Origin of the sequence: Phytopseudomonas punonensis (assembly GCF_900142655.1) — a bacterium.
GTDB lineage: Bacteria > Pseudomonadota > Gammaproteobacteria > Pseudomonadales > Pseudomonadaceae > Aquipseudomonas > Aquipseudomonas punonensis.
In genome coordinates, this window is the sequence record NZ_FRBQ01000008.1 from 1 (window position 1) to 53571 (window position 53571).

The window sequence follows — 53571 nt, forward strand, 5'->3', positions numbered from 1 at the left end:
GATGATCCACTCAGACCAGGGCAGTCAGTTCAGTAGCCTGGACTGGCAAAGTTTCCTCAAGGCCAACAACCTGATTAGCAGCATGAGCCGACGCGGTAACTGTCACGACAACGCCGTGGCAGAAAGCTTTTTCCAATTGCTGAAGCGAGAACGCATCAGACGGAAAACCTACGGCACCCGTGAAGAAGCACGCGCTGATGTGTTCGATTACATCGAGATGTTTTATAACCCTAAACGCCGGCACAGCAGCGCTATGCAGCTATCGCCAGTGGATTTTGAAAAGCGCTATTTCCAGAGCTTGGAAAGTGTCTAGGAAAGCCGGGGCGATTCAGTCATTTCTTATCGACGACAAAGACTCTAAAAAACGATTGCTTGGCAAAAGCAGCCCACTCTCTAGTTTTTCAGCGAAAATTGACTTGGCATGCCTCCTGGGAATGTGCAGTCGAGATATTGCAAAAGATCTACATACAATAAGAGAAATTAGAAACGAATTTGCTCACAATATAATGGCCAGAGACAAAACCAAGCTCAGCTTCAATTCAGGAAATATTAAAGATAAGTGTATGTATCTAAAGTGCGTGGCCCATGAAAAACCTAAAGAGCCAAGGGTCGCATTTGTCAGAGCATGTGCGATCCTGAACGCTGACTTTTCCATCCATCGCTTCTTCGGTCAGAAGGTTTCTGATGGAGGGCAGGTTTTTGCAAAAATAGAAAAGCAAAAATAGAAACTCCACCAAGGCTAACATCTTATATGGACTCTCCCCCATAAGTAGTGAGCAAAGCCTTGCTTTTGCACCTGTCGTCAGCGCGGTTGCATTCGTATATCCGGCCTGTGAGGGGCGCTTGGCCCTGGCCATTCTGTAGTTCGCGCAGCGGGGGCCAAGCGTTCAATCGATCACGAAGATCATCATTGTTATTGGCCTTGTTCCGCTGCAGGACTCGCCTATTCCGACAGTTTCGCTATTCACCACAACCACAAGAAAACACTTACCTGATCCCTCCCCGCCCTCAGGCGGGTTTTGCGCTCTGCCAATTACCACTGAAGCGCCACTCGTGCCACCAGACCGCCCAGCAGATCCGCACCAGTTAGCAGCTGGTCGTCCTACTCGCTAACCCTCCTGCAGCGCCCACTCCACCCGATTACGCCCCGCCTCCTTCCCCCGATACAGCGCAGCATCCGCCTGTTGCAGGAAGTCATCGAACGCCTGCGCGGTGGTGAAATGAGCGGAGACGCCGATGGTCGCTGTGCAGCGGATCGATTGGTTGCGGTTGCTGCCTGGCACTTCAACGCGCTCTATCGCCTTACGCATGCGTTCTGCCAGCTGCAAAACGCCGGCTTTCTCCGCATCCAGAGCGATAACAACGAACTCCTCCCCGCCTAACCGGCAGATCAGGTCGCCTTGACGTGCGGTGGCTTTGAGGGCATCAGCGACGTGGCAGAGCACGAGGTCGCCGACTTTGTGGCCGTGGGTGTCATTGATGCGTTTGAAGTGGTCGATATCCACGATCAACACATAGGCCGGCGCGACGATGCGGGAGCTGAAATGCACTTCCAGTGCATCGATCAACCCGCGCCGGTTCAGCAATTGGGTGAGCGGGTCGTGGGCCGCGAGGGTGCGCAGTTCCTCGGTCAGGCGGCGCAACACCAGCCACACCGCACAGGGCGGCAGCACGGTCGCCAGGAACGACATGTATATGTAGAAGACTTTCTGGAAGCCGCTGTGCATGTCCAGCGCAGCTATTCCGCCGACGAGAATCATCATGAACTTGGCGGCATTCAACACGCAGATGCCACTGATCAGCACGGCGAACACCAGCATTTCAACGCACAGATCCTTGGCGAAGGTTCGGCTACCCACCAGCAACGCGATGATCATGCCCAGAAACAGCAGCACGCAGGCGCCTGCCAGCAACGCGTGGCGCGCTTCGTCGCCGAGCAGCGCTTGCACCAGCAGTTGCACGACCGCGTATATCGCCGCCAGTGCGAGCAGTGGGCGTACGACGGGCGTTGGCCGGTCAAAAAAGCGCAGCGCGCCCAGCAGATAGGCAACCGGAGCGCTGAGCGTAAGGATGTGATTGACGACACTCATCCAACTCCAGTCAGGCGGGCCGTCGATCAGTTGCAGGATATACGCGAGCCCCAGCATAAGATTGCCGAGTGCGAAGACCTCCATCCCCATTTTCTTGCCATTCAGCCGGGTGCTGATCAGCAGGAACATCACGCTGAAACACAGCAGGTGCACGCAGAGCATGCCGAGGATTACGGTGGTGGTCATGGATTCACGAGGGTGGAATAGCGATAGGAGCCGGATACGGAGACTGGCAAAAGCGCGATCCCTGGAGTCACTAGGCGCTTCCGGCGTATTCAGCATGGCCATTTAATATTGCGAATCGTAGTCAAATCCGCCTTTTAAAGCTAATCCACCATCCATTTGCAGAAGCCAAAGTACGGGCCCACGTAGCACGGAAGCTGCAACTCAGCAGTTCTGCATTGGCTTGATCGTCAGCGTGCAAGGACTGGAGGTACGCACCTAGCGGTGCACGTCAGTAACCGTTGGGCAATGTATCGCCAACGCCTGCGCCGCTAGAGATACATTGCCCACCGGCTGCAAAAGCAGCGGCCAGCGATTTACGCCATGCCCGTCAATCGAGCGCCTGCTGTAGATTGCGCTGCCAAGTGTTACCATTACGCCCTTTTTGCGCCGCAGCGACCCTCGGCATGCAAGATCGCGCTCGGTACGAAGCCGGCCTCCTCTGCAATCTCATGTCCAGATAATGGCGGCATTCGCTGGCCGCTGATCTGCGCCGGTTGCAGCGAATCACCTGGCCAGTGGCACAGAGGCTGATCTGCCCATGCTGGCCGCCTTCGACAGAACACTCCTAACCTTTTGATTGGTAAGTATTTTGATCTCCACCGCTAATATCACCATGCAGTTCTAAATGGGGTTTTACGGTGGCCTTTGTGTGGTTTTATGCGGGCTGTAGCCCACCGCAACCACCACCGAAGTCAAAGGTTGCCCCAAAATATGCCCCAAATAGCGGGCACAAAAAAAGGCCCGGCACCCCAGTTAATAACTGAGATGCCGGGCCTCTTTCGATCAGCTCGCAAACAATTACATCGACCTCTCCTCTCGCCCGTCCTGGGCACGTTCACCCTCCCCCTTTAGATATCTTTTCCACATACGCCTGGCATGCCGTCAGGGCGATGATCGCTCGGTCGCCTCGGTTGGCGATGCTGACAATTCGCTGAGCAGCTCCTGGGTCAATGTCGGCTCGGCTGGTTCCATCCACCAGGCATCCGGCGCCGGGGGTGGCAGGCACTTCGTTGGCACCGCCACTACTGGCGGCTGGGCTGGCGATGAGGACTGACAGCCGGAGCTCAGCAGTAGCAAGGCGATCACGCAGGCGGGCAGCAGCTTTTTCAGCATCGGTCAGCTTCCTGTATTCGGTTTCGGATGAGGCCTGCAGCTCGAGCTCGAGCCCCAGGCGTTTTTCCTGCTCACGCTGCAGCTGGCCAGCAGCAACACGCCCGATCTCCGCCAGGGTGTCGGCATGCAGCCTGTCGCGATCGGCAAGCTGTCGTTCGTACTCGCGGGCCTGGGCGGCGAGCTGGGCGCCGTAGCTGTTGGCTTGCCAGCGCCACGCTGCGCCGGCGGACAGCACCATCAGCAGCGCCACGGTGGCCACCACGGCGATTGCCTTGCCGGGTATCAGCTTCAGCCAGCTCACGCTGCCATCTCCCCACCGCAGGCGCAGAACATAGCCAGCAGTTCGCCTTCGTCGCACGGCTCGGCGGCGCGGTCTTCGGCGTAGATTTCAAGCAGGTTGGCCAGCTTGTGTTCGCGCTGGCCATAGCCCGCGCCTGGCAGGCTGGCCCAGATCGGCGCGGCGGCGGCGACGGCGGCCTGGATGCGGCCGGCTTGGATGTGCGGTAGTGCGCCGCACTCGGTCAGTAGCTTCACGGCGGCCAGGTCTTGAGCTTCGGGGATGAAGCGCCCGCGAAAGCCGTACTCGCGCACGATGGCATCCCAGGTGCGCGCCAGGAATTGGTAGCGCCCGGCTGCGGTGGACTTGATGCCCAGCTTGGGCAGCGGTACCAGCACGCGCGGGTGCTTGCTGTAGTCGCTGAACAGCTTGCCGCCGACCAACACGTCGTATCCGTCATCGCTGGCTTTGATGGTGGACGTGCCTTCGCTCCAGGCGAGCATATCCAGAAAGGCGAGCACGTTCGGGCCGCCCGCCAGGGCAGCAGAGATTCGAGCCATGGGTTTTCTCCGGGCATGAAAAAGCCCGCTCATGGCGGGCTTGGATGGAGTTGCGGGAATCAGGCCACGGTGACCTGCATCGTGGCGGACTGTGCTGAGCCGGCGCTGTTGCGAGCGACCACATATACAAAATGGTTTGCAACAGACGTACTGATATCAAACAGCAAGCTATGGCGGCTCGTGGTCCCTCTGAGGGCAAACGCACCCGTCGTCCCAGCGCGGTGCCATACCTCATACACTTCTAAAGCCCCGCCTCCACCGCTATCCCACGCTGCGTTGATCTGGTTGGCGGTGCCACCTCCAAGCGTGCGCAAGTTCTGTGGGGCGCTCGGAGCCACCACGCTCGACGGCAGTGCGGCATGGAGGACGTAGCCGCGTGCTCTGTTAAGGCGTAGTGTGCGGGCGGTAGTGCCAACAGACTTGGCGATGCTTACCTGCCATAAAGCCGGCGCACCAATCCCATACACCAGCGGGGGGATAGCCTGGGTGGTGGTCGTCTCCACCCCTGTGCTCTGGTTGCGTATGCGAGCAATGAAGCTGCCGCCAGTTGTCGTGAAACTGGCCTCGATATCCACTGTGTAATTGACGCCAGCAGTGGGCAACAGCCCGGTAGATATCGAACCAGAATCAGTCTCCGTAGCTGATTTTTTAACCTGCCAAGCAAGCGTAAAAGCCCCGCTGTTAACGGTATCCAGACAGGTTACCTCTAGGGAGAGAGCGTCACCGAGATACGCACCTACTAAGGTTCTGAAGCGTTGCGCAGCTACGCTGAGTGCCTGTATAGAAAAGTCGGCAGTCATGCGCACTGCGGTGACTTTATCGAATGGCACTGTCAACAATGCATCTTGAAAGAAGCGCGCGATCACAGAGCCAGCCGCCGTTGACCCTGTGGTGAGCTGGACGCTGCCGCCGACTCCAGCAACCAGCTGCGCGCCAGCAGCGGTTCCACTAGCAGAGATCGGAGAACCTTCGGCCAAACCCCACGTTGCCCAGTTCGTCGGTACAAACACCGGGTCGCGAGGCGCGGCCGCCACTGTTGTAGTGAGCGCTGGGAGGAGCGCCTGCGCGTCGGCGTGGAACGCCACACCCAGGCTGCTCTTCTCTATCGAAGATCCGCCCATTTGACCGCTGTAGATAGCCGCGATGCGGTCTTCGGCGCCTGCCGAAGGCACGTCGAGCGTATCGCCATGTGGTAGTTGCGCAACCTGCCCACCAACGATGACCAGCGGTCGATGAGCTGTCATTACAGAATCACCGGCGAGTATTCGACAGTAACCAGCTCGGTCTCCGACTTAGCGCGGCCCAGGTACTGGCTGACCTTGTTGGCGTTGGCTGCGTCCGCAGCATCCAGCGGCGCGGTGATAACGCCACCGGCAGTGCCCAGCCAGTACTCGCCGCCCGCCACCATGCCGGCGCGGGCAGCATTGGTCACGTTCAGTCGCTTGGCGGTGCCGGGCGCGCCATTGGTAACAGCGGCTTCGACGAAGCCCCAGGCCTCGCGGCCGTTGCTGTTGTCTGCCTTGCGCATGCCGAGTGCGCCAGCGTTGGAGTAGAGGTTCACGAAGTCGCCAGGGCTCAATGCCTCGCTGGCGGTGGCCACTACCTGGTTGGCACCGATGCCGGCAGGCAAGAAGCTGGGATCGAGCTTGCCGGTATCGTCGGCAGCAATGAGCTTGCCGGCGTCTTCGGCGCCTTGGCTGGTCTGGATGCCAACCATCTGCTTGAGTTTGCCGGCGACGAGCGCGAGATAACGTTGTGCAGCCATGGTGTTACTCCTCTGCCAGCGCGATGGGCTGGTCGATATTGATGATGATGCGGGTGGGTGAAACGGCGTTGCCGATGAACAGCAGGTGTCCATCCAGCGGCGGTGTCTGTGTGAGGGTGCCGGCCTGGCCGAGCCACACCGGGCCGGGCTGCCAACTCCAGGCGGCGTCATCGAGCGGGCCGGCGAGCTGCAGGTTGACGAGCTCGCCCATCTCGACTGCCGTGAGCGTGACGCCGGCCACTTGGTCGATATGCTCGGCGTCCTGCAGGTCGAGGTAGCGCACCACGCCGGCCCACTCGTACACCACGCGCAGGGCGCTAAGCTGCTCCCCGGCGATTCGCTGCACGGCCGAGCCACCAGCTGGGCCAGGGGCGCCCTGCCGGCCTGGCGGCCCCTGACTGCCAGCAGCAGTCACGACGGCAACCACCTGCTCTCGCCCGACCACCAACACGAACGGCTGTGCATCCACCAGCACGACTGGGGCTTTATCCACGGCAGCAGCCTCCATTGCCTAGCTCAACGGGGCCGTGCAGCCAGCGGCTAACGTCGCCATTGCTCCAGGTGATATCAAGGGTGTATTCGGCTTTGCTCCAAGTAATGGCAGCCGTTTGCCCATCAGTTAGCACCAGAACCAGCTGCCCGAGTCCCGCGATCAGCAGGCCATTATTCTCGGTAGTCAGCTCCATTGGTGGCCCTTGCTCTGGCACGATTACCAAGCGGGCGCGGATGCCGGTGAGGTCGACCGGCAGCTGATACACGAGCTGGCCGCCGCGCGCGCTCTGGTCGAGGCCGTTGAGTTCGTTGTACTCGAGCGTGTTCTCGTCAATCACCCTCGCTACGCGGAACGCCTCGCGAACTTTGTCTTTGTTGAGGCCGCTCCAGCCGGTGCTGCCTTCGATCCAGGTTGGCCAATCACCTGGTAGGCCATGCGCTGGCACGCTGAAGCGCAAGGGCGCGGATTGCTCGAACGCCTCAATCGGCTTGTAGGTGTACGTTGGCTGTAACAGCAGCAAGGGTTTACGCAGGGTGGCGCCAGGAATCACGCGCAGGGAAAGGCAGGCCGGCTGCATGGCTGGCTACTCCGATAGCTGAATGGGTTATTCGGGGTAAGAAATGATCGTGGAAGGAGTGATGGGTACTAGCTGAAAATCGACGCCAAACTCATTGCCCTCTCGCCAATGGCTGACCAGCTTCAGCGTGCAAGCCTCGGCAACGGTTACGGTAACGATCCCGCCGCTCACTGATAACTCCACGCCATCGACACCACTGTTTTCTATCTGCACATAGGCCTGTTCGCCCATTGCAGTGAAATCCATGCTCAGCGCTATGGAGTCTGCCAGCGCTGGGGTGATATGGATTTCCAGGCCGTAGGGCATACCGACCCACGGCATTACCAGGGTTGCCGGGTAGGCGCCGATGTACGCATCAGAAACCGACACCCCGAAATTGCGCTGATCGTATTCAGCGGTGAAGGACGTACCCGGCGTGCCTGCCGGGTACTGATATGCGTTTTGGTAGTAACTGCCAACGAGGCGCGCCCAGTCGCTGCCGTGCTCAGTACCCATCGAAACCCATACACCGGTTCCCGGCACTGCATACAGAGCGCCGACGGCCGTGGGGATATCCTGCGCGCCCGGAAGAGCATCCCCAACAATGGCCCCTGTGCCACCAGACTCCAGCGCAGCGAGGCGCGAATCGATTGTGTTCAGCGTACCGGCTGTTACGGAGTTATAGATCACACTGCCGGCTGGCCAGCTCTGCGCGACTGTTCCCTCCTGCCCGCGCACCAGCGTGGCGTTGCCACTCAGCACCTCGGCGGTGACGATCTCCCAGCGAGTCGCCGCGGCGGCGTCGTCTGTAAGGGTGAATTGGTAGTCGCCATCCTCGAGGTCAAGGGCGAGCGTGGTAGCGCCGAGCGGCAGGGCCACGACCTGGAACCAGTTGTTCACGAAATTCATGTGCTACACCCAGGTGAATGCGGCGCCGCCGAAACGCTGCCGCTCGATTTGATGGGTAACAGGGTTGTAGGAGCCGGTGGCAAAGGTCGCCACGTTGTCCCATTTACTGACGTCGAAGTTGCTGGCGTAGCGGTCGTGGCCTGGCACGATGTTTCCTGTGGACGCATCGTTGCCTGACACGCCTACTGGCGTAGCTGCCCGGCTTGTCAGGTATTCGAATTCGGACTCGCCGATGTATCGCGCTATGCAGCTGATGACCTTGTTGGACTCCTGCCAGTCACACTGGTAGCTGACGCTGGCTTCCCAACCCGCGCCCGCGTAACCCTCGGCACCAGCAACTGCAGGGTTCTCGTGTTTGACGCCGGTGGTCCCTGTTGAGATTTCACCGAAGATTGGGTCACTAGACTCGACTGGTGCATTCGGGCGCTGGTTCGTGAACGCTTTACCCAACATGCTGATCGTGTTGGTTGTGTTCATCGGCGTGCGCTGCTCGACGGCAGCAACGGTCATCACAGCTGCGAAGGCGCCGGCGCCAACCTTATACTCCGCCTGCGCCTCACTTCGGTGTTGACGGCCTGACCAGTATTGCTCCATGTCCGAGCGGGACGTTGGGGCGCTGATAGACAGCGAGATAGTTCTCGTCATTTTCAGGCGCAACAGTTGCAGCTCGCCCGCTGGCGAGTACCACCCGCCCACCACGTAAATCTTGCTAGAAGTGGCGACAGACGTGCCCGTCACGAACTCGATGCTCCGTGGCGGGTCGCCAACAGACATGGAGCCAGGTGTGAAGTCGACGCCGTCGGTGAATGTGTAGTCCCTGCCGGCTATACAGTCGTTGAAGTCTGCAACTACTGTGGAGCTGGCCGACTTGAAGTCCGCGGAGAACTCTATTTCGACGATCGCGCCCAGGCCGTAATCATCGCCCTGGCCTTTTATGAAATAGCGGTAGGGGTAGTTGTTCAGGCTTATGTTTCGTGAGAGCGAGATTAGCCATTTGCGACCGTTCGGCGTGACATCCATCACCTCAATGGTTCGGTGATCACCGCTCAACGTTTTGCTAGGGTCAGCCACACCAGTGTTGATCACTTGGTCATAGTCAGTCCCGTTTGCCGGGTTTCGGTACAGAAACGCCGTCACGCGAGCCGGGATAGAACCAATGGGTGGTAAAAACGATTCGATCCGCAAATAGCGCAATCCTTCCGCAGTTCTCACCACCCTCAGATTGCTAGAAGTCATGCACCATGCCGAGAAATCAGTTGGCGTGAATCCGTGGCGGCTGAGGATGGCCTTGTTCCAGAACACCGCATCTTCATCCTCCGACTGCAAGTCCGGCGCCGGCATGCCGACATCAAGCAAGAAGGTGCTGGGCGTCATCACCCTGTCTGTCCGCAAACCCTGCGAGTAGATTCGCCGACCACTAGCAAGCTCGATGTAAGGCGCGCCCTCAATAGGCTGAATGAAAAGCCCATGCCAAGGCATGCCGAAGCGCACCAGGCTTTCATTTGCCGGCAGGTCAGGCAGTGACATTGGCGTACTCCATGATCACCTCGGCGCCGTTGGCGTCGGTCATGGTCACCGTTTTGGCGGCTCTCACCTCAAAGAACACCGCGCCATCCATTGAAGTGCGAATCACGCTTTCGTGAAACGTGCGCGTATTGGCTGTCTCTGTCAGCGGGCTGGCGATGCCGCCGCCAGTGTTGGCCGGCGGCGCTACGTAGGCACCCGAGCCTCGCTGGGCAGGTAGGCCGCCACGGGGCTCGACCGTTTTGAGGGCGCGCTGCTGGCGTGGCGGGTTCACCAGGGCGTTGATGTCATCAACGTCGGACTTCCCGGCGCGCCGATCAATCATCGCCTGGCCGCCGGCGCGGCGACTGTCCTGCATTGACTGCCCGCTTGCTCGCCGCGCGGCGCCATTGTCAGCAGCGCGGCGCTCGGCGGTGTTGCGTGGCTGTATGGCTCTGCGCTCTCGCTCACCTGGTGACATGCTCAAAGCTCCAACGGATCATTCGGAATACCCACGCGATAAGTCGCCGAGGCTGTGGCGGTACGCTCGTCGCGGTACTGCTCGGGAATCTCGCGCGCCTCAACGTCGAAGCGGCGCGGGAACTGCTCAGCGCTGGTGTCATCGGCTACTGACCAGTTGCCGCTGAAGCCCAGCCGGTTTTCGTCGTAAGGCGGAATCGGCAAACCAGTCACCGGGTTATTCAGGCGGCCTCCGAGCTGAGTACCAAGCAACCCGCCACCGCCCGACGGGTTGGGCAACGACGTATCCGGCGCTGCCGGAATTGTCAGCGGATCGCTCACACCACCACCCTGCATCACCGCTAGGTCGAGCGTGGTGATGGCTGTGCCCGAGCCCAGATCCAGCACATGCTGAATACGCCGGCACTTGCCGGTCGAGGTCGCCTTGTCGGCTACCTGCAGCGTGTGCACCAGGTCGATATTCAGCGCCATGTCCGTAGGCACCTGGAAGCTCAGGGTGGTGCCGCGGTGGGCGCTCACCAGCGTGGTGCTGCCGCGGTGCAGCAGGCACTCCAGCGCCGCGACACGGCGGGCGTTGTCGGCTAGGTCTTCCTGTCGGCCCTGCCCGTTTGGCGGCTCGCCTTCCCAGTCGTCGGTGCGGCTGTTCTCGATTTCGAAGCTGGCCGAGTCGCGGCTGATCACCCGGGTGGCCTCGCTTTCGCCCAGCGGCGTGTGCAGCACCAGGCTGTATTTCTCGGTAACGGTCTGCACCCAGCGACGCGCGCCCGTTGCTGTGGCTATCAACCATAGTCCGGGGAAGCTATTGATCCATGGGATTCCATTACCGCAGGGGTTCGCCATGCTCATTGGCAACTGCGTGCCACCCACACGCCCGATCAGTGCCAGGCCGCTGCCCGTGATAGCACTCTCGATCATCTCGGTGGTAGGCAACTCGGTCGAGTAGGTACGCCAGTTACAGAAGCCCGGGATCCCCGTGGCGCCGTCTGTCTCCGGGTGCGTCCAGCCAAAGGACTGGTTCGCCTGCCACAGCCGGCTGTACCGATAGTCGAGCGTGATCTCGACATAGTTGGTGGTGCCGCCGTGGGCCTGCAGTTCGAGCTGCACGCTGCCGTCCAGCGTTTGGCCGGGGCCGAATACGAAGTGCGGGGTGCCGGCGGCGTACCAGCTGGTGGTGCGCAGGTTGCCGTAGGTGTCGGCGTCCAGGCTGGCGGCGCGGGTGCTCATGCGTTCGCCGGCGTAGTCCCAGTGGCTGCGGCCATCGACCGGCTCGAACACGTCCGCCGACCAGTAGCCGCCACACAGCGTGTCGATCTGCTCCAGGGTCAGGCCCTCGATGCGCTGCTGCAGCTGGTCGCTGCACTCGCAGCTCAGCACGCGACTGGTGGCGTCCCAGGTCGGCAGCTCGAGCAGGCCGGTGTACAGGCGCGCTTCGGTCACTGCGCCGTAGCGGTCGCGGCTGATGTAATCGAGCGTTACGGCCTGGCCAATCCACGCGTGCGGCAACACCGGCTGCCCGGCCGCCAGGTAAAGGCTAAAGCCCGCCACCGCAGCGGCGCCCTCCTCCCGGTCGACGTCCAGCTGGCCGGTGAGAATGGCCGTCATGTCCACGCCACCCACCAGCAACCGCACCCGCCACACGTAAGAGGTGCCATGCACCCGATACTCCGGCCCAGGCTGCGGCGCAACCCCGACCCGGAGCGTGTTCAGCGGGCCGCTATTGAGCGGGGCTCCGTTGATCATGGCTAGGCCTCTTCCCAGGAAAATGACCAGCCGTGGCTGGTGTTCTGCGTTTTGCTCGGCTTGTCGGTGAACACCGAGTACACCGGCAGCCACGCCACCTGGTATCGAATAGCGCCAGCGACTGGCGGCACGGTGACCACGCCTTCTTCGAAGCTGCAGGCGCAGCGGTACCAGAGCTGGTCATCCAGTTGGTAGAACGCCCACGGCGCTTTATCGGGGCGCGGTGTACTGGGCAGCACGAACGCCGGGCCTTCGCCGACCATGTTCGACACCTCGGTCAGGCGCAGCTCCAGCGGCAGCGAATAGTCCAGGCCATCGAGCCCTGGCGGCATCATGCCGTTGCCGCTCACGCTGCCGGAGGCACGCTGCCAGTGCTGCTGCTTCACCGCGCTGCCATCGCTCATGCGCAGCAGGCTGCTGCCCCCGATGGGCGCTTCGCTCTGCTCGGGCGCGCCGGCATGCGTCACGATCGGCACACCGCCGAGCATGATGTGGAGGTGTGCCATGGGTACTGCTCCAGAAACAGAAAGCCCGCCAGGTGGCGGGCTGATCAAGGACGCTTGGTTCGTCCGAACTTGGCGGCCAAGCGCTGCAGGTTCGGGCCCTGCTCCGGTGCCACGTAGATCGGCACTTGCTGGCCACCTCCTTCCAGCACCATCCGCCCCAGGTTGGGGAAGCTCGGCGTGGCTGGGGCGGACATAGCCGCCTCGGTTAGCGCAGCCGTACCACCAAGCCCAAGGCTGATGCCGGCCATAGTCGAGGCAAGGTTGCGGGACGCTGCGGCAGTCAGTACCTGCTCACCACCACGGAAGTTCACCAGCTCGGGGCCGTTCTCGCCGACCCAGGCATATCCGGGCGGTGCAGCCTGGGTGCCTTTGGCGAACCCCGGCACTGGACCAGGATCTTGCAAGGTGTACCAGCCATTCGCGTCAGTGCCTTGAGGAGTTGCAAGGCGCACCGGGAGGACGATTTCGGTCTTGTTGAGCTGCTCAACCAGAGCCTGAATCTGCCCTCGGATTGCCTCAAGGCTGGCGTCGTCCGATTTCACAGAGACGGGCATGTCCTTGAGCTTGTCGGCCTCAGCCTTCAAGTCGCGCATGCTCTGCTGGATCGCCTTGACCTTGTCCTCGGCCCGGGTGTTCTCGATGTCGTTTGCGGCCAGCTCAACACCACGCAGCTCCTTGATGAAGCCTTCGAAGCCGTAAGTGCTTTCGCCAGCGCTGGCCAGCTGCTGCAGGATCTGCAAAGCTGCTTGGGCGTTAGCCTTCGCCGTTTCGATGTCCCCGGCACGAAGCGCACGGTTGGCTGCTGCCTTCAGGTCCTGCGCATCACCGAAGCTTCCGCCCTGGCCTCGGCCAAGCGTAGCCAACACGGTGCTGTAGCGCTTTTCGATGCCGAGCCGTTCCTCACGGACGCGGCCAAGCTCTGTAGTCGCTCGGCGCTCAGCGGCGACCAGCTCCTTGGACGCTGTGTCAGCGGCCTTGATGTAGTCAGCCTGTATGCTTTTGACCTGCGCTATATATTGAACGCGGGACGAAATGTCCCGCTGCCTTACTGCCTCGGCCGTCGCTGCTCCAACATCTGCTAGGAACTGCATCTCGGCGTTCAGGCCTGACTGCTCCTCCAGCAAGCTCTGCCTGAACTTCTTCAATTCCATGATCTTGGTATCGAGGTCTTCGGAATCGATGAACATCGACGCGAACTTATCGTACAAGCCGCTTCGGGAGCGGATCTTTTCAAGTTCAGTTATTTCAGCATTCAGCTTGTCGATCTCAGTAGCTGCTCCTGCGGCCTGTGCCGCCCAAAGCGCCAGCTGTTTGCCGGCTATACCCAAATCAGCCAGAGAGCCCAATGCCCCAGCACCAATCCTCGTGATCGCACCACTCACCTCAGCAAGACCTTGTGTGGTGGATGGGTCTTGTACAACGCGGTTGACTTCGTTGATGCCATCGATAAGCGGCTGGACATCTGCTCGCCCGATGGCCTCGTTGATGCTGTCCGTCAGAGCTGTCATCGCACCGCCTACCGTTTCGGGAAGCGTTTCAGCCTCGGCACGGAGCGTTGCCAACTGCTCTACAAGAGCGGTAGTTACGACATCTGCGGTGAGCAACCCTTGCGCCGCCATCTCCTTCAAGGAGCCAATCGGCACATTGAGGCTATCAGCCAACGCCTGCATTAGGCGCGGCGCCTGCTCGGCCACCGAGTTGAATTCGTCACCTCGCAATGCACCGGCACCCAGCGCCTGGGCAAACTGGATGACACCGTTCTCAGCTTCCTGAGCAGAAGCGCCTGACACCCTGAACGATGTAGCGACCGCCTCAGTGACCTTCAGGATGTCAGACTGGGAGCGGCCCGCCTCGCGGAGTGGTCGGCTGATGCGGCCGTAAAGGGTTGCCAGCGAGCTCAGAGGCGTCTGGGTTGAAACGGCAATACGCCGAAGCTCAGTCTGGGCCGTGTTGAACTCTTCCTGACTGCCGGTGGCCAGTTTCAGCCGCGCATTCATCAGGTTGTAGTTGTCAGCCGCTTCGCCAACTGCGCGGATAGCGCCGGTCAGCGCGGAAACGGAGAATGCCGCAACTAGGGCGCGGCCAGCAGTTGCCAGCTTGCTGCTCATGTCATCGAGCTGGCGATTCACCTGGTCGAACGCCGCCTTCGAGTTGTTCTTGCCCTCGATGACCAGCTGGGTTGTTACCTTGCCTGCCATCAGTCGAACTCCTTCAGTAATCGCTTGAACGTGTCAGGCTTGGCCTTCGCGGCGCGCAGGCTGATCAGGCGAAAACGCCGCTGCTCTTTCTCGCTTGCCGTGATGGCGTCGAGGTACGCCTCGACTTGGGCCAGCGTGTACTCACGCACCTCATGCAGAGAATGCCCAGCACTGATCAGTCGCTGGACAACGGTGCTCCATTCAGCGCCCTTGCCAGATCCGGAAGGGCTTCGGCGAAAAAACCGGAGTTCACCCGCACCACTTCTGCAGCAAGGCGTACGGCATCGCTGGCCGATAGGCGCCACAGCGCGAACCAGCTGAGGTTGGTGGTCACGCGCAGCATCTTCTTCAGCTCACCGGTGTGCGTGGCAGCGTAGTGGTTGATCTTCTGCACCGAGGCGCTGGCCAGCACCTCGACAAGCGCAGAAGCGGAACGCCCGTAGAGGTCGAAATTCCGGAGTGCCACCGACCGCACCATCACCTGGCGCCCGCGCAGTTCGACTGGCTCGGCGTCGGCAAAAAGTTGTTTGAGGTTTGCCATATTTCACCCATAAAAAAACCCGCCGAAGCGGGTTTATTGGAAAGTTACATGCTTTCTTGGTGCGTCTCGACAAGCCCTGAAAGCTATATAAAAGCGGTCCGTACCTTCATGGATTACCGTTTTGGGCAACGAATCGCTGCGAAGGGTCGAGTCTATTCTATCGCTCAGCTTGAGCTCGCTACCTGTGCCTGACAGGCAGTCGATGGTTATCTCTCCAAACCGTGTTCCAGACGAGCTGAGGCTTGTAACGATAGCAGTTCGTAGATCGCCATTCGCGCTCAGGTAACTGAGCCAATAGTCCAAGCCACTTTCGGATGGTGTGAAGATCTTCTGAGGAGGATCAAGCTTGGAGTGCGCTGAAGATATCTCAGCGCGCCTTTCGCTCCTATCCTTGTAGCCGCTGTAGGAATCTACGAATCCGAACAGGAACAAAGGGACACCCACCAGCAGAACCATGATGATGAGAAGCGCAGGGATTGATGCGATAGCCCACTTCACCATGAATGCGACCATCGACCAGAACCTCATGTTCACGTCGATGATCACCACCGGAGCGGCCCCTGGATACCGGCGCGAAAACTCAGCGCTCTTAGCTGCTGCCTCAATGCCCAGCGAAGCGGGACCTTGTGCAGCTGTCTTCCGCGTGTACCCCTCGTAATTGATGCCGCACGAAACGCAATCGTTCGGACTGCGCTGCATTTCCGCCATCGTTGGCTCGTATCCACACTTCGGACAAGTCACTGGCTTCCCTCCCATTCAATGGGCGGAATCTACCACTGCAGCGCCAACGCCGAAACCCAAGCGTGTGGCTGGGTTCTCGACTATGACTGAAATCAGTCCCGCTTGCGGATGGCTTTCAGTTGAGCCGCCATGCAGTTGCTGCGGCTGTTCAGATTGGCCAGCGCGAGCTGCGCAAATTCGAACATCTCATCCGTTGTGACTGGCATGTCGCAGTGAACAAGCATCGAGTCGATGAACTCCCTGCGTGTCAGGATGTAGGCTCCTGCAGCAATGTCCTCCCAGCGCTCAACGCCATTGAGATCCAGGTAGCCCAGTACCCGTTGCTCCCTGGAGAGAATTTTGGGGCGAGCATCCTTGGGTAACCAGTCGCCTTCAAGCGCGTAGGCTGCAATGAAGTTGCGCGCGCTGTCCAACTGGCTGGCCGGGATATCGGCGGCGCTGCGCACGCCGAAGGCGGCGTGGGTCTGCGACCATATCTTGGCGGTTGCTTTGCGCTGCTTTGCCGCCGGCATGCTGGCTACCTTGCCCTTGATGAGCGCGCCCAGCATGTGAAAGCCGTCGGTGCCGATCGTCTCACCGATCAGGGTGGCCATCTTGCCTTGCTCATCGTGGTACCGGCCGTGCTTGCGGATCGCGGGCAGCACCTCGGCAGTCACCCACTTCTTGAATCGCTTCGCCTCGGCCTTGCGGCTGCGGAGGATCGCCGAATACAGGCCAGACTCGTTGATAACCAGCATTTCCTGGGCTCCGCCAAGGGTGTGCACAGTTGACACACCCTTTTCATCATCGTCGAGATGACGCGTCATTGCGGACGGAACGCCGTAATCAAGCGATGCAGCTACATCGGCAGCAACAAACCACGGTTGATCGTTGATCAGCATGGTGCGGACTTCACGAGTTTCGAAACGGAACGGAATTACTTGAGCAGTTTGCATAGGAGGTCACCCGACTGGTTAGGGTTCGCCACCGTTGCGACCAAGCAAGAGGGAGGCGAACCGTACGCAGGTTGGTCGACCGGGGTCAGGGATCCCGGCAGGGCCGAAGCCCTCCCACGCACGGCCCGCCATAAAGCGGGCACAAAAAAACGCCATGTTGGCGTCGTGCGCCTGACTTTCCGGGCGACCAAACCCGACCTCTGAATTTGCAGAGGCGGGTGAACTATGCACCTGGATCTGTAACTGGTCAAGGCATCGTCGTTGCAGGCCCAGTTCGCTGAACTACGCTTCAGGCTCGACCCAGACCTGGAGCAAGAGATGACTCACACTGATGAAGATGCGATCAAGGATCCCTTCAAATTCGGCGTCCTTACAGCCCTGATGTTGATCGGCAAAACCTTCAAAGCGGATGCGGCTATCAGCACGCAAGGCCTGATTGGCGAGACTGAAAAGCTCATAGCGCTCTTTCCTGGCGGGACAAATCCGCTAAACGAGCAGGATCAAAACACTATCGCGTTGCGATGGTTCCTGGCCGGATTGAACGGGAATGAAGCTCCTAAAGGGGACTGACCAAGCCCTAACAAAAGCCCCGCATCTGCGGGGCTTTTGTCATCGGCTCTTCACCTGCTCAATGAAGCTTTTTCTCGCCATCTTTCGCTCAGCGGGCGTTAGCTGACGATGAATCGCTTCCCTGCTCTTTCCAAGCAGCTTGGCATCAAACTCTGGAGGAATCATCGTTTTACTCGCCAGGTGCTGTTTAAGCAAAACGAGGTCGTTATGGACCAGAGCTTGCACAAATTCCGAGGCCACCCTAGAGATGATGCTCACTGCCTGCTCGTCGTTCGCAGCAGTACCATTGGCCGCAGCGGCCTGGCCGACCACTGCCGGTTCCTCGGCAACTTGGGCGGGCTTGACCGGTGCTTGGCGTATCGAAAGAAAGCCGCTGACAACATCAGCTGTCCAGCGCAAGTGCATATCTGCTTCTTGCCATAAGCTCTCTGACTGGTTCTGCGACTCCGCATCGACACCGATACCGATCAGATGAACCCGCACGCCGTAGTTCTGAGCGAATTGCACGCCAACACGTACATCCTCATCACCAGATAGCAGGACCGCATCAGAAATAGCGTGATTCCTGGCCAGCTCGATCATGTCGATGACGATCATGGAGTCGACGCCTTTCTGCTGACCACTTCCATTGAGTGTGCCAGCACGGAATTTCAGATTATTGCTGCTGGCTAACCGCTTCTGCTCGAGGTTAGGGCCCTTGAGGCTGATCGCGTCGTACCAGTAGATTCGCAGAAGCGGTGCACCGCCCGTGAGCTCATTCGCCGAAGCGATCAGCTGAGCGATGACTGCCTGCTCGTTAAGCGACAGGAAATGTCGCTTGACCTCATCCCCTGAGATGGTCACTGACCCCTGCGCGAACAGGTAACCAGCGTCGACGAAAATCCCTACTCGTCCCATATGCATGCTCCAGAAAGTATTAAGGGCCCCCTCAGGGACCCTTTGTATGTCTCACAACGACCGATAAAAAAGTAGTGGCCGCTGCTTTGACGCGCACATAGTAGGCGCCAAGGCATATGGAAGTCAACATGGGGTATCTGTGCGGGTTTATCGGCACAAGATGTAGCGCACATTATATCTGGCCGGCATCCTAGACTGGCGTCATAGGCTGTCCACGTAGTAGCGTCTAGGGCTTTGGCTAGAGAACTCTTATGGATTTCCTATCATCGCCAGGTGCCTTCTGGACCTGGCTCGTAGGCATTGGGGCAGCGGAAGTCGCAAAGGTATTTCTTTACGTGCTCGCGTATGGAGCGCTGCGCAATTGGCGAGTCATCCGCCAAAAATTGGCGACCTACCTTCAGACGTGGCGCCAGAGGTCATCAGCAAATGCAAAGATTGAGACACCAACCAAGAAAAGCTTGACCGCCGCTCGGCGCATCGAGCGGCGGGATGATCGTGGCCTGATCAGACGTGCACTCCGGCGCTACAAGGTTCGCGACTGCCGATGGGTCCGACGTTATCGCTTTGATGAAACCTGGATAAACCGCGAGGCCAGCCGTGGTCACACATGTTTCCTGATCATGCTGATGTGGTTCGGATTCTGGGTTACGGCCATTGGGCTGAAGGAGGTATTTCTTCTCAAAGAAGGGCCCCTTGCTTCGGCGCCTAGCACGGCATTTATGGCCGCAATGCCCATGTATCTGTTTGAGCTCGCGTGGCTGCGATTCTCCGGAAGAGCCGGACGGCTGATCACCTATCGAAACAAGGTGCGGATCTGGCGGTGGTGGCACTGACAGCGTTCACCAGCCTCTGAACGCGTTGACGAAGTCCGCCACGAAACTGAGGCTGAAACAGAACGCCACGAAGATCACCGCCCACAGCATTTTCTTGAGCGGCTTCGATTGCTCAATGACTTTGAGACACATCGGGATTGTCCTATAATCCAAACACATTCTCCTCATGGTGCGTCATGGGGTTGGATAGAAACCCTCGAGGCTGGCCGGCCTCGGGGGTTTTGCTTTTTGGGGCTGGCTGAAATCATTCAGCCTGAATTGCACCGAGCATTCACTTCAACTCGGTGCAGTTACTCGAAATCGGGGCGGTGTCCTTCCAGTGAGGGGTTTTGCTGTCCATGCCATGGGCTACAACATCTCCCCTCGATATGTGGCTCTAACAAAACCGGTCGCATCCCACTCATTTCGCGACCGCCAGATTACGTGCGCCCATTCATTCGTTTGATCACTGCTGCCATGCGAGCCCACTACATGTAGTGGTGCAGCCAGCATCGGGTTGGATCGAGAGCATAAAAAACCCCAGAAGCCTTGTCGGCTCTGGGTATCGTGGATTTTTCTGTGGACACAAAAAAAGCGCTCAAGGCGCCTTGATTACAGCTGTGTCCACAATGGCTGAAATCTACTGAGAAAGTGCCAGGCTGCTCAAGCAACCTACGGGCGAGCTGATGATCACGCCGCCTCGTCAGTGTTCTGCACTTCCCACTCCCAGATCGATGCCTCGCCGACATCGAAGATATTCGGGTCGGACAGCAGGCGGATGGAAACAGGGATCACGCCGAATTCGGCGGCCTGGTTCAGCGGCATGCCGCCGTTGAGGCTGATGCGCGCGTAGAAGCAGGTGATACGCCGCTTCTCCCCGTCGCCGGCTTCGTTGATCTGCTCGAACATCACGCGGAAGAACTTGCGGCCCTGGGTGAACGGCTTGATCACGTCCACGGTCGGGTAGCTGTAGTTGACCTCGATCGGCAGGCGCTTGAGGCCGCCGTCCGCCGGGGCGACGGTGGCATTGATGGCGTCGGCCAGGGCGCCGCCGATCAGCACGCGGATGCCACCAGGGGTGACGGAGTAGTCGACGCCACGCACATAAGTGGTACCGCCGCCAACGGCGGTCACGCTGGTGACCACCAGGGGGATGTTGGCCAGGCGGATGGTGCGGTCGACATACGCGTCGTGCTGCTCTTCTTCGGCGGTGCCGGCCGGCACGCGCTCGACGGAGCCGTATAGGGCCACGGCGGCTGCGGCCGGACTGAAGCTCACGGCCTCGCCGGTGATGTTGATGGCGGTCACGGAGTTGACGCCATCCAATTCCGGCAAGCCGATACGGCTCGGGTCCTGGATGACGATTTCGGTCTGCTCGGGCTCGGCGGTCACGTTCTGCAGCTTAAACAGCTCTTCGAACGCGAACGACGGATACGGCGCGACGCCGCAAGGGCCGCGGAAAAGTTGGGTGTAAAGCATGCTGGCGGTTCCTTACTGGGCGGCTTCGGCCGAGGCCTTGGCTTTGGTGGTCTTGGTAGTAGTGTGGGTTTCTGGCTTGGCGCCACCCTCCTCGACTCGCCGCGCGCCATCAGCGGCGGTGGTTTCGAACTGCTTGCCGGGCGGCACCAGGCGGCCCTCGACGTACTGGGGCGTGATCGCCTTCAGCTTCATGTGCTTCTCCTGGCCTGGGGCCGTCAGTTGTAGGTCTGCGCGTACTGCACGCCGACGGTGATGGTGATGCTGTGGGTGGTTTCGCCGTTGCTGGCCCAGCGCGGGATGGCTTCGTCTTCGCCTTCCAGCAGACCAGGGAACATTCGCTCCGGCTGGTCTTGCCCGATGCCGAGGCAACGCAGGATGTCGACGTGCACGGCGTCGAGATCCTCCTCGTTGCAGGCCTTGCTGAAGAACACCTCGATCTCGAAGCTGCGCGCGCGCAGCGCCTGGGTCACGGCGAGGTCGGTGCGCACGTCGCTGGCCCAGCGCACCAGCGCGTAGGGCAGCGGCGGCTTGTCGCTGGGTTTATCTTGGGGGCCGTACACGGCCTTGAGGTCGGTGTAGTAGCCGTTGGCTGGGCGTATCTGCTCGAGCTGGCCGCGCAGCGCCTTGGTGACCTGGGCGGCCTTGATCATGGCTCACCTCCCAACCAGACCCGCAGCCGACACAGCCAATGGGTGTGCCGGCGCGCTTTGGTGATGTCTCCGCATGCGGTGCAGACCAACCGGCACGGCGGAGGCGCCGGTGGTGCGGGCGGAACAGAGTTGGTTCGCATCAGACGCCTCCGCCGTATCGGGCGATCTCTCGCCGCACGCGGCGTTCGAATTCTTGCCGCAGGAAGGTGTTCGTCCAGCGGATGGTTTCGGCGCCCGTCAGTTGCTGGAACCAGTAGGCCATCGAAGGGCCCATGGCGGTCTGCAGCTTGAGGTTGCGCCGGTAGTTCTTGTTGGAAGTGTGTTTGTCACCGCGGGTGGCCAGGGGCTTCTGGCCGATGCTGGCCGGGTTGACGAAGCCGGCGGCGAGCTTCTTCCCCCGCAGGCCCATCACGAACACCCGGGCACGAGTCGGGCTGACCCACTCGAAGAACCAGCGCCGGTAATCGTCGACCCGCACGCCGGAGCTGGACGGGATGATGCGGCTGTTCATCCGGCCTTTGCGGGCGCGCTTGATGGTCAGCTTGCCACGGACATCCGCACCGCCCAGGCGGGCGCCGAGGATGGACGACTTGAACACGCCGCCCATGCGTTTCACATAGCGCTCGGTGCGCGTCTTGGTAGCCGTGGTATTCAGCGCGCCGCGCAACACCGGTTCGATGCTGCGGTTGATCTGGGCCAGCCTGGCCCGGGCAAGCTCCTTGCCCACCAGCCGTACTCCCATGTCCATCAGAGCGGCTCCAGCCAGACGTTGCGGACGATCCCGTCGTCCATGTCGTTGGGCAACGCGGTCACCAGGTAGGTGACGCCGCCGACGGTGAGCCTGTCGTCGGTGTGCACCCTGCCCGCTTCGATCAGCGCCACTTCGGCGCGGGTACGGTAGTCAATCACCTGGCCGTTATCGTCACGCCAGGGGCTCTGCATGTCCAGGAACACGCGTACGCAGCGCGTCGGGTGGCCAACACGCATAAGCTGGGCGAGCTCGCCGATGAACTCGGTGGCGGTGATGGCCAGCTCGGCGCGGTCGCCGCGGTAGTCGCGCGCGCTGTCGATGTGGAACAGGCGGTGCTCGGTTCGCAGGTAGCGGCCCTGGCGCAGGCGTTCGTCCCACCAGGCGCGAATGGCGACCTTGGCGGGGTTGCGCAGGCCGGTGGGGAACGGCGGCTCGGCGCTCTCCTTGGTGTCGATCCCGCACCACATCCAGTCGAGCTCGCAGGCCTGGATGTCGGCGTTCAGCTCCAGCAGCGTGGCCGGGGTGTTGAGGTGCCCTGCTCTCATATGCCCAGCCCCACGCGGTAGAAGTGCAGCATGTTCTCGGCCTTGGGGATGGACGTGTAGATGGTGCCCACCACCGACTGTTCGCGATTGCTGTAAAGCTCCGCGGCGATGATGAGGATGCCCAGCCGCACACTGTTGGGCACATCCACGGGATCGCCGGCTTCGTCCGTCCAGGGGATCGGGCGGTTGATGAACTGGCTGGCGTTGTCGATGGCCGCGTCCAGTTTCATCTGCAAATCGGCATCCTCATGCCCGTGCCGGATCCGCAGGTGGGTTTTGAGGTCCGCGAGGGTCGGCATGGGCATAGGATGGTTCCTTACTCGGTGCTGTCGGTTTTGGCCTTGGCAGGCTGCTCGTCAGTGGCCAGGCCACGGGCGATCAGTGCATCGGCGTGGCGCTTGCTCACGCTGTAACTCTTGCCGCCACGGCGCTTGATCTCGCCGGCGTCCTGGTAGGAGCGCAGCGGCCAGATCTCGACGGTTTGCGGGTTGGGGTTGGCTTTGGCGGCTGGGTCTGCTTCGGCTTCACCAGCGGTGCCATCTTTCTTTTTGCCCTGCTTGCCGGCGGCCTTGGCAGCGGCAGGCTTGGGCGGTGCAGCAGCGGCGGCTGGGGCGGTTGCTTGGCCAGCTGCTGCAGCCGCGACATCGCCAGCGTCCGGCGCGCCCTGGGTGTTGCTGTTCTCGGTACCTTCCACGGGAATGCCCTCGTGTTCGGAGCCCGACTCGGGCGCCATGGGTTATCGACGGGGTGAGGATCAGCCGCCGGCGGCGCCGGTCAGCGGGCCGGTGACGAAGGCTTCGTCGCGATACACGGCGAAGGCCAGGCGCTCTTCTGCGCGGATGGTCACCATGTTGTTCTCGAAGTCCTTGTCGTTCTCAGTGGAGACCAGGATCTCGATGTCCATGCGGTCGAAGATCTGCGCACCGAGACGGAATGCACCGGTGAGGAACTCGTCCTGCTGCATGGCTTGGGTGGAAACCACAGGGCGGTTCCACAGGCGGGCCGCGGTGCCTTCCTGCGGCTGGCCGACGATGTAGCGGCCCTCGCCGTCCTTGGTCAGCTCGATAGCCGCCCAGTCGATCGGGTTGAGCACGATGCCGTCTGCCGGGAACTCGGACAGCTCAGCCTGCAACAGCGCAAGACGCAGGCGATCGATGCGCTGCTCACCGGTGACGACAATGCCACCCGGCGCAGCGTAAGCCTGGGCAAGGGTCATCAGGCCCTGCAGGTTCGCACCGGTACCGTTACCGTAGAGCAGCTGGGATTCTTCCACCATCAGCAGGCCGTAACGAGCGCGGGCATCGATGTAGCTCTGCAGCGCGGCGGCATCGTCGAGGATCTGGCGGCTTGCCTTGAACAGGTGGGCCAGCGTGCGCACCGGCGCGTTCTCCAGCGCGAACGTGATGTCCGAGTATGGCTTGGCGCCGCCCTCGGCTACCGCCGCCGCGTTGTTTGTGAAGCCGGTTTCACGCACATACTCGATGGAGTTGCTGGTGGTGGTGCCGGGGGCGATCAGGTCACGGATGGTCAGGCGGCGCTCCGGCGGCATGATGATTTCCTGACGGCGATCAGCGGGAACCAGGGAGCCACCAGAGCTGCCAACGGAGGTGATCGCCGCACGCGGCACCGAGACGCGGCGCGAACCGCGGAAGGAGCTGTTCACGCCCTGCATGGACTCGGCGCTGACGACCAGCTCGCCAGCAGACTGCTGACGCTCGCCCTGGCCGCGATCACTGTTGGCGTTCAACAGCTTCTGCTCGGCTTCCTGCAGGCGGGCCTGCAGCTCACCCTGCTTAGTCAGCATTTCGTCGACCTTGGCGCGGGTTTCCGCGCTCATCGCCTTGTGGCTGTCGACATCCTTCTGAGCCTGCTCAGCGTGCGCTTTCAGCTTGTCGCCAACCTCCTTCAGGTTGGCCTGCACCTGCTTGTACTGCTCTTCGATGCCTTCTTCACCGACCTTACCCATCTGGGCGTTCCAGGCGCGGTAGCTGGACTTGCCTGGCTGCACCAGGGCGGTAGCGGCGCCGAGGAACAACAAGGTGCCGAGGATGGATTCGGCAGTGATGCCGAAGGTGAGCGGGATCAGCGCTGCGACGGCCAGCACAGCCATCAGGAACAGCGGGGAGAGACGGAATTTCATGGTGTTGTTCCTTATGCGGGAAAAGTGATTTTCTGGAGTGGCTGCAGGTCGAGCGCGACAGCGCGGGGCTTATCGGTCGGGACAGCGCGCGGCGTGTCCCCGCCGGCAGCGCGAGGCGTGCCGGACTTGAAATTGGCGAACAGTTCGCGACGCTCGGAGCGCGGCATGCCGGTTTTGGCCAGGGCGATGTCCATGGCCTTGAGGGCGTTGTTCTGCTGAGTTTCGGTGGTGGTTCGTTCGGTCACTTCGTCGGAGGCAAGCAGGCCGGTGGCCAGGCCCAACTCGACGGCGCGCTTGCCGCGGATGAACGTTTCGTCATCCATCATCTCGGCCATGCTCTCGACCGTCTGGCCGCTGGTTTCGGCGTAGAGGTCGGCCATGGCGGCGTCGAACTCTTCCATGTCGTCGGCGACGTCGCGCAGGTAGTGGCGGTTGCCGCCCAGGATAGTCCAGCAGTTGTGGATCATCAGGAACGCGCTGCTGGCCACCTGGCGCTCTTCGCCGGCCAGGTAGATCACCGACGCCGCGCTGGCTGCCATGCCCAGCACCTTGGTGCTGACCTTGTGGCTGTGCTCGCGCAGGCGGTTGTAGATGGCGATGCCTTCGAACATGTCGCCGCCGGGCGAGTTGATGTAGACGGTTACGTCCCGCTCGCCAATGGCGCGCAGCGCGGCGTCGATGCGCTTGAGGGTGACGCCATCGCCGTACCAGTCTTCACCGATCACGCCATAGATGGTGATGGTGTCGGAGGTGCTTTCCACCGCCGCCTGGATGGCGGGGTTCCATTTCTCGAGCGCGCGCGGGCTCAGCTCGCTGCGCAGGCCGCGAGACTGGATCTTCAGCTTCATGGGTTATTCCTTTGGCGGTTCGGCGGATAGCCAATTCATCAGGGCGGCGCGAACGGATTGGCTTTCGCTCTGCTTGCCCAGTTGGTCGAGCGGCACGAGGTTGGATTGAACGGTGAGGATGTCGTCGCCTGGCTTGGAAGGCAGGTTCTCTTTGCGCCGCACTTCGCCGCGGGTCATGTTCCCGTTCTGGGTCATGGTTGCGTAGTAAGCGGCGCGCCCTGCGCTGTCGGCGCGCAGGAATGCCTCGAGCGAGTACTCGGCGTAATAGGTGATGCGGTCCACGGCGGTAAGCAGCTTCTTCTCGACGCACTGCTCGATGGGCGCGGTGTAGCTCATGATGCAGTAGGTGAGGAACGCCAGCTGCTGCTGCTCCAGGCCAGTGCCCCAGTTGCTGCCCTTGTCGGTCTTCATGACCATCCAGGCCGGCACGCCGAACCACCGGCAAATTTCCTCGACGCTGTGCCCGCGGGATTCAAGCAGCTGCGCGTCGGCGGGGTTGATACCGATCGCCTCTGGCGTGATGCCGTATTCAAGAACCGGCGACTTGCCGGCGTTCATGGCACCGCTGATGGTCTTCGCGTACTCGCGGAAGTCGGTCCGCTGCTCTGGATTCAACACCCGGTCCATCTTGAACGCTACGGTGGGCATCATGCCGTTCTTGAACGTGCTGTTTGCCGCGTCATCCGCCGACATCGCCGAGCCGAAGACGTCGGCGCCATAGCGGATGGCGGAAAGGCCCATCTTGCCGTCCAGGGTGAAGGCCGGAATGTGCAGCATGTCCTTGCGCAGAATCTCGCGGCGCGGGCCCTTCTTGGGCGAGTACCAGTAGCGCAGCCGGCCGTTATCGTCCGTTTCGGGCTTCACGCGGCCAGGCAGCAGGAAGTCGATGGCGATCACGCGGCCGGCTGAGCGGTGAATTTCGCAGTAGGCGTTGCCCCACAGCAGCATCGAGGCAACGACAGCCTGCCAGAAGTGAAAGGCTGTCGTGTCTTCGTTGGGGCTGGTGTGCACCACGTCGTAGAGCGGGAAGTCCCGCGCTGTCTCGCGGCTGCCATCAGCCTTGCGGCGGTAGATGTTGAGCGGCAGACCCGCAACGGACATCGAGATGATGCGCACGCAGGCCCACACGGTGGACAGGCGCATGGCGTTGTCGACGTTCACGGTCTTGCCGGAGCTGGACTGACTACCGAAATAGCTGCTCCAGAACCCGCCGTCACTCAGACGAATCGGTTTGCCGACCCACTCGGTGAGGCTGGCGGCCGGCCGCTGCGCCGAGGTGACCAGCGCCTGCATGAGGCTTTTACCCATTGGTCATACCCCGGCGGATGAAGCCTGCAATGCAGAACAACGAGCTGGCCCCGGAGATCAGCGCCCAGCCGGTACCGGCCAGCAGCCAGACGCCCGCGCACAGCAATGCGAAACCGGCCAGGCTGACCAGCAGGAATGCAAGGAAGGCGTTCATGTGATGATGGGATTCCGTATGGCGTCGAACCAGTCGTCGTCGGTGTTGGGGGTTGTGGCCTGGGCGAGCACGCGGCCCACCGCCATGATTAGTGCCACGGCACCGTCGATCTTGTTGTCGTTGCCTTGCTTGATCGGCCGCACGATGTCGTCGTTGCCCGGCAGGTTCTTGCCGATCACATTGCCCATGCACCAGGTCATGATGGGGTTGCCGTCGTGGTGGAAGCGGCCACTCAAAATGGCGGCTTCAAGCTCCTTCATGGGCGTGGACATGTTGGTGTAGTTCTGGGTGATGACGACGGGCGTAAGGCCTTCGTCTTCGAGCTCGTGCGACAGGCCGGTGGCACCGTGCGGGTCGATTGGGCATTCCTTCACGGCGCACTTGCGGCCTGCGTCCTTGGCCTCTTCCAAGATCTCGCGGTAGTCCACCTCGGCGCCTGCTGTCTCGATCAGGTCGCCGGTGTTTACCCAAGCCTGGAAACGCTCGGACATCCGCTGGTTGTCGACGCTGCGCACCGTGTCTTCTGGCACCCAGAAGCACGGGGCCACGCAGTAGTAGTGGATGCGGTCGTCGATGACACGCCAGAACAGGCGCGCCATGCTGTTCATGTCGAGCTTGCGGGCCAGGTCGAAGCCCAGCACGCAGTCCTGCCCCTCAAACTGCTCCAGGGTCAGGCTGGCGTCGGCACTGTTGCGCCAGGCTTCCATGTTGTAGAAGCCCGCCTTCGCCGATACCCAAATGTTGAGGTGCTTGGTCTTGAAGGTGTTGGTGAACCGCGCGGTGCGGATGGCGCGCTGCTGCTGGCTTTCCAGGTACTCGCGAAACACCGAGATGCCGAAGTTCGGGTTGGCCTTGGCCAGCACTTTGGGGTCGGTCCAGTCGTCGCCTTCGTCGATGGTCCAGATCCAGCCGAACAGCTCTTCGTCCGGCACGTCGCCGGCGAGCATCTCGATCACCTGGCGTCGCAGGTCGTAGCACGGGCCTTCGATGTCAGAACCGGCGGTTGTGATCACGAACATCAGCGGCTGCCGGCGGGCGCCCATGCCGGTGAGCATGGTTTCGTACAGCGCGGCGCTCTGGTGCTCGTGGTATTCGTCGACGATCGCGCAACTCGGCGAGGCGCCGTCACCAGGGTTGCCGATCAGCGGCTCGAAGCGGCTGCCGTCCAGCGGGCGGTTCATGTTCGAGGCGTTGACCTCGATGCCGGCGGCTTCCATCAGCATGGGCGAGCGTTTGACCATCAGTCGCGCAGGGCGGAACACCTCCCAGGCCTGCTTCTCGGTGGTGGCGCCGGCGTAGACCTCGGCGCCGAACTCGTCGTCCGAGGTGAACATGCCGATCCCCACGCCGGCGGCGACCACGCTCTTGCCGTTCTTCCTGGGCACTTCCCAGTAGCTGACGCGGAAGCGGCGAAAGCCCGTGTGCTTGCGCACCCAGCCAAACGTCATGGCGAAGCCGAACAATTGCCAGGGCTCAAGAGTGACCAGCTGCCGCTTGAACGCCCACTCACCCTTGGTATGCGGGAGCATCTGCATCAGCCGCAGCTTCTTCTCGGCCTTGGCCGGGTCGAAGCGGTACGGGAACCTGGCGCCCCGGCTCTTGGCCAGGTCGCAGAAATGCCGCTCAACTGCTTCGCGCACGTACTTGCAGCACGGCACCTTGCCGGCAATGACACGCTTCCCCCAACGAATCGCGGATTCGACGTTGGGGTACTTCGTTGCCATGTGAGCCTGCGGTCAGACGAGATCTGCGAATGGGTTGTTGGCTTTCGCCTTCTTGCCGCCGATCAGACGGGAACGGCTCGACGGATCGAGGCCGAGCATCGCGCCGAACGTCACCATCTGCGACATGGCCTCCTTGGCAGCAGTCAGCGCCGGATTCTTCATGGGGCTGCCCATCGCAGACTCGACAATCGGACCGTGCTGAACGACCAGTTCCTGGGCGGAACGCCAGTTGGCATAAGCCGTACAGAACGCCTCGACGTTGTGCAGATCAGTGATGCACACGATGTGCTGCGCGAGCAGCTCGGGAACGACGGTTTGCCACATCTGGATGGCCAGCGGCTGCATCCATTCGGGCGGATCAACGTGCGTTATCTCGGTGAATTTGGGCTCAGTTTTATTGAGCGCCCGCTTACCAGGATTGCCCGCCAGAGCCTTCTTGGCCGTGGGTTTCGGGCGCCGGCCGGATCGCCCTGCAACACCAGGCATGGGCCGAACTCCTGAATTTCATTTTTCGCGGGTATGAAAATTTGGCTCCCCCCGTCGTTCGGGCGGTCTGCAGCGGCAAGGTTTCGACCCGCCCCACCAATGGTAATGATTCTCATTAACTGATTTATCGAAGAAATTCCTCGACTCGTACGTCTACGGCCGGCTGCCGAGCAAACCCACGCGCTCACCGATGCTGTTGTGGCATGGCCTGCACAGGGCGCGGAGGTTGTCCCAGTCCAGTGCCAGTTCGGGATGTGTCTTGTAGGGCTTGATGTGGTCAGTCAGGTCGCTAGCGGCGTTGTCGCAGTGTTCGCAAACAGGATGCTTCTTGCGGTAGTAGATGCTGAGCCGACGCCAGCGCTCAGCCTTGTAGAACCCATCAGATTCATCACGCCGCTCGTTGTAGCGCTTGTGAACGGTGCGCTTCGCTATCTGTTGCTTCTCGGCTGCTAGCGGCGCGTGGCGAGGACAGTAGTAGTCGCCACGCACGAGCGTGCTGCAGCCAGCCCAGGCGCAGGGCTTGAGTGGACGGACCGGCATAGATCAACGCTCCCCGGGCAATGAACTGCCCTCAGCCGCCTTGCTGGCCGCCTGGCTTGCTGTCTCTGCTGCTTGCGCCGCGGTCTTCGCCGCCTCGCTGGTCGTCTCTACCAGCGTCTCCAGCTTCTTATCCTTGCGCCCGAGAGCATCATCGTAGGCCTGCCGAATATCGGCGAGCTGCGCAGTCATAAGCCGCTGTGCGCTGTACATGCCCAGCTGGTAGCCGATGGTCACGCCACTGATCACGAACAGACCAGCCAGCAACCACACCTCGGCACGACGCCACCAATGCTTGGCGCGCTTCGTTACGGGTATCTCGCTCATCACTTCGCCTCAAGGGCAGATCTCAATCGCGCTACTTCTTCGGTCAGACGGACGATCTGCTTGTCCTGTTGCTCGAGCTGCGCGTTCATGGCCTTCATGGCACCAGTGAGCTCGCCAACCTGGCGATACATGTCGTTCCGCTCTTTGCTCACCACCTCGTTAGCTGCTCGGAGCTTCTCGTTCTCGACGAGCATCCGTTCCAGCATGTCCTTCTCGGCGCGGTCATTGGCGATCGATGCGCCACTGCTGGAGAAAGCCTTGCGCAGCCATGTGAATGCCCACATAAGACCGATCCCCCCGGCTGTGAACCAGCCGAAAGGATTGCCGTCTGTGGGATCCATGGGGGCGCTCAATAGGTAGAAACGAAAAAGCCCCGCTCAATGGCGGGGCTTCTGAATACTAATCCTACACACGCAAGATCGGCAGGATGGGTAAATATTCGGCCATACGGCCATGCCCTGTCAAGCAGCTGATCGAGCCAATACGCCTTCTTGCTCGAGGACCTGTTCAGCTGCTGCTAATGCATCAGTAACCATGTCCTCCAGAACTTGACCAACACCCTGCCTCCAGCGCCTACGGGTACGCTCTGGATTCGCGTCAGGATCCCATCGATTGAAGTCATAGAACTCGGGCGGCAGAACGATCATGTCAGCAGAGCGCTTTCCATCGAGGCCCTTCAATTGCGGGATTGCCCAGGCCGTCACTGCGCTGGTAACGAACAATCTCGGGGCGTGTGAAGCCACCACCGGCACCAACGCACTGATGGCCTGCACCTTACGCCCCTTGTGCGTGCTGAACTTCGCCACCAGCGCGTTCCAGTGCCTGGGGATTAGTTGGCTGTGCAGCCGGGCGAACACCCAGCAGTCGGCCTGCATGCGATCCGAGCCGGACACGCCCGACCCAACCCGCACCGTGTCCAAGTCAATCAGCTTCTGCCATGCCTGCTTACTCGTGTTGTCGATGCATTCAGCGGCCAACGCCGATACCACTGCACTTTGAACGCTTGGATAGATCATCGCCCCTCCCCCACTTGAACCATCACCACAGTCGGTGCGCTCGCCAGATACGCCTCGATCACCTTGATCGCCTCATCCAGGCCGCGGCACACCGCCGCCTTGTAGCCCTGCTGCGCAACGTCATGCAGGAAGTCGCGCTGCGACTGGCTCACCACCGCGCTATGCGGCGCCGATGCCTTGAACTCGATGTACAAGCCGAAGAACCCGGCGCGAGCCATCGGCAGCACGATGTCGCTTACCCCAGCCTTAACGCCCTGCGCTTTCAGCTTGGCGGCCACCGCCTTCACACGGTGCCCACCGTTGGGTACGTGATACGCCAGGCCGGCGGCAACCGGATGGCGAACCTGCAGCCAGCGGAACAGTGCGGCCTGTTCCATGCCCTCGTAGTCCACGGCCGGCCGGCGGGTGCTGGGCTTCGCCAGTTGCCACTTCTTGATCGGTTGCGCCACGGTCAATCCCCCGAGAGATGCGAGCCACCAGGGCCGCGCGTGTTGGTTTGCTGGTACTGCTCGCCATCACTGGCGATGACTTTGCGGGCTGGGCGTGGTGCCCGGCGCTCGGCAGCGGTCAATTCTTGGCGCAGATAGGCGATCGCATCTTCGTGGTTCATCGCCTCACCGCTCGCCAGCACCACGCCGACGCCATTGCAGGCCACGCAGATTCCGCTATGGAAGACGCCAGACCAATGACCCGAGCCTTTGCATATCTCGCAGCGGCCGTGCTGCTGTGTGGCAGTCACGCGCATGGCTCGGCCTCGCGCTGCTTCTGCTGCTCAGGCTCGAAGTCGCCGCGGAGCGGCATCAGTGAATGTTCTCCGTACGCAGCATTCAGTGGCACGAGCTGATGCGCGCAGATCCACCCCGGTAGGCGCGCAATATGATCTCGGACTGGACCGCGAATGATGTCGCCTCGGCTGAAGTACTCAAGCAGCTCAACAACGCTACCAGCCATGACCGGCGGGAGGTCGATCAGAGTGATCGCCAGGTCACCAACCTTGAACTGATTACGCATTTTTCACCCTCCCCCCATAGAAGCGCTTGAAACGGCGGCAATGCCCGCCAGCTCTGGTGCTGCGTTGTTTTGCAGAAGTGCAGGAACAGCTACTTTTTGGCCGTGTGCATTGGCAAAACCGCACTCATCGAGGCGGGCATGCCAGCGTTCCAGCGCATCACGCCGGCGGGCCATGTCGTCCTTGGTCAGGTAGGTTTCGGCGGTCACGCCGAGCGAGTGGTTGATCAGCCGCTCGGCCACCATGTAGTCGATGCCGATGTCCGCCAGGCTGTCGCGCATCAGCTTGCGCAGGTCATGGCTGGTCCAAGCGCGGCCGCTGATCCCGCGGATCAACTTGTGGGCGCTGGTCTCTGCCAACCGGTTGCCACCACGCACCGCGAACACGAAAGCCGAACGTAGCCGTTGCTCAGGCAGAGCCTCGCGATAGCGCATGAGCAAGCCAACGACCTGCGGCGTCAGCGGCAGCATATGCTCACGGCTCGACTTCTGGTCAGCGGAGCTGATGAACCAGATGCGCTCATCCAGTGACACTCGGGACCAGCGCGCTGACAAGGTCTCCCCGATACGCGTCCCGTGAGCCAGCATCAGCAGCGGCAACATGCCCTTGGCGGGATCATCGTTGAAAACCGCCACCAGGTGCCGCACCAACGCTCGCAGGTCGATGCGCGACAACGCCGCTGGCTTCGGCTTAAGCTTGCCCTTGTAGAAATTGCGGAAGGTGATCGATGCCATCGGGTTGGCCGCAATGCGGTTCATCTCCTCGGCCATGGCGAACGCCTGGCGCAGGCCCTGGATAGCCTTCTGGATCGTACGCGGCGCCATTTCAGCCTGCTGCATAGGCCATACCAGCTTATTGTCCATCACCACGCGATCCAGCTTCGCGATCATCACCTTTCCAAGCCTTGGCAGAACCTGAACCCGCATCGCCGAGGCCATAGTGCTGCGGTACTTCTCGCTGCGCGTGCGGTCACCCTCAATGCGCGACAGCCACCACTCGACCACATCGCCAAGGGTGCGGAAGCCTGGTTTCTTGGCCATCAGCGGGCCTCCTGCTCGTCGCGCATCGCCCGGATTTGCGCTTGCAGCGCATGGATCTGGCCGATCAGCGCCTTGGCCATCTCGATGTCGTCGCCGAACATGTACATCACCGTGTCGTAGAACCTTTCACGACTCCCGTCACGCCAGGGCCGAACTAGCCCGCCAAGCCCACACAGCTCAAACTCCTGGCAAGCCTCAGCTAAATCCAGCAGATCCTCGATTGTTGGGCTGGCCATCAACGAACTCCTCTGGCGGGACGGGCCGCCTCAATGGCTGCGGCCGCGCCGGCGGCGGTCAGGCAGTAAGCGAATGGCACCTGCTGATTCGGCCTGATCACAGCCACGCGGGCATGCTGGTAACGGCAGCCGAAAAGCACGTAGCCGTCAGGCGTGATCCAGCAGTTCTGACGGTTTGGGACGGCGCGAACGCGCAGGAGGTCAGCCATTGCCCACCTCGCCATCGGCAATGGTGAAATGCTTGGGCGCCTTGCCTGCATGCACGCCCTGAACTCGGGCAACGTGATCGGGCAGTTGATTGATCAAGGCACGATGGCCACCGGGGAACTGGCGGTCATCGGTGAGTGTCCCCGCGGCCTGGGCGTCGACGATGATCGCCAAGCAAGCCAGCGCGTGCGCCAGGTGAGGCAGCCCACTATCCGGATCCGCCTCCTCCCCCTCGAACCAAGCCGCCAGGTGGCGGTTCGCAGCATCGAAGTAGATCGACGCACGCACGCCTGCAGCTCTCCAGTTGGCCCGGCCATATTTCGAGGCCCCATCCAGTAGCCCCAGGCAACCCATCGCACTGGCGGTGGTCGGCCACAGGTGCAGCGGCAACTTCTTCGAGCCAATCGCATCTTTCGGATTCGTATCTTTCGTCTCGCTCATCGCCTAGCCCCCATAGCCCGCTTCAACCCACCGTCCTGCAGCACCAGCCGGTAATCGTTCCCGCGCTGCACCCTGATCACCCGCCTGCCCATCTGCTCCACCCGAAAGCCCACCAGCAGCAACTGCTGCAGGGCCTGGGCCTGGGCGGCGGTCATGCCACACCTCGCCGCGCGCTGTTCCAGTCGAACACCACCACCACGCCGTCACCCTCGCGAAGCCGGTCCACCACGCGGTCTCCGAGCGCACCGGCCAAGGCCTGAGCGAACAGGTTCGAAATCACGATGGTGGGCTTCATCTCCTCGTACCGCGCGTTGATCACCTCGAACATCACCATCCGCTCGAAATCCGTGCCGTAACTCGCCCCCACCTCGTCGAGAATCAGCAGATCCGGCGTGCGGAACACCTCCAGCGCCTCGCGCTCGCTCTGCGCAGCCTCCTTGCCGTAGCTCGCCTTCACCTGCTGGCATACCCGCGCAACCGTCGTGTACAGCACGGTGCGCCGGTGCTGCTCAACCACCGCCGAACCGATCGCCACCGCTAGGTGCGTCTTGCCGTTGCCAACGTGGCCCAGCAGCATCAAGCAGCGGCCGTGCGCCGCGTTGTCGGGGAAATTGTTCGCGTAATCCACGCACAGCTGCAGCGCCACCTGCTGGCGGTCAGTGCTGGCCCGGTAGTTCGCGAACGTCTTGTCCTTGAACCGCGGTGGTATCAGCGCCTGCCCCAACTGCCGCTCCAGACGCGCCGCCACCGCCAAACGCTGCTGCTCGCCACGCTCCACCGCCTCAGCCTGGGCCTGATCGATGCGCGAACACTCAGGGCACCCCGAGAGCGCACCGTCACGCAGCACACTGGCGATGTAATCACCATGGGTCGGGCACTTAGCCGGCGCCGTGCCGGTGATGCCTGCCGATTGCTTCAGGCGCGCCAAACTCGCGCCCAGGGATTCAGATCCTGTACGAGCCATCGGTTCTGGCCTCCAGTCCGGCATGTGGGTCTTGGTTAGCCAGGTCGGTGTGCTGGCTGCTTCGCCCAGGGCGGGCGGTTGGCGCGGCAGCGGCACGAACGCCACTGCGCTTGATTGAAGCCACCAGCTCACGGCACCAGCCGGCCTGGTTGTGCGCCGTGTCGCGGGTCAGCCAGTACGAAACGAATTCCTTGGTCGCTTCCGGCGTCACCTGGTCGGCAGTGATGCCGATCAGCTTCAGGTGCGTGGCCAGGCTCACCTCGTCCGGTGCCCAACCCTCGAACATCTCGAACCGCTGCCGGGCCTCGATGTTCGCAATCGCGGTGGGCGCCTGTTGTTGTTCTTTATCTCTTCTCTTCTCTTCTCTAGGTAACGCATTCGCTAACGGTGGGGTAACGCTGGCAGCGTTACTTTTACCGTTACCTTTTTTGTGGCTTGCCACGCGAAGTGCCGTGAGAGAGCGATTCTTAGCGGTCTTGCCGTTGTGGCGGTCGAAATTCGGGATGCTGATCTCCCCGTCCGCCTCGATCAGCCAACCCACCGAAATCATGTGATTGCAGAAACCGCTAACGCCAACCAAACGGTCAAGTAACTTTTTGGTAACGCTCGGAGCGTTACCTGCTTCCGTCTGCTGGTCGAACCAACCCCACACCCGCAGCAGCTTTCCCACTACGGCATCGAGGTCGATATCCGCCACGTCCGCAATCTGGCAAACCTCGGGCTTGTCCAGGGTCGCCAACTCAAACTTGATCCAGTCACCGGCCATGGCAATCACCACGTGCCACGAAACACGCAACGCCAAAACGTGGCGCGCCACATCCTGTCTTGCGGGGGAAAAGGGAAATGCCCATAATCAGGCCTCTGTTGTAGTGCTTCATGGAGCCCGGTCTAGCCACCGGGCTTTTTATTGCCCGCGATCCGGGCACTGTATAAATACCCATCCCTTCCAGCCGTCTGCCTCCCTGGGCGGCGCGTCGGTAGGATGTGAATCGTGGTCAGGCGGCCGGCTTCTCCACGGCGCCCTCTTCCGGGTACAGATCGGGCCGCAGCTCATGGCGAGAAATGCCGGAGGCAGACTCGATGGCCAGCACCCGCTCAGCCGGAATGCGCCCCTTGGCGCACATCTGCTGAACGAATTGAGGTGAGCAGCCAATCGCCCGCGCCAATGCGGATTGCGAGCCGACGGCCTGTGCGGCTTTAGTCGCAGCGTTCTGCGTCATGGTTGTGATCTCGCTGGTTTAACTACCCCGCAAAGCTACAGCCGAAAATTGTAATTTACAAGCGAGAATTGCAATGCCAGCTACAACCGTTAGTTGTATCGTTGCGCGCATGGAAACCATCGCAAGCCGCATCACGGCAGCCAGAGAGAAACTGGGGATCAACCAATCCGAGCTGGGCAGACTGCTGGGCGTCCGCCCGCAGTCCGTGCAAGCGTGGGAGTCGGGCAAGAACATCCCCAGGCACAAGCGCCTGGTCGAGATCGCTCATGCGCTGGGCATCAACCCCTCGTCGCTAATTGATCTTTCAGATGAAGAGGACCCGCTCGACGCTGCCGAAGAAGCTGACGACAGCTCCATCACCAGCCGCATCACCAAGCTGGTGATCAACCGGCGGCCGGGCATCGGTACCCGTGGCGTGAAGCGCGATATCGCCACCACCTGTGGAATCAGTTACGAAGCGGTGCGCCAGTGGTTTGCCGGCGATACCGGCAACATCAAGAACGAGAACCTGGCAGCGCTTGCTGAGGGGTACGACACCACCGTCGACTGGCTGCTATCGGGAAAGGGTGAGCCGCCACGCCGTAAACAGGCCTCCGGGGCTGCGGAGAAGGTGCTGCAGATGCTTCAGGGCAAGAACCTGCGACCGGATCAGCTCGAGCGCTTGGAGAAGTCAGTTACCGATACCCTGAACGACAGCTACCCGACCTCGGCGCCTGCTGAAAACGTGATCGTGGCCGACTTCACGCGGCGCCCCATCGTCGGCGACGAGATCCGCATTGCCCACTACGACGTCCAGGGCGCCATGGGAGGCGGCAAGGTGGTTCACGACTTCCCTGAGATGTTCCGCGACGTGACCGTCAGCCAGCAGCACTTGCGCGAGTTGGGCGTCACGTACAAAGACCCATCACACCTGAAGCTGATCACCGGCGACGGCCAGTCCATGGAACCGACTATTCAGGACAAAGACCCGCTGATCGCGGACGCCAGCATTCGCGAATTTGTCGGTGATGGCATCTATGCCTTCACTTGGCACGGCCATTTCTACATCAAGCGGCTGCAGGTCAAGGACAGCGATCACTTCAAGATGATCTCGGACAACAAGCACCACGACACAGAGATCATCCGCATCGACGAGACCTTCATTCAGGCCAGGATTCTGCTGGTATGGAACGCCAAAAAGCTTTGATCTGCCGCGCGGCGGCAGTATCGCCACCCAATAAAAATGGACTACCGGGAAAGGACGACTAGATGGTTAGCGAAGCAGACAAGGAATCTCAAATTTACGAAGTGCTGATCGAGCACTCGGTGAAGTACACCAACAAGCTGCCTCTTTCTGTCCAGGACGTAATACAATCCCTGGCAGCACTTGAAAAGGTTTCGGTTCATTTTCTTCCGCAAGCACTCTCAGAGCTTACCGGCGCGGGCGTAATGTCGGCGGAATTGCTTGTAGAAGGCTTCCAACAGGGCTCCTTCATTGAAGACACGATTGTTCGTTTAGTCTTCAAGGACAAGGAGAACATGGACAAATTCATAGACAAGGTGCGGGAGAAAGGAGTCCATGCGTATCGAAAACTTCCTGGCAATGGTAAGCCGGTTTTGAAAGCGATTGCTGTCTCTTCAGTAATTGGAGCGCTAGTTGCTACAGGTGCAATATTTGCGATCAATAGCACCCAGAAACAAGCCGCGCCTGCATTAAACCTTAATATTTCCGATAGTACTTTCGTAGTTATTGGTGCTGAGTCATATTCAATGTCTCCCGAGAAGTTTGCGGAGGTTATTGAAAAGGTCGGCGCGACGGACAAAAAGAAACTTGCACAAGCGGCTGTCAAGATAATCGCCCCCGCCAAGAAAGAGGAAGGCGCCACAGTAGCTATGACTCAGGAAGGAAACCTTGCGCTTCCGCCCGAAACAGTCAAAGCAACGCCCGACTCTGTTGATTTCGACCCTTTTGAAATTGATCAGCCGCACCCAGATGCTGACGTTGAGATACGAGCTACCGATCTCGACTCATCAAGTAGAGGTTGGGCGGCTATCATCCGGGGTGTAGTTGATCGAAGAGTGAAGCTCATACTTGAGCCAGGCGTAGACCCACAGGATGTTGCTGGTAAGTTCAAACTGCGCGCCGACGTCCTAGTTAAATTTCGGATGTCTTCTAAAACAAATAAGATGGAGCCTATATCGATAACCATCCAGAAGGTCATTGAAGACTAGACCTTGCTCAAAAGAAGCCCGGCACCCACCGGGCTTTTTCATTCCCCTTGCACTTCCCCTCTCCGCCGCCGGTCTACCGATCACCCCAACTCAGGAGCTGATCATGTGCGGCCGCTTCGTCCAATCGTTATCCCCTGCCGAATACGCCCAGAGCCTGAACCTCGACCTATTCGATAGCACGCCCATTGGTCGCTACAACGTGGCGCCCACCACCGGGGTGCATGTCATCCACCAAGTGGGCGATCGCTACCGGGATTCGGTTATCCCCTGGGGCTGGAAGCCGCAATGGGCAACGGGTGGCCGGCCCGGCCCGATCAACGCCCGCCTTGAAACGGTCGCCACCAAGCCCTTCTTCCGGCCGATCTGGAAGAGCGGCCGCTGCCTAGTCGGTGCCGATGGCTGGTACGAATGGAAGACGGACCCGGACGACAAGAAACGCAAGCAGCCCTACTTCATCTGCCTCAAGTCAGGCGACCCGCTGCTGTTCGCGTGCATCGGCCAACTGCCCCACGGCGACGAGGAGCCAGGCGCCAGTGACGGCTTCGTGATCCTCACCGGCGCCGCCGATGCCGGCCTGGTCGACGTGCACGACCGCAAGCCGCTGGTGCTCTCGCCGGACTTTGCCCTGAGCTGGCTATCCAGCGACACCTCGGCAGACGATGCCCTGCACATCGCCGAGCATCAGGAGCTGCCCGCCGAGGCCTTCGAGTGGTACCCAGTCAGCCGGGACGTTGGTAACGTGCGCAATAAGGGCCCGCATCTAATAGAGCCCATCGACGATCCTCTGCTATGACTGCACTCGCAGCAGCTGATCGAGCCGCGTCGTGTAGCTCTGGCTCATCAGATCCCGCCGCATGCCCCATTCCGGCGTTGCCGGCACGCCGGCCGGGCGCAGCGTGCCGCGGCCCCATCGAGCGTTGATGCTGTCCAGCACACCCATCACCCGCTCCGTCGCGGCCGGCTGAACAGGCGCGAACAGGTCGTCGGTGTACTCGCCACGCCGCCGCAGGTCCAGCAGCAGAATCTCCGCCTTGCTGAAGGCGAAGCCTGGCCGATAGAGGGCTTCCAGCCCCTGCACCGCGGCCTTGGTTATCAGCCGCGTGTCGTCCGTCGGGTACGGCAGCTCCATCACCTCGCCGCGGGCAAACTTCGGCTCGTCAGGGTTGAACATGCCGGTGCGGATGCTCACCCGCACGCGCTTGCAGCTGGAGCCCTGGCTGCGCAACTTCTCGCAGGCCCGAGCGGCATAGGTGGCCACGGCCTCGCGGATCGGCGCCAGCTCCTTCAGCCGCTTGCCGAACATACGGCTGCAGCAGATCTCCTGCTTCGGCGCCGCCGCCTCTTCCAACTCCAGACACGAGGTGCCGCGCAGCTCGCGTGCTGTTTTCTCCACAACAACGCTGAACTTCGAGCGCAGTGTCCAGGCATCCGCCTGGGCCAGGTCCCAGGCCGTTTTTATGTTCATGGCCTGCAGGTGCTCGGTCATGCGCCGGCCGATCCCCCACACCTCGCTCACATCCACTGCGCGCAGCAGTTTGTCGCGTCGCTCCGGGTCGAGAATATCCACTACTCCGCCCGTCTGCCGCTGCCAACGCTTGGCCGCGTGGTTCGCCAGCTTGGCCAGCGTCTTGGTGCCGGCGATGCCTACGCCGGTCGGGATGCCCGTCAGCTTCAGCACCTGGGCGCGCAGCGTTCGCCCCAGCGCCTCCACCTGCCCGCGCGGTATGCCCGTGAATTCCGCAAAGGCCTCGTCGATGCTGTACACCTCGAGCGCCGGCACCAGGCCCTCGATCACCGTCATCACCCGCTGGCTCATGTCGCCATACAGCGCGTAGTTGGAGCTGAACGCCAGAATGCCGTGCTTCTCCAGCACGTCGCGGATCTGGAAGTAAGGCGCGCCCATCTTTACGAACGGCTTGGCGTCGGCGCTACGCGCGATCACGCAGCCGTCGTTATTGCTCAGCACCACGATGGGCGTGCGCAGCAGGTCAGGACGAAATACCCGCTCGCAGCTGGCGTAGAACGAATTGCAGTCGATCAGCGCGAATACCCGGTCAGCCATCGTCGTGGCACCTCACGCTGAAGCGCACCACGCCCCAGATCGCCAGCTCGTCGCCGTCCAGTACGTAGCGCGGCGCGTATTCCGGGTTCTCCGAACGCAGCACGATCTGGTTGTTCTCCCGGCAGAAGCGCTTTGCTATCGGTTCACCATTGAGGGCGGCGACCACGATATCCCTGGGTTTTGCCTCGGACGAGCGGTCCACTACCAACAGGTCACCGTCGAAGATGCCAGCGCCTTTCAAGCTCTCCCCGCACACACGCACCAGGTACGTGTGCGGCGCGCGAAGTTGGAACAGCTCGTCGAGCGAGATCTCCTGCTCCAGGTGATCCTGCGCCGGGCTGGGGAAGCCAGCCGGCACCTTGAACGAATACAGCGGCAGCTTGGCGCCCGGGGCGAATGCCCCACCAACCACTTTCACGCCATCGATAATTGCCATTTACACCAAACCTCGAAGCACGCGCCGTCAGAACGGAGCAGCCTCCTCATCAGCCGCAGCTGCACCGCCCTCTTCCCTGTCGAACACCGCGTCCATATCGCCTGGCTTCTCCCACTGCAGGATCACGGAGCCCTCGTCGTCGAAATCCATCTGCAGGCCGTCCGTCTCGGCCAGCAAATCCATGATCGTGCCCCAGGCCTCGTCGTTGTCCGTGTCCAGCCTGTGAATGCGCACTCGCCTGCCCAGCTGCGCAATAGGCGAATTGATCATCGCCGACACCCGCAACCCCAGTATCTCGGAGCCCGTCAGCGGCTCCTGCTCGGTTTTCAAAATCACGTTATGCGCTGCCATAGCCACCTCCCGAATAACTGTATGTACATACAGTATTTCACAACCACGAACGTGCTCAAGGGGTGCTCCTACAATTCTCGCTTGCATATGAATTACAATTTTCGCTTGCAGCATACAATTTTCAGTTGTAGATTAAATCCATCGCAGCGCAGAACACCGCGCCGCTGCCGCAAGGCACCGCTCTTTAAAAACCAGCGCCATGAACAGCTAGCCGGGCAACCGGCGAGGCAGCCCCGGCCATCACCTGTGGGGCGACAGAAAGTCAGGTGAGCAACAAACCGCAGCGCGCGCCAGCGACCGGCGTATTGCAGCAGAGCCAACAGAGGGGCCGAGCCGCAAACGAGGTGCAGACCGAACCGCGCGAATGACCTAGCCGCGCTGCGCAGCAACACCCGATTTCACTGGCTGGCCTTGGCAACAGGGCCAGACGGGAAATCAAACGAGGAAGCAGCCATGGGCTGGACAGAAGACTACATAGACCTTTGCCACTGCTGCGTGAGCGACCCAGCCACCCTCGCCAACATGAGGGACATAGTCATCCCTTCACTGCAGGACCTGGCGGAAAGATACCGTGCAGCCGCATCCGAGTGCCCAAGCGTTTTTCTGGACTGGCAGTACCTGGACAGCAAGGCAAATAGGCTTGAACTGGCAATAGCCAGCGGTCGGCTTCGCTGCCAGCGCCAGCCGGTTCAACAGCAACTCTTCTCTGCTTAACGCTTTCACTGGCTGGCCTTGGCGACAGGGCCAGACGGGAAATCACCCGACAAGGAACACGCCATGACCACCAAGAACATCGAACTACCCGCCATCGGCCAGCCCTTCCCCGGCCAAGGCGGCATCTACGCCGGCTTCATGCCAGCCCGCAACGGCGCCGAGGGCTACCACCTGATCCTGGGTGATGAACTGCCCGGCCGTTTCGAGTGGGGGCCTTACGACGACCTTGCCCAAGCCACAAGCCTGGTCGATGGCCTGGCCAACACCAAGGCGCTGCTGGCAGCAGATGGCACCTACCCAGCCGCGCAGGGCGCTGCAGCGCACACAGCCGAGGGCCGCGCCGATTTCTACCTGCCGGCAGCCGCCGAGCTGTACGAAATCTGGCTGAACCTCAACGGCAAGCTGGCTGGCTGGGTCTGGAGCAGCTCGCAGCGCTCCGCCGACAGCGCATTCTACGTGGGCTTCGATGATGGCAATCAGCACGACACCGGCAAGCTCTACGAGCTCCGCGTCCGCCCCGTCCGCAGATTCATTCAGTAATTCATTCATTGCCTTTCGCCCTCGCCAGAGGGCGCCGCAACCGCACCGGCAGATGCCAGGCCTGCGCTATTCACGCAGGGTCTGGTCACCCGCGCCTGGCATCTGACCAGTGCGGTTACCCACGCCAAGGAAGCACTATGCCGAACACCATCACCATCGCTGGCTGGAAAGGCTGGATCGATGCCGGCCTGCCGCGCCGTCAGCTTGAGGCCGTCATGCACGCCGCCAGCGACAAGACCGCCAAAGAGATTGCCCGCGAAATGGGCATCAGCCCCGACGGCGCTCGCCAGCGCCTGGACGAAGCCCGCTTCAAGCTCGGCATGCAGCGCACCACTCGCGGAACAGTGCTCGAAGCCTGGAAGCGCGGAATCATCGCCCCGCTCGCCATCGCCCTGCTGCTGGGCAGCAGCCACCTGCAACAAGTCCCAACCGTACGCCGGCCCGCCGTGCCGCGCACCTACCAACAAGCCCGCATCGCCCGCAAGGTGGACGAGCTGGCGTTCGTTGCCTGAGGCAAGGAGATCGTCATGAGTCAGGTAACTGCCTGCAGCGAGTTCGGCCAAGATAAACCCCAGATCCACCCCCTCCTGCGCGCCACCCACTACGTCCTCGACCTCGAAACCCTCGGCAAAGGCCCCAACGCTGCCATCGCCACCATCGGCTGCGTGCGCATCGAGAACGGCGTCATCGGCGACGGCCTCTACATCCGCGTCGACGTAGACAGCGCCATCGGCTTCGGCGGCGAAACCGACGCAAGCACTATCGACTTCTGGCTCAAGCAGAGCGAAGAAGCGCAGCGCGAGATCCACCAGGGTTTCAACCGCGTGAAAATCAACAACGCCCTCATCCAGCTGGCCGACTTCATCGACAGGCCCGCCGCCGTCTACGGCGAAAGCTACGTGTGGGGCAACGGCGCCACCTTCGACAACGTCATCATCAGCACCGCCTTCCAGCGCGCCCACGTGCCCAGGCCTTGGCAGAACCGGAACGACCGCGACCTGCGCACCATCACCGATCTCTACCCCGAGGCCAAGAAAAGCGTCCAGTTCGTTGGCCTAAAGCACCACGCCCTCGACGACGCCATGCACGAAGCCCGCATCCTCGTCGCCGCCCTCAAGCTGCACATCGCAAGGAGCCCAGCATGAACGCATTCCAGCGCGCCCGCGCCACCCTCGACGCCATCCCTGCTCTCCTGCGCCGCAGCGCCGAGGCCCGCAAGCAGACCCAGCAGCGCATCGCCATCAAGCCCCGCGCCACCCAGCTGATCGCCACCGGCAGCGGCATGGTGCGCGTCGTCGACGCCGACACCGGCCGCGTGCTCGGCTTCCGCGAAACCATCAAAGAAGCCCGCTGGCTGCAGCAGCAGCTCGAAGGCGCCCAACCCCTGGAGGCCTGACCATGATCGAAGCACCCAGCCTGCAGCCCCGCGCCGAACAAAGCGCCGAGCTCGCCGCCCTCATGGCCACCTACGAGCGCCAGCACGGCCCCGTGCAAACGCTGCCCATCGTCACCGCCGGCAACAAGCAGCTGCCCTTCGTCATCACCAGCCCCGGCAAGCCCAAGGCCAAACCCAGCCGCGCCCTGCGCCAGCAGGACCACAAGCGCGTCGAGCTGAACACCGCCAAGAAGCGCAAAGCCGCCGAGCGCCTGGCCATTCTGCAGCGCATGGCGCCCGCCGGCGCCAGCATCAACGAGATGTGCGACGCCACCGGCCTGAGCCCCAAGACCGTGATGGACCGCCTGCGCGACCACCGCATCAAGCGCGGGCCGAAGATGAATCTGGAGGCGTAAATGCCGATCACCGCCCCCGTTATCCGCTACCACGGTTCGAAGTTCCGGCTCGCGCCCTGGGTGATTGAGCACCTGCCTGAGCACACATGCTACGTCGAACCGTTCGGCGGCGCAGGCGGCGTTCTGATGCAGAAGCCTCGCGCATATGCAGAGGTGTACAACGACCTCGACGGCGACATCGTCAACCTCTTTCGCGTCCTGCAGGGAGAACAGTCTCGTGGCGAGCTGATCAAGGCCGTCACCTTTACCCCGTACGCCCGTGCTGAGTTCGAAATTGCCTGGGAGCCTGCCGCCGATCCGGTCGAGCGTGCACGCCGCACCATCATCCGCGCGCAGATGGGCTTCGGCTCAGCCGGCGCCACCAAGGGCAAGACCGGTTTCCGCATCGACACCAAGCGTGAATACGGAACAGCCCAGGCACTATGGGCGGAATACCCCGAGTCGATCGCAGAGATTGGCCAGAGGCTCAGCGGCGTGCTGATCGAGAATCGGCCAGCGATCGAGGTGATGCGCGCCCACGATGCCCGACAGACGCTGCACTACGTCGACCCGCCCTACATGCACGACACGCGATACCTGGGTGCCAAGCACGGTCGCTATTACCGACACGAGATGACTGACGAGCAGCACGCGGAACTGCTGGCCGCGCTGCTCGAGCTGGAAGGAATGGTGGTCATATCCGGCTACCCGTGCGAGTTGTACCACAGCATGCTTGCGGGGTGGGACCGGCGCGAAACATCAGCCCGTATCTCTGCCGGCCGAGGCGCCGCGACCAGAACCGAATGCATATGGCTGAGCCCGGCTTGCCGCGATCGGGATCAGCGCCAGGGCGACATGTTCGCCAAGGAGGCCTAATGCCCCAACCCCAACAAGCCCGCAGCGCCAAGACCGCCGCCAAGCGCAAAGAGTGGGACGAGAAAGAGCTGCGTCACCGCGTGCGGCCAGGAATCAACGCCAAGCTCGCCGAGCTCATGGCCTGGCACGGCATCACCGAACAGGCCGAAGCCGTGCAATTGCTCATCCTCAACGCCCACGCCCTAGGCCCCGAAGCATCCGCCACCGCCCTCGCCCTACCGCACCACGAAATCCAGCTATCGGAAAGCGTGGCGCGCGATTTCCGAAACCAATCCCTGGCAGAGGCCCGGCGTGACCCTGGCGACGAAATCGTCGCGCCAACCAACTGATCACCTGCAGGCGAATCCGGGGCCAGGAATGGCCAGGCCAGATGCGTGCTGGGAAGCGCCAGCCGCCTGCACCCTAAACACCACCGAGGAAACAGCATGAAACCTGAAATAGTCACCGTGAAGGTCGGCGAGATCAACATTAGTGCGCCATCACAGCTTGTTATCGCGGCCCTGATGGCCGCTGCCATGGGCAATGTCGAAGTACCAACCGTCAGTTCGCCTCAGGTAACCGCGCAAGCGCCGGGCATCGGCGAATACTGGCCTGACCAGGGCGGCTTCAACGCCGGGCTGATCGCAGCCACCAACGATGTCCCAGCGCACTACCTCGTCGTCGCCACCGAGGATATCGGCGACCACGCTTGGGGCGGGCGCGGCAAAGAGTCAGCCGCCACCAGCAAGCTGGACGGCCTGGCGAACACCGAGGTGCTGGTGAAGGCTGGCGAGCATGACGCGGCCAGCGCTGCAGCGAATCATGAGGCCGACGGCTTCAACGACTTCTACCTGCCGGCAGCCGGCGAGCTGTACCACTGCTGGCTGCACGTGGCCGAGCTGTTCAATAAGGACTGCGCTTACTGGTCAAGCTCGCAGCGCTCCGCCTACAGCGCATTCACCATGGGCTTCGATGATGGCAATCAGGACCTCAGCGGCGGCAAGGACGACGAGCTCCGCGTCCGCCCCGTCCGCAGATTCTTCATTTAATCCTTCATTCATTCGACCAAGGGGCGCATCAGCGCCTTTTTTGTTGCCTTCAGAAAGGAGCAGCACATGAAAGCAGTTCAGCAAGCGGCAACCCTCCCGGCAATCGGCCAGCCCTACGGCGGCGGTTTTGTAACCGGCATCACCCGTGACCCGGATACCGGCAAGCGCTACCTCAACATCACCGCCGGCGCCGAGCATGAGCTGGTCGGCGCCTGGGGTGAATATGGCCAGAAGGTCGACGGCGCCAGCAGCTTCACCGACAGCCGCGCCAACACCGAGGCGATGGCAGCAGCAGGCAGCGACCTCGCACAACGAGTCCTGGCACTGAGCATCGGCGGCTTCAATGACTGGGCCATACCGGCGCGCGACGTGCAGGAGCTGCAGTACCGCCACTTCAAGCCGACCGCCGAGGAAAACTGGCAGTACAACCGTTCCGGTGACAACCCGAACAGCGAGCCGGTCGGCCACCTGTACAGCGAAGAAGACCCAGCCCAGACGGTGCACGCGGGCTTTCGCGAAGATGAGGCAGAGGCCTTCCACGAGCGGGCGTACTGGTCGAGCTCGCAGCGCTCCGCCTACTACGCATTCAGCATGAACTTCGGTGATGGCGGTCAGGGCACCAACGGCAAGTACAACGAGCTCCGCGTCCGCCCCGTCCGCAGCGAATTAATTGATTAATTCGTTTATTTAATTCCGGCCGCTTGCGGCCGGCGCCTCAAGGAAGAAGCCGATGGCAATGCACACCGCCTTACCCATCCACAAAGTGGCCTTTGATCTGCTGAGCCTGTCGACCGACATCACGCGCAACATCCCGCGCGACCTGAAGGCAGGGCTCGGAGCCAAGGTTCGAGACGAATGCATCGAAGTCATGGTGCTGATCGCCCGGGCCAACGCGGCACGGGAGAAACGGCAGCACCTGGGCGAGATGGTCGAGCGTGTGCAGGTGATTGAGTTCCTGCTCCGGCTTTTCAAGGAGAAGCGCTTCATCAGCGTGCCCCAGCACGCGGCCGCCATCGAGCTGACAGCCTCCATAGGCAAACAGGCCAACGCCTGGAAACGCAGCACAGCATCCGCGCCCGCTTCCTGAAGGCCACGGCCTACAGGACTGTGCGACTTGAATCTGGTCGTGCCGCTGGCCCGTTGGCCACCGCCATGCGCAGCAGAGATACCGCCGGTCTAAAGCGGCCGCGTAGGTCTCGCGCAGTTACCAGGCTGAGCAATCGGCCTGGCGACGTAGATAGCACGATTGGTCGCAGCGCTCCGCCAACAACGCATTCAACATGAACTTCGATGATGGCAATCAGAACAACAACGACAAGAACAACGAGCTCCGCGTCCGCCCCGTCCGCAGATTCGAATGGTGCTCCCTACCCCTTCAGCGCCCTGGTACAGGCCTACTACGACTGCCGGCGCTCCAAGCGCAACAGCGCCAGCGCGCTGGCATTCGAGCAGCACCTGGAACGCAACCTCATGCAACTCCACCGCGACCTGCTCACTGGCCGATACCAGCCAGGCCGCTCAATCTGTTTCGTCGTCACCCGGCCAAAGGCGCGCGAAGTATGGGCCGCAGACTTCCGCGACCGCATCGTGCACCACCTGCTCTACAACCACATCGGTCCGGCCATCGAGCGCACCTTCATAGCCGACAGCTGCGCCTGCATCCCAGGGCGCGGCACGCTTTACGCAGGCAGGCGGCTCGAAGCGAAAGTGCGCAGCGCCAGCCAGAACTGGGCGGAACCCTGCTGGTACCTCAAGTGCGACCTGGCCAACTTCTTCGTGGCCATCGACAAGCACGTGCTCTGGCAGCAACTGGCACCGCGCATCACCGAACCCTGGTGGCGATCACTCGCCCACCAGGTGCTCATGCACGACCCGCGCGAGAACTACGAAACCCGAAGCCCGGCGCACCTCTTCAACAAGGTGCCCCAGCACAAGCGACTGGCCGTGCAGCCGGCGAGCAAGGGGCTGCCAATTGGCAACCTATCGTCGCAGTTCTTCGCCAACGTCTACCTCGATGCGCTCGACCAGTTCTGCAAGCACCAGCTCGGCGTGAGGCACTACATCCGCTACGTCGACGACTTCGTGCTGCTGCACGAATCCCCGCAACAGCTGAACGAATGGCTGCAGCAGATCAACGCCTTCCTACCCACGCTGGGAGCAAGGCTGAACCCCAAGAAGACGATCCTTCAGCCCGTAGACCGGGGTATCGACTTCGTCGGCCACGTCATCAAGCCCTGGCGCCGAACCACCCGCAAGCGATCGGTTGCCCAGGCCCTGAAACGCACAGCCCAGGCTCCAGCCGAGCAACTGCGCGAAACCGCCAATAGCTACTTCGGCCTGCTCACCCAGGCCAGCCATAGCCAGAAGGACCGGGCGGCGCTCGCCAACCTGGTGCTTAAACGCGGCCATGCCGTAAACGGCGCACTGACCAAGACCTACCCCAAGAAATAATCACCCACAGCCGCGCCGCATCCAGCCATGGAGGGCGCCCGCCGCCTGGAGAACGCCATGCGAGCACCCGTTAAATCCTGCTGGTACGTCTGCCTCCCCTGCGGCAAGCGCTTCCCCATGGTCGGCTCTAAATGCGACCACGACGAAGCGCTGGCCCACGCCCTGAGCATCTGGCCCCACTGCTGGGTTGAGTAGCCGCCCGAGAGAAACCCATGCCCGCCTACTACAACGAACACGACCCCTACGCCGCCCAGTGGCTGCGCAACCTCATCGCCGCCGGGCACATCGCGGCGGGCGATGTCGATGAACGCTCGATCGAGGATGTTCACCCTGATGACCTCAAGCCATATACCCAATGCCATTTCTTCGCCGGCGTCGGCGTCTGGTCTCTCGCCCTTCGCCGTGCCGGCTGGAGTGATGACCGACCTGTTTGGACGGGTTCCTGTCCGTGCCAACCTTTCTCCGCGGCAGGCCAAGGAGCTGGGTTTGATGACGAGCGCCATCTCTGGCCAGCTTTTGCCTGGCTCATCGGCGAGCGACAGCCTCCAGTCATCTTTGGAGAACAGGTTGCAAGCAAGGACGCAGGCCCTTGGCTCGACCTTGTACAAACTGACCTGGAAGCGATGGAGTACGCCCTCGGGGCCATCCCGTTTCCGGCTGCGGGCGTCGGTGCTCCGCACATCCGCGACCGACTCTACTGGGTGGCCGACGCCAACCGCCGCACTGGCAACCAAGGGCGTGAGAACCTTCGAGGGCGGGCTGCTGGAGGCGATGCGCAACCACGGCCCGGATCTGGCAGCGGCAGCGTGCTTGGCGGGCTGGACCACCCCGACAACACGGGACTGGAAGGACTCCGGCGCGGACATAAAGCCCCGGGAGGACGGATCGCAACGCTTCGATCAGTTACCGAGGCAGGCGAACTTGGCGGGCTGGCAGACGCCCACGGCGATCGACAGCCGCCGGGGCGATTACCAGTACGATCAGGGCGACAAGAGCAAGCCCCGGCCGTCGAACCAGGGCATGGCCAAGATGTGCGGCCCGGCCCGGTTAACGGCCTCTGGCGAGATGCTGACTGGCTCTTCTGCCGGGATGGCAAGTGGCGGCCAGTTGGACCCGGCACATTCCCGCTGGCTAATGGGGCTCCCTCCCGAGTGGGACGCCTGCGCGCCTACGGAAACGCCATCAATGCTGAAGCGGCGGCGCAATTCATAGCCGCCTACCTCGAGGCCACCCCATGAAACGCAAACCCAACAACACCCGCGCCCGCATGGAGCGGGCCATGCGCGGCCTGGTGCGCGTCAACCACGTGGCGGTGGTCGACATCTCCACCTGCGAGCGGCACGTCATGGTCAACCTGCGCACCGGGCGCCTCATCCCGCCCGGCGAAATCGGCCGGGCCGTGTGCGACGTCTCGCACCGCTGGTCACTGTTCATCGCCGCGCTCTGCGCAGAGCCAGGCGGCAACCGCTACATGAAGTTCGTGCTCATCACCACGCAAAGCAACTACATGGCCGAACACCTCACCGACCTCATCGAAGGCTACTACCAAGAGCTCGCCGCCAACTGCAACGCAAAACACCTGCTCGGCCCCGCATGGATCGCCGTGCCCAACGATGTCGAAATCGAAGAAGCCCAAGCCCACCAGCTATTCAAAGCCCTCGGCGCCTGGGCCGAACCGGCAGCTGCGTAGCTCCAGCTATTCCAAATAGCCACAGGCCCACCGGCATTCCTTGCCAGACGCACCCGCAGGCCTGCAGCCCTTCCAGTATCCCATGCCCAACATTGCCGCTGATGCGGCGAGGTGAACTATGACCGCACCACACCTGCAACACCTGGCAGCGCTGATCGCCAACGATGGCCACGCCGCAAGCTTCCATAGCCTGGGCCAGTACCGAAGCGCGCTGCTGAAAGAGATTGCCCAGACCAGCGCCACGCCTGAGCAGGAGCCGGTAGCAGGAGATCCGCCGGGAAGTTTTACCAAGCACATGGAATACATGGAGCGTTGCCGCCAGCAGCAAAAAACCATCGACGGCATGAATGCCGCACACTGGGAGGTAGTGCAAAAGCTCGAAGCCGCCACCCAGCGCGCCGATGCGGCTGAGCGGAAGCTGGGCGAGGTGGTGGAGTTGCTGCTGTTGATTAAGAAGCAGCCAGGTCTCAACGAAATACACCGTGCGCGCATCAATACCCTGCTATCCGCCAGCGCAGAGCCTTCCGGCTATTCAAAGATCGGTGATACCCGTATCAAACCTGATGGATCGGTATCCACTCTGGTGGATACTGGCGATGGTGATATTGGTACGGTAACAACAGGCTGCCCGCCTATTGCTTGCGTACTAGACAAGAAGAACGGCGTAATTAAGTCAGCAGAACAACCTACGCAGGAAGAGCTGGGCGAAGACGCTCGCGACCTACAGGCGCGGGATGATCAAGAGCGCGCTCTGTTCGAGCGCGAGGAGCGATACATGGTCATCAAGCTGAGCAAATTGGCCGATGACCAGGGCGACGATATGGATCGCCAAGAGCAGATCTATCGCCTAGCTCATTTCGGCAACGCCATGGTTGAGTGTGTGGTTGTCGAGTCCGATTGGCCGGAGTACCCAGCGGTCTGGCAGATGATCGAAGATCGGATGAAAGGCAAGCAGCCCGCCAGCGTGGCGGTGCCGGATGAGCTGCGAGCTGAGATCATGCGCGCGGATGGAGTGCTTGCCGCCCTCACGGCTTGCACAAGGCCGCTGGAAAGGCTTGAGCGAAACCATGGAGCCGACTGGTCGAAGGCGATAGACAGCATTCGCCGAGATCTGCTCAATGCACTCGCCGCCCACCGCGCCCAGGCGCAAGGCGGTGTTGCGTGACCAGAGTCACCTATTGCCGCGGTACCGGTCTGAAAGTAATCGACTGCACCTGCCTGCGCTGCACCCCCACCCGCTAAACCCTGAACCCAACCCCTCAATCAGGCTGCCGGCCCCGCCGGCGGTGAGGCCCCGTCATGCCCATGCACCTGATCTACATCGCCGGCCCGTACCGCGGTCCGGATCGGGCAGCCATTGCCCGCAACATCGCCAACGCCCGGGCCGTCGCCATCCACGCCGCCGAACAAGGCTGGTTCCCGGTATGCCCTCACCTCAACACCGCGCACATGGAAGAAGACCTGCCCTTCCCCGACGACTACTGGCTGGCCGGCACCATGCTGCTCATGGAGCAATGCGCCGCCGTCGTCCTGGTGCCCGGCTGGCAGAACAGCACCGGCACCCTCGCCGAAATCGCCCGCGCCAAGCAGCTCGGCATCCCCGTCTTCACCAACCACAAGGTGCTGTGCTTCGCCGACGAGTTCCGCGCGCCAGCCATACCCACTCCCCGGCCCGCGCCGGAATCGAGGTGATTATGCCCGCCGTCCAGCTCACGGAGCCGCTCGACAAGCTCTCCGAAAAACAGATGGCCGAGTATCTCGGCACCACGGCGCGCGCGCTCGAGGCGAAGCGCGCCCGCAAGCAGATCCCTGAGGGGGTCTGGAAGAAGATCGGCAGCCGCATTTTTTACAGCATCAAGAGGTACAACGAATGGCAAGAAAGCCTGTGGCACTGCCCACCGGAGTTGAAATTCGGAACGGCGCCATCCGCATCCGCTTCAGCTGGAAGCGTAAGCGCTGCTCAGAAACCCTCTCGTACCCCGCCACGCAAGCGGGCATCAACGCTGCATCCCGTCTACGCGATCAAGTAATCCAGCTGATCAAGCTCGGGCTGATGACTGAACAGAAGTACGCCGAGCTCTTCCCCAACTCCCCCAACGCGATCGCCAGCGTAAGCCGTGGCTTCGGTCAGTACGCCCAGGTGTGGCTTGACAGCCGCACGCTGGCCGAGGGCTCAAGGGACAACTACAAGTCGGTGCTGAACGTGTGGTGGATGCCCTACCTGGCCACCACACCGCTGACCAACCTGACACCGGCGCTGATGCGCGAACTCCTGGTTCAAATGCCGTGGACCAGCAATGCGGTAAAGGCCAACGCCATGACGAAGATCAGCACCATCCTCGACGGAGCCGTTGCCGATCAGCTGATAGCGGTTAACCCGATGCTGGAACTGGAAAAGCCAGGCCGGGAAAGCAAGAAGATCGATCCATTTTCCCAGGCCGAGGCGGACAAGATCATCGCGGCCTTCTACGCGGCCGACCACTGGCCATCGAGGATCTACGGCGCCTTCTTCGAATTCGCCTACTACACAGGCATGCGGCTCGGCGAAATTGCCGCATTGCGCTGGGAAGAGGTGGACACGCAAAAGCGCGTCGCCCTGGTCTGCCGGGTGGTGGCAAAGAAAAAGATCGTCGAACGCACCAAGACCAAGAAGGATCGCTACGTGCTGCTCAACGACCGGGCCATTCACGCGCTGGAATACGCCAAGGCCTACATCGCCAGGCGCTTGCGCGGGGATGGGCGGCTGGAGGAATTCCCCTACTGTTTCCCGCCCAGCAAGGGCCAGGTGTACGTCCATCAGACGAGTGACCTGCATCATCAGTGGCGCCCAACCCTGAAAGCGCTGGGTATTCGCTACCGTCCTCCGTACAATGCGCGCCACACTTACGCAACCATGTGCCTGATGGCGGGAATGGCCCCAGCCTTCATCGCCAAGCAATTGGGCAACTCGGTGCAGATTCTGCTTTCACGCTACGCACGCTGGATCGATGGCGAGGGTGACTGGGCAGAGATGAGCAAACTAAAACTTGCCCCAAATCTGCCCCAAGACTAAATCCACACATCTGAAATACGCGAGATAGAGCACTTTGATTTCCACCGCTAACATAACCATGCAGTTTGGCGCCAAGCCGCTGTTCGAGAACGTGTCCGTTAAGTTCAACAACGGCAACCGCTACGGCCTGATCGGCGCCAACGGATGTGGCAAGTCGACCTTCATGAAGATTCTCGGTGGCGATCTCGACCCTTCCGGTGGCCAGGTCATGCTCGAGCCGAACGTACGCCTGGGTAAGCTGCGCCAGGATCAGTTCGCGTACGAGCAATTCAACGTGATCGACACCGTGATCATGGGCCACGAGGAGCTGTGGAAGGTCAAAGCCGAGCGCGACCGCATCTATTCGCTGCCAGAAATGAGCGAAGAAGACGGCATGAAGGTCGGCGAGCTCGAAGGT

72 protein-coding genes (1 of these 72 only partly in view) are annotated in these 53571 nt (G+C 61.5%); 24 read left to right on the top strand and 48 right to left on the bottom strand.

Features of this window, described 5'->3' with window-relative positions; all coding sequences use genetic code 11:
* Positions 1–313 (top strand): IS3 family transposase (locus tag BUC40_RS17370; RefSeq protein WP_139272203.1); only part of this gene is annotated, 313 nt, incomplete at its 5' end.
* Positions 306–725, top strand: coding sequence for a hypothetical protein (locus tag BUC40_RS22780; RefSeq protein ID WP_139272204.1), 420 nt, complete (start codon positions 306–308; stop codon positions 723–725). The genes BUC40_RS17370 and BUC40_RS22780, both read left to right, overlap by 8 nt.
* A 384-nt stretch (positions 726–1109) precedes the next feature.
* Here the strand turns inward: BUC40_RS22780 and BUC40_RS17380 are convergent, their stop codons facing one another.
* The 16 genes from BUC40_RS17380 to BUC40_RS17455 all read right to left on the bottom strand — a co-directional run bounded on the left by BUC40_RS17380 (position 1110) and on the right by BUC40_RS17455 (position 16578).
* On the bottom strand, positions 1110–2276 hold the full coding sequence (locus BUC40_RS17380; RefSeq protein ID WP_073267439.1) for a GGDEF domain-containing protein: 1167 nt from the start codon (positions 2274–2276) through the stop codon (positions 1110–1112).
* 874 nt (positions 2277–3150) lie between these two features.
* A complete protein-coding gene (locus tag BUC40_RS22930) occupies positions 3151–3729 on the bottom strand; it encodes a lysis protein (protein WP_167369171.1) in 579 nt (192 codons plus the stop codon).
* Positions 3726–4265, bottom strand: coding sequence for a glycoside hydrolase family 24 protein (locus tag BUC40_RS17390; RefSeq protein WP_073267440.1), 540 nt, complete (start codon positions 4263–4265; stop codon positions 3726–3728). The genes BUC40_RS22930 and BUC40_RS17390 overlap by 4 nt, the downstream gene beginning before the upstream one ends.
* 59 nt (positions 4266–4324) lie before the next feature.
* Positions 4325–5509 carry a hypothetical protein gene (locus tag BUC40_RS17395; protein WP_073267441.1) on the bottom strand — a complete coding sequence of 395 codons (1185 nt, stop codon included), beginning with the start codon at positions 5507–5509 and terminating at the stop codon, positions 4325–4327.
* The gene (locus BUC40_RS17400) at positions 5509–6030 is read right to left on the bottom strand and encodes a hypothetical protein (protein WP_073267442.1); all 522 of its coding nucleotides are present in this window, start codon (positions 6028–6030) and stop codon (positions 5509–5511) included. The genes BUC40_RS17395 and BUC40_RS17400 overlap by 1 nt, the downstream gene beginning before the upstream one ends.
* A gap of 4 nt (positions 6031–6034) precedes the next feature.
* The gene (locus tag BUC40_RS17405) at positions 6035–6523 is read right to left on the bottom strand and encodes a hypothetical protein (RefSeq protein ID WP_208605786.1); all 489 of its coding nucleotides are present in this window, start codon (positions 6521–6523) and stop codon (positions 6035–6037) included.
* Positions 6516–7100 (bottom strand): hypothetical protein, encoded by a 585-nt coding sequence (locus tag BUC40_RS17410; protein WP_073267444.1) that lies wholly within the window; start codon positions 7098–7100, stop codon positions 6516–6518. The genes BUC40_RS17405 and BUC40_RS17410 overlap by 8 nt, the downstream gene beginning before the upstream one ends.
* A 27-nt stretch (positions 7101–7127) precedes the next feature.
* Positions 7128–7988, bottom strand: coding sequence for a hypothetical protein (locus BUC40_RS17415; RefSeq protein WP_073267445.1), 861 nt, complete (start codon positions 7986–7988; stop codon positions 7128–7130).
* Between the two features lie 3 nt (positions 7989–7991).
* Entirely contained in the window at positions 7992–9515 is a 1524-nt protein-coding gene (locus tag BUC40_RS17420; RefSeq protein ID WP_073267446.1) for a hypothetical protein, read from the bottom strand.
* On the bottom strand, positions 9502–9870 hold the full coding sequence (locus tag BUC40_RS17425) for a hypothetical protein (protein WP_073267447.1): 369 nt from the start codon (positions 9868–9870) through the stop codon (positions 9502–9504). The genes BUC40_RS17420 and BUC40_RS17425 overlap by 14 nt, the downstream gene beginning before the upstream one ends.
* Before the next feature lie 104 nt (positions 9871–9974).
* Positions 9975–11711, bottom strand: coding sequence for a hypothetical protein (locus tag BUC40_RS17430; protein ID WP_073267448.1), 1737 nt, complete (start codon positions 11709–11711; stop codon positions 9975–9977).
* A gap of 2 nt (positions 11712–11713) precedes the next feature.
* Positions 11714–12217 (bottom strand): hypothetical protein, encoded by a 504-nt coding sequence (locus tag BUC40_RS17435; protein ID WP_073267449.1) that lies wholly within the window; start codon positions 12215–12217, stop codon positions 11714–11716.
* Between the two features lie 44 nt (positions 12218–12261).
* On the bottom strand, positions 12262–14415 hold the full coding sequence (locus BUC40_RS17440; RefSeq protein WP_073267450.1) for a tape measure protein: 2154 nt from the start codon (positions 14413–14415) through the stop codon (positions 12262–12264).
* A complete protein-coding gene (locus BUC40_RS22935; protein WP_167369172.1) occupies positions 14415–14564 on the bottom strand; it encodes a hypothetical protein in 150 nt (49 codons plus the stop codon). Before BUC40_RS22935 ends, BUC40_RS17440 begins: the two co-directional genes overlap by 1 nt.
* Positions 14565–14590: 26 nt before the next feature.
* Positions 14591–14956: a hypothetical protein gene (locus BUC40_RS17445; protein ID WP_073267451.1), complete on the bottom strand. Its 366-nt coding sequence runs from the start codon at positions 14954–14956 to the stop codon at positions 14591–14593.
* A gap of 833 nt (positions 14957–15789) precedes the next feature.
* On the bottom strand, positions 15790–16578 hold the full coding sequence (locus BUC40_RS17455; RefSeq protein ID WP_244160667.1) for a BRO-N domain-containing protein: 789 nt from the start codon (positions 16576–16578) through the stop codon (positions 15790–15792).
* A gap of 372 nt (positions 16579–16950) precedes the next feature.
* Here BUC40_RS17455 and BUC40_RS17460 point away from each other — a divergent pair, with 372 nt between their 5' ends.
* Entirely contained in the window at positions 16951–17202 is a 252-nt protein-coding gene (locus tag BUC40_RS17460; RefSeq protein ID WP_139272205.1) for a hypothetical protein, read from the top strand.
* Positions 17203–17241: 39 nt separating this feature from the next.
* Here BUC40_RS17460 and BUC40_RS17465 read toward each other — a convergent pair whose 3' ends face one another.
* A complete protein-coding gene (locus tag BUC40_RS17465) occupies positions 17242–18099 on the bottom strand; it encodes an NYN domain-containing protein (protein WP_073267455.1) in 858 nt (285 codons plus the stop codon).
* A 251-nt stretch (positions 18100–18350) separates the two neighbouring features.
* Here BUC40_RS17465 and BUC40_RS17470 point away from each other — a divergent pair, with 251 nt between their 5' ends.
* Entirely contained in the window at positions 18351–18932 is a 582-nt protein-coding gene (locus BUC40_RS17470) for a hypothetical protein (RefSeq protein ID WP_073267456.1), read from the top strand.
* Between the two features lie 6 nt (positions 18933–18938).
* On the opposite strand, the gene BUC40_RS23250 is transcribed toward BUC40_RS17470, so the two are convergent.
* The 28 genes from BUC40_RS23250 to BUC40_RS17600 all read right to left on the bottom strand — a co-directional run bounded on the left by BUC40_RS23250 (position 18939) and on the right by BUC40_RS17600 (position 35993).
* Entirely contained in the window at positions 18939–19064 is a 126-nt protein-coding gene (locus BUC40_RS23250) for a hypothetical protein (RefSeq protein WP_279627151.1), read from the bottom strand.
* 537 nt (positions 19065–19601) lie between these two features.
* Positions 19602–20390 carry a phage tail tube protein gene (locus BUC40_RS17475; RefSeq protein ID WP_073267457.1) on the bottom strand — a complete coding sequence of 263 codons (789 nt, stop codon included), beginning with the start codon at positions 20388–20390 and terminating at the stop codon, positions 19602–19604.
* A 12-nt stretch (positions 20391–20402) separates the two neighbouring features.
* Positions 20403–20582, bottom strand: a complete 180-nt coding sequence (locus BUC40_RS17480; protein WP_073267458.1) for a hypothetical protein — start codon at positions 20580–20582, stop codon at positions 20403–20405.
* 23 nt (positions 20583–20605) lie between these two features.
* Complete coding sequence (locus BUC40_RS17485) at positions 20606–21040, bottom strand: hypothetical protein (protein WP_073267459.1); 435 nt, start codon at positions 21038–21040, stop codon at positions 20606–20608.
* A gap of 139 nt (positions 21041–21179) precedes the next feature.
* Positions 21180–21788, bottom strand: a complete 609-nt coding sequence (locus BUC40_RS17490) for a hypothetical protein (protein WP_073267460.1) — start codon at positions 21786–21788, stop codon at positions 21180–21182.
* Positions 21788–22336: a hypothetical protein gene (locus BUC40_RS17495; RefSeq protein ID WP_073267461.1), complete on the bottom strand. Its 549-nt coding sequence runs from the start codon at positions 22334–22336 to the stop codon at positions 21788–21790. Before BUC40_RS17495 ends, BUC40_RS17490 begins: the two co-directional genes overlap by 1 nt.
* Positions 22333–22641 carry a head-tail connector protein gene (locus BUC40_RS17500; protein WP_073267462.1) on the bottom strand — a complete coding sequence of 103 codons (309 nt, stop codon included), beginning with the start codon at positions 22639–22641 and terminating at the stop codon, positions 22333–22335. The genes BUC40_RS17495 and BUC40_RS17500 overlap by 4 nt, the downstream gene beginning before the upstream one ends.
* 11 nt (positions 22642–22652) lie before the next feature.
* The gene (locus tag BUC40_RS17505) at positions 22653–23069 is read right to left on the bottom strand and encodes a hypothetical protein (protein WP_073267463.1); all 417 of its coding nucleotides are present in this window, start codon (positions 23067–23069) and stop codon (positions 22653–22655) included.
* Between the two features lie 21 nt (positions 23070–23090).
* Complete coding sequence (locus BUC40_RS17510; RefSeq protein ID WP_073267623.1) at positions 23091–24302, bottom strand: phage major capsid protein; 1212 nt, start codon at positions 24300–24302, stop codon at positions 23091–23093.
* Between the two features lie 185 nt (positions 24303–24487).
* The gene (locus BUC40_RS17515) at positions 24488–25324 is read right to left on the bottom strand and encodes a head maturation protease, ClpP-related (protein ID WP_073267464.1); all 837 of its coding nucleotides are present in this window, start codon (positions 25322–25324) and stop codon (positions 24488–24490) included.
* Between the two features lie 3 nt (positions 25325–25327).
* Positions 25328–26632, bottom strand: coding sequence for a phage portal protein (locus tag BUC40_RS17520; protein WP_073267465.1), 1305 nt, complete (start codon positions 26630–26632; stop codon positions 25328–25330).
* Complete coding sequence (locus BUC40_RS22940) at positions 26625–26786, bottom strand: hypothetical protein (protein WP_167369173.1); 162 nt, start codon at positions 26784–26786, stop codon at positions 26625–26627. The genes BUC40_RS17520 and BUC40_RS22940 overlap by 8 nt, the downstream gene beginning before the upstream one ends.
* Positions 26783–28510, bottom strand: coding sequence for a terminase large subunit (locus BUC40_RS17525; protein WP_073267466.1), 1728 nt, complete (start codon positions 28508–28510; stop codon positions 26783–26785). The genes BUC40_RS22940 and BUC40_RS17525 overlap by 4 nt, the downstream gene beginning before the upstream one ends.
* Positions 28511–28522: 12 nt before the next feature.
* The gene (locus BUC40_RS17530; RefSeq protein WP_073267467.1) at positions 28523–28996 is read right to left on the bottom strand and encodes a phage terminase small subunit P27 family; all 474 of its coding nucleotides are present in this window, start codon (positions 28994–28996) and stop codon (positions 28523–28525) included.
* Positions 28997–29149: 153 nt separating this feature from the next.
* Positions 29150–29536 (bottom strand): HNH endonuclease signature motif containing protein, encoded by a 387-nt coding sequence (locus BUC40_RS17535; protein WP_073267468.1) that lies wholly within the window; start codon positions 29534–29536, stop codon positions 29150–29152.
* Between the two features lie 3 nt (positions 29537–29539).
* Positions 29540–29860, bottom strand: coding sequence for a hypothetical protein (locus BUC40_RS17540; protein ID WP_073267469.1), 321 nt, complete (start codon positions 29858–29860; stop codon positions 29540–29542).
* Positions 29860–30201: a hypothetical protein gene (locus tag BUC40_RS17545; RefSeq protein ID WP_073267470.1), complete on the bottom strand. Its 342-nt coding sequence runs from the start codon at positions 30199–30201 to the stop codon at positions 29860–29862. The genes BUC40_RS17540 and BUC40_RS17545 overlap by 1 nt, the downstream gene beginning before the upstream one ends.
* Before the next feature lie 120 nt (positions 30202–30321).
* The gene (locus BUC40_RS17550; protein WP_073267471.1) at positions 30322–30876 is read right to left on the bottom strand and encodes a hypothetical protein; all 555 of its coding nucleotides are present in this window, start codon (positions 30874–30876) and stop codon (positions 30322–30324) included.
* On the bottom strand, positions 30873–31253 hold the full coding sequence (locus BUC40_RS17555) for a VRR-NUC domain-containing protein (protein ID WP_083593619.1): 381 nt from the start codon (positions 31251–31253) through the stop codon (positions 30873–30875). The genes BUC40_RS17550 and BUC40_RS17555 overlap by 4 nt, the downstream gene beginning before the upstream one ends.
* Positions 31254–31327: 74 nt before the next feature.
* Entirely contained in the window at positions 31328–31531 is a 204-nt protein-coding gene (locus tag BUC40_RS17560) for a hypothetical protein (protein WP_083593606.1), read from the bottom strand.
* Positions 31532–31611: 80 nt separating this feature from the next.
* Complete coding sequence (locus BUC40_RS17565; protein ID WP_073267474.1) at positions 31612–31887, bottom strand: hypothetical protein; 276 nt, start codon at positions 31885–31887, stop codon at positions 31612–31614.
* A 3-nt stretch (positions 31888–31890) separates the two neighbouring features.
* Entirely contained in the window at positions 31891–32775 is an 885-nt protein-coding gene (locus tag BUC40_RS17570) for a site-specific integrase (protein ID WP_167369174.1), read from the bottom strand.
* Positions 32776–32924: 149 nt separating this feature from the next.
* A complete protein-coding gene (locus BUC40_RS17575; protein ID WP_073267476.1) occupies positions 32925–33161 on the bottom strand; it encodes a hypothetical protein in 237 nt (78 codons plus the stop codon).
* Between the two features lie 201 nt (positions 33162–33362).
* Positions 33363–33809, bottom strand: coding sequence for a dATP/dGTP diphosphohydrolase domain-containing protein (locus BUC40_RS17585; protein ID WP_073267478.1), 447 nt, complete (start codon positions 33807–33809; stop codon positions 33363–33365).
* Entirely contained in the window at positions 33806–33964 is a 159-nt protein-coding gene (locus BUC40_RS22945; RefSeq protein ID WP_167369175.1) for a hypothetical protein, read from the bottom strand. The genes BUC40_RS17585 and BUC40_RS22945 overlap by 4 nt, the downstream gene beginning before the upstream one ends.
* Positions 33961–34773, bottom strand: a complete 813-nt coding sequence (locus tag BUC40_RS17590; RefSeq protein WP_167369176.1) for an ATP-binding protein — start codon at positions 34771–34773, stop codon at positions 33961–33963. Before BUC40_RS17590 ends, BUC40_RS22945 begins: the two co-directional genes overlap by 4 nt.
* Positions 34754–35539, bottom strand: a complete 786-nt coding sequence (locus tag BUC40_RS22950) for a DnaT-like ssDNA-binding domain-containing protein (protein WP_073267479.1) — start codon at positions 35537–35539, stop codon at positions 34754–34756. Before BUC40_RS22950 ends, BUC40_RS17590 begins: the two co-directional genes overlap by 20 nt.
* A 229-nt stretch (positions 35540–35768) precedes the next feature.
* On the bottom strand, positions 35769–35993 hold the full coding sequence (locus tag BUC40_RS17600) for a transcriptional regulator (RefSeq protein ID WP_073267480.1): 225 nt from the start codon (positions 35991–35993) through the stop codon (positions 35769–35771).
* 109 nt (positions 35994–36102) lie between these two features.
* On the opposite strand from BUC40_RS17600, the gene BUC40_RS17610 reads away from it, so the two are divergent.
* The 3 genes from BUC40_RS17610 (at position 36103) to BUC40_RS17620 (ending at position 38997) form a co-directional block, all read left to right on the top strand.
* The gene (locus BUC40_RS17610) at positions 36103–37179 is read left to right on the top strand and encodes a helix-turn-helix domain-containing protein (protein ID WP_167369177.1); all 1077 of its coding nucleotides are present in this window, start codon (positions 36103–36105) and stop codon (positions 37177–37179) included.
* A 62-nt stretch (positions 37180–37241) separates the two neighbouring features.
* On the top strand, positions 37242–38204 hold the full coding sequence (locus tag BUC40_RS17615; RefSeq protein WP_073267481.1) for a hypothetical protein: 963 nt from the start codon (positions 37242–37244) through the stop codon (positions 38202–38204).
* 103 nt (positions 38205–38307) lie between these two features.
* A complete protein-coding gene (locus tag BUC40_RS17620; RefSeq protein WP_073267482.1) occupies positions 38308–38997 on the top strand; it encodes an SOS response-associated peptidase family protein in 690 nt (229 codons plus the stop codon).
* Here the strand turns inward: BUC40_RS17620 and umuC are convergent.
* Genes umuC through BUC40_RS17635 form a run of 3 tightly spaced genes read right to left on the bottom strand, consistent with a single transcriptional unit; the run spans position 38992 to position 41053 of the window.
* Positions 38992–40266, bottom strand: a complete 1275-nt coding sequence (gene umuC, locus BUC40_RS17625) for a translesion error-prone DNA polymerase V subunit UmuC (protein WP_073267483.1) — start codon at positions 40264–40266, stop codon at positions 38992–38994. The two genes, BUC40_RS17620 and umuC, sit on opposite strands and share 6 nt — an antisense overlap.
* Positions 40259–40702 (bottom strand): LexA family protein, encoded by a 444-nt coding sequence (locus tag BUC40_RS17630; protein WP_073267484.1) that lies wholly within the window; start codon positions 40700–40702, stop codon positions 40259–40261. Before BUC40_RS17630 ends, umuC begins: the two co-directional genes overlap by 8 nt.
* 27 nt (positions 40703–40729) lie before the next feature.
* Positions 40730–41053 carry a DUF1654 domain-containing protein gene (locus tag BUC40_RS17635; RefSeq protein ID WP_073267485.1) on the bottom strand — a complete coding sequence of 108 codons (324 nt, stop codon included), beginning with the start codon at positions 41051–41053 and terminating at the stop codon, positions 40730–40732.
* Positions 41054–41830: 777 nt separating this feature from the next.
* On the opposite strand from BUC40_RS17635, the gene BUC40_RS17645 reads away from it, so the two are divergent.
* From BUC40_RS17645 to BUC40_RS17725, 17 genes are all read left to right on the top strand, one after another.
* Positions 41831–42307 (top strand): Lcl C-terminal domain-containing protein, encoded by a 477-nt coding sequence (locus BUC40_RS17645; RefSeq protein ID WP_073267487.1) that lies wholly within the window; start codon positions 41831–41833, stop codon positions 42305–42307.
* A 137-nt stretch (positions 42308–42444) separates the two neighbouring features.
* Positions 42445–42819, top strand: coding sequence for a helix-turn-helix domain-containing protein (locus BUC40_RS17650; protein ID WP_073267488.1), 375 nt, complete (start codon positions 42445–42447; stop codon positions 42817–42819).
* Between the two features lie 15 nt (positions 42820–42834).
* Entirely contained in the window at positions 42835–43452 is a 618-nt protein-coding gene (locus BUC40_RS17655; protein ID WP_073267489.1) for a 3'-5' exonuclease, read from the top strand.
* On the top strand, positions 43449–43703 hold the full coding sequence (locus BUC40_RS17660; protein WP_073267490.1) for a hypothetical protein: 255 nt from the start codon (positions 43449–43451) through the stop codon (positions 43701–43703). The genes BUC40_RS17655 and BUC40_RS17660 overlap by 4 nt, the downstream gene beginning before the upstream one ends.
* A 2-nt stretch (positions 43704–43705) precedes the next feature.
* Entirely contained in the window at positions 43706–44098 is a 393-nt protein-coding gene (locus BUC40_RS17665) for a hypothetical protein (protein WP_073267491.1), read from the top strand.
* Positions 44099–44953, top strand: coding sequence for a DNA adenine methylase (locus tag BUC40_RS17670; protein WP_073267492.1), 855 nt, complete (start codon positions 44099–44101; stop codon positions 44951–44953). It begins immediately after the preceding gene.
* Positions 44953–45282 (top strand): hypothetical protein, encoded by a 330-nt coding sequence (locus BUC40_RS17675; protein WP_073267493.1) that lies wholly within the window; start codon positions 44953–44955, stop codon positions 45280–45282. The genes BUC40_RS17670 and BUC40_RS17675 overlap by 1 nt, the downstream gene beginning before the upstream one ends.
* A 96-nt stretch (positions 45283–45378) precedes the next feature.
* Positions 45379–45981 (top strand): Lcl C-terminal domain-containing protein, encoded by a 603-nt coding sequence (locus BUC40_RS17680; protein ID WP_073267494.1) that lies wholly within the window; start codon positions 45379–45381, stop codon positions 45979–45981.
* Positions 45982–46047: 66 nt separating this feature from the next.
* On the top strand, positions 46048–46659 hold the full coding sequence (locus tag BUC40_RS17685) for an Lcl C-terminal domain-containing protein (RefSeq protein ID WP_073267495.1): 612 nt from the start codon (positions 46048–46050) through the stop codon (positions 46657–46659).
* 52 nt (positions 46660–46711) lie between these two features.
* Positions 46712–47068 (top strand): four helix bundle protein, encoded by a 357-nt coding sequence (locus BUC40_RS17690; RefSeq protein WP_073267496.1) that lies wholly within the window; start codon positions 46712–46714, stop codon positions 47066–47068.
* A 203-nt stretch (positions 47069–47271) separates the two neighbouring features.
* Complete coding sequence (locus tag BUC40_RS17695) at positions 47272–48432, top strand: RNA-directed DNA polymerase (protein ID WP_083593612.1); 1161 nt, start codon at positions 47272–47274, stop codon at positions 48430–48432.
* Between the two features lie 212 nt (positions 48433–48644).
* A complete protein-coding gene (locus tag BUC40_RS17700) occupies positions 48645–49670 on the top strand; it encodes a DNA cytosine methyltransferase (protein ID WP_073267497.1) in 1026 nt (341 codons plus the stop codon).
* Positions 49667–50122: a hypothetical protein gene (locus BUC40_RS17705; protein ID WP_073267498.1), complete on the top strand. Its 456-nt coding sequence runs from the start codon at positions 49667–49669 to the stop codon at positions 50120–50122. Before BUC40_RS17700 ends, BUC40_RS17705 begins: the two co-directional genes overlap by 4 nt.
* A gap of 118 nt (positions 50123–50240) precedes the next feature.
* Positions 50241–51287 carry a hypothetical protein gene (locus BUC40_RS17710; RefSeq protein ID WP_073267499.1) on the top strand — a complete coding sequence of 349 codons (1047 nt, stop codon included), beginning with the start codon at positions 50241–50243 and terminating at the stop codon, positions 51285–51287.
* Between the two features lie 134 nt (positions 51288–51421).
* Positions 51422–51814, top strand: a complete 393-nt coding sequence (locus BUC40_RS17715) for a DUF1937 family protein (protein WP_073267500.1) — start codon at positions 51422–51424, stop codon at positions 51812–51814.
* 178 nt (positions 51815–51992) lie between these two features.
* Complete coding sequence (locus BUC40_RS17720) at positions 51993–53174, top strand: tyrosine-type recombinase/integrase (RefSeq protein WP_073267501.1); 1182 nt, start codon at positions 51993–51995, stop codon at positions 53172–53174.
* 34 nt (positions 53175–53208) lie between these two features.
* A protein-coding gene (locus tag BUC40_RS17725) for an ABC-F family ATPase (protein WP_073267502.1) crosses the window boundary here: on the top strand, positions 53209–53571 show its start. 1224 nt of this gene lie beyond the right edge of the window; only the first 363 of its 1587 coding nucleotides appear in the window; it begins with the start codon at positions 53209–53211; its stop codon lies beyond the right edge, outside the window.

Bases quoted from the DNA above. Each gene is read 5' to 3' on its own strand.
- BUC40_RS17705 (WP_073267498.1), top strand. From the start codon at position 49,667: ATGAAACGCAAACCCAACAACACCCGCGCCCGCATGGAGCGGGCCATG.
- BUC40_RS17505 (WP_073267463.1), bottom strand. From the start codon at position 23,069: ATGGCGCCCGAGTCGGGCTCCGAACACGAGGGCATTCCCGTGGAAGGT.
- BUC40_RS17435 (WP_073267449.1), bottom strand. From the start codon at position 12,217: ATGGCACACCTCCACATCATGCTCGGCGGTGTGCCGATCGTGACGCAT.
- BUC40_RS17620 (WP_073267482.1), top strand. From the start codon at position 38,308: ATGTGCGGCCGCTTCGTCCAATCGTTATCCCCTGCCGAATACGCCCAG.
- BUC40_RS17550 (WP_073267471.1), bottom strand. From the start codon at position 30,876: ATGATCTATCCAAGCGTTCAAAGTGCAGTGGTATCGGCGTTGGCCGCT.
- BUC40_RS17555 (WP_083593619.1), bottom strand. From the start codon at position 31,253: ATGGAACAGGCCGCACTGTTCCGCTGGCTGCAGGTTCGCCATCCGGTT.
- BUC40_RS17665 (WP_073267491.1), top strand. From the start codon at position 43,706: ATGATCGAAGCACCCAGCCTGCAGCCCCGCGCCGAACAAAGCGCCGAG.
- BUC40_RS17500 (WP_073267462.1), bottom strand. From the start codon at position 22,641: ATGCCCATGCCGACCCTCGCGGACCTCAAAACCCACCTGCGGATCCGG.
- BUC40_RS17680 (WP_073267494.1), top strand. From the start codon at position 45,379: ATGAAACCTGAAATAGTCACCGTGAAGGTCGGCGAGATCAACATTAGT.
- umuC (WP_073267483.1), bottom strand. From the start codon at position 40,266: ATGGCTGACCGGGTATTCGCGCTGATCGACTGCAATTCGTTCTACGCC.
- BUC40_RS17395 (WP_073267441.1), bottom strand. From the start codon at position 5,509: ATGACAGCTCATCGACCGCTGGTCATCGTTGGTGGGCAGGTTGCGCAA.
- BUC40_RS22950 (WP_073267479.1), bottom strand. From the start codon at position 35,539: ATGGCCGGTGACTGGATCAAGTTTGAGTTGGCGACCCTGGACAAGCCC.
- BUC40_RS17510 (WP_073267623.1), bottom strand. From the start codon at position 24,302: ATGGGTAAGGTCGGTGAAGAAGGCATCGAAGAGCAGTACAAGCAGGTG.
- BUC40_RS17710 (WP_073267499.1), top strand. From the start codon at position 50,241: ATGACCGCACCACACCTGCAACACCTGGCAGCGCTGATCGCCAACGAT.
- BUC40_RS17425 (WP_073267447.1), bottom strand. From the start codon at position 9,870: ATGCAGGACAGTCGCCGCGCCGGCGGCCAGGCGATGATTGATCGGCGC.
- BUC40_RS17690 (WP_073267496.1), top strand. From the start codon at position 46,712: ATGGCAATGCACACCGCCTTACCCATCCACAAAGTGGCCTTTGATCTG.
- BUC40_RS17400 (WP_073267442.1), bottom strand. From the start codon at position 6,030: ATGGCTGCACAACGTTATCTCGCGCTCGTCGCCGGCAAACTCAAGCAG.
- BUC40_RS17545 (WP_073267470.1), bottom strand. From the start codon at position 30,201: ATGGATCCCACAGACGGCAATCCTTTCGGCTGGTTCACAGCCGGGGGG.
- BUC40_RS17715 (WP_073267500.1), top strand. From the start codon at position 51,422: ATGCCCATGCACCTGATCTACATCGCCGGCCCGTACCGCGGTCCGGAT.
- BUC40_RS17475 (WP_073267457.1), bottom strand. From the start codon at position 20,390: ATGCTTTACACCCAACTTTTCCGCGGCCCTTGCGGCGTCGCGCCGTAT.
- BUC40_RS17700 (WP_073267497.1), top strand. From the start codon at position 48,645: ATGCCCGCCTACTACAACGAACACGACCCCTACGCCGCCCAGTGGCTG.
- BUC40_RS17655 (WP_073267489.1), top strand. From the start codon at position 42,835: ATGAGTCAGGTAACTGCCTGCAGCGAGTTCGGCCAAGATAAACCCCAG.
- BUC40_RS17650 (WP_073267488.1), top strand. From the start codon at position 42,445: ATGCCGAACACCATCACCATCGCTGGCTGGAAAGGCTGGATCGATGCC.
- BUC40_RS17485 (WP_073267459.1), bottom strand. From the start codon at position 21,040: ATGATCAAGGCCGCCCAGGTCACCAAGGCGCTGCGCGGCCAGCTCGAG.
- BUC40_RS17695 (WP_083593612.1), top strand. From the start codon at position 47,272: ATGATGGCAATCAGAACAACAACGACAAGAACAACGAGCTCCGCGTCC.
- BUC40_RS17520 (WP_073267465.1), bottom strand. From the start codon at position 26,632: ATGGGTAAAAGCCTCATGCAGGCGCTGGTCACCTCGGCGCAGCGGCCG.
- BUC40_RS17670 (WP_073267492.1), top strand. From the start codon at position 44,099: ATGCCGATCACCGCCCCCGTTATCCGCTACCACGGTTCGAAGTTCCGG.
- BUC40_RS17495 (WP_073267461.1), bottom strand. From the start codon at position 22,336: ATGAGAGCAGGGCACCTCAACACCCCGGCCACGCTGCTGGAGCTGAAC.
- BUC40_RS17530 (WP_073267467.1), bottom strand. From the start codon at position 28,996: ATGCCTGGTGTTGCAGGGCGATCCGGCCGGCGCCCGAAACCCACGGCC.
- BUC40_RS17570 (WP_167369174.1), bottom strand. From the start codon at position 32,775: ATGATCGCGAAGCTGGATCGCGTGGTGATGGACAATAAGCTGGTATGG.
- BUC40_RS17575 (WP_073267476.1), bottom strand. From the start codon at position 33,161: ATGGCCAGCCCAACAATCGAGGATCTGCTGGATTTAGCTGAGGCTTGC.
- BUC40_RS17455 (WP_244160667.1), bottom strand. From the start codon at position 16,578: ATGCTGATCAACGATCAACCGTGGTTTGTTGCTGCCGATGTAGCTGCA.
- BUC40_RS17460 (WP_139272205.1), top strand. From the start codon at position 16,951: ATGACTCACACTGATGAAGATGCGATCAAGGATCCCTTCAAATTCGGC.
- BUC40_RS17590 (WP_167369176.1), bottom strand. From the start codon at position 34,773: ATGGCTCGTACAGGATCTGAATCCCTGGGCGCGAGTTTGGCGCGCCTG.
- BUC40_RS17615 (WP_073267481.1), top strand. From the start codon at position 37,242: ATGGTTAGCGAAGCAGACAAGGAATCTCAAATTTACGAAGTGCTGATC.
- BUC40_RS17685 (WP_073267495.1), top strand. From the start codon at position 46,048: ATGAAAGCAGTTCAGCAAGCGGCAACCCTCCCGGCAATCGGCCAGCCC.
- BUC40_RS17660 (WP_073267490.1), top strand. From the start codon at position 43,449: ATGAACGCATTCCAGCGCGCCCGCGCCACCCTCGACGCCATCCCTGCT.
- BUC40_RS17470 (WP_073267456.1), top strand. From the start codon at position 18,351: ATGGATTTCCTATCATCGCCAGGTGCCTTCTGGACCTGGCTCGTAGGC.
- BUC40_RS17445 (WP_073267451.1), bottom strand. From the start codon at position 14,956: ATGGCAAACCTCAAACAACTTTTTGCCGACGCCGAGCCAGTCGAACTG.
- BUC40_RS17540 (WP_073267469.1), bottom strand. From the start codon at position 29,860: ATGAGCGAGATACCCGTAACGAAGCGCGCCAAGCATTGGTGGCGTCGT.
- BUC40_RS17720 (WP_073267501.1), top strand. From the start codon at position 51,993: ATGGCAAGAAAGCCTGTGGCACTGCCCACCGGAGTTGAAATTCGGAAC.
- BUC40_RS17465 (WP_073267455.1), bottom strand. From the start codon at position 18,099: ATGGGACGAGTAGGGATTTTCGTCGACGCTGGTTACCTGTTCGCGCAG.
- BUC40_RS17525 (WP_073267466.1), bottom strand. From the start codon at position 28,510: ATGGCAACGAAGTACCCCAACGTCGAATCCGCGATTCGTTGGGGGAAG.
- BUC40_RS17610 (WP_167369177.1), top strand. From the start codon at position 36,103: ATGGAAACCATCGCAAGCCGCATCACGGCAGCCAGAGAGAAACTGGGG.
- BUC40_RS17390 (WP_073267440.1), bottom strand. From the start codon at position 4,265: ATGGCTCGAATCTCTGCTGCCCTGGCGGGCGGCCCGAACGTGCTCGCC.
- BUC40_RS17565 (WP_073267474.1), bottom strand. From the start codon at position 31,887: ATGCGTAATCAGTTCAAGGTTGGTGACCTGGCGATCACTCTGATCGAC.
- BUC40_RS17440 (WP_073267450.1), bottom strand. From the start codon at position 14,415: ATGGCAGGCAAGGTAACAACCCAGCTGGTCATCGAGGGCAAGAACAAC.
- BUC40_RS17490 (WP_073267460.1), bottom strand. From the start codon at position 21,788: ATGGACATGGGAGTACGGCTGGTGGGCAAGGAGCTTGCCCGGGCCAGG.
- BUC40_RS17675 (WP_073267493.1), top strand. From the start codon at position 44,953: ATGCCCCAACCCCAACAAGCCCGCAGCGCCAAGACCGCCGCCAAGCGC.
- BUC40_RS17430 (WP_073267448.1), bottom strand. From the start codon at position 11,711: ATGATCAACGGAGCCCCGCTCAATAGCGGCCCGCTGAACACGCTCCGG.
- BUC40_RS17410 (WP_073267444.1), bottom strand. From the start codon at position 7,100: ATGCAGCCGGCCTGCCTTTCCCTGCGCGTGATTCCTGGCGCCACCCTG.
- BUC40_RS17635 (WP_073267485.1), bottom strand. From the start codon at position 41,053: ATGGCAGCGCATAACGTGATTTTGAAAACCGAGCAGGAGCCGCTGACG.
- BUC40_RS17420 (WP_073267446.1), bottom strand. From the start codon at position 9,515: ATGTCACTGCCTGACCTGCCGGCAAATGAAAGCCTGGTGCGCTTCGGC.
- BUC40_RS17630 (WP_073267484.1), bottom strand. From the start codon at position 40,702: ATGGCAATTATCGATGGCGTGAAAGTGGTTGGTGGGGCATTCGCCCCG.
- BUC40_RS17585 (WP_073267478.1), bottom strand. From the start codon at position 33,809: ATGAGCGAGACGAAAGATACGAATCCGAAAGATGCGATTGGCTCGAAG.
- BUC40_RS17600 (WP_073267480.1), bottom strand. From the start codon at position 35,993: ATGACGCAGAACGCTGCGACTAAAGCCGCACAGGCCGTCGGCTCGCAA.
- BUC40_RS17535 (WP_073267468.1), bottom strand. From the start codon at position 29,536: ATGCCGGTCCGTCCACTCAAGCCCTGCGCCTGGGCTGGCTGCAGCACG.
- BUC40_RS17480 (WP_073267458.1), bottom strand. From the start codon at position 20,582: ATGAAGCTGAAGGCGATCACGCCCCAGTACGTCGAGGGCCGCCTGGTG.
- BUC40_RS22940 (WP_167369173.1), bottom strand. From the start codon at position 26,786: ATGAACGCCTTCCTTGCATTCCTGCTGGTCAGCCTGGCCGGTTTCGCA.
- BUC40_RS17645 (WP_073267487.1), top strand. From the start codon at position 41,831: ATGACCACCAAGAACATCGAACTACCCGCCATCGGCCAGCCCTTCCCC.
- BUC40_RS17380 (WP_073267439.1), bottom strand. From the start codon at position 2,276: ATGACCACCACCGTAATCCTCGGCATGCTCTGCGTGCACCTGCTGTGT.
- BUC40_RS23250 (WP_279627151.1), bottom strand. From the start codon at position 19,064: ATGTGTCTCAAAGTCATTGAGCAATCGAAGCCGCTCAAGAAAATGCTG.
- BUC40_RS17415 (WP_073267445.1), bottom strand. From the start codon at position 7,988: ATGAATTTCGTGAACAACTGGTTCCAGGTCGTGGCCCTGCCGCTCGGC.
- BUC40_RS17515 (WP_073267464.1), bottom strand. From the start codon at position 25,324: ATGAAGCTGAAGATCCAGTCTCGCGGCCTGCGCAGCGAGCTGAGCCCG.
- BUC40_RS22945 (WP_167369175.1), bottom strand. From the start codon at position 33,964: ATGACCGCCGCCCAGGCCCAGGCCCTGCAGCAGTTGCTGCTGGTGGGC.